This is a genomic window from Nonomuraea cavernae, from assembly GCF_014646355.1.
GTDB classification, from domain to species: Bacteria; Actinomycetota; Actinomycetes; order Streptosporangiales; family Streptosporangiaceae; genus Nonomuraea; species Nonomuraea cavernae.
Genome location: NZ_BMNH01000002.1, coordinates 354243 through 411520 on the forward strand (window position 1 = coordinate 354243; position 57278 = coordinate 411520).

General features: G+C 72.5%; 51 protein-coding genes (1 of these 51 only partly in view). 28 read left to right on the top strand and 23 right to left on the bottom strand.

All coding sequences use genetic code 11. The annotated features are described in order from the left end of the window. Positions 1-25 precede the first annotated feature (25 nt). A complete protein-coding gene (locus IEY82_RS05975) occupies positions 26-433 on the bottom strand; it encodes a cupin domain-containing protein (RefSeq protein WP_189122955.1) in 408 nt (135 codons plus the stop codon). Further along, the gene (locus IEY82_RS39790; RefSeq protein ID WP_263647609.1) at positions 434-559 is read right to left on the bottom strand and encodes a hypothetical protein; all 126 of its coding nucleotides are present in this window, start codon (positions 557-559) and stop codon (positions 434-436) included. A gap of 129 nt (positions 560-688) precedes the next feature. On the opposite strand from IEY82_RS39790, the gene IEY82_RS05980 reads away from it, so the two are divergent. The 4 genes from IEY82_RS05980 (at position 689) to IEY82_RS05995 (ending at position 4272) form a co-directional block, all read left to right on the top strand. Continuing rightward, positions 689-1459, top strand: a complete 771-nt coding sequence (locus tag IEY82_RS05980) for a DUF3152 domain-containing protein (RefSeq protein WP_225262225.1) — start codon at positions 689-691, stop codon at positions 1457-1459. A gap of 116 nt (positions 1460-1575) precedes the next feature. Next, positions 1576-2694, top strand: coding sequence for an MBL fold metallo-hydrolase (locus IEY82_RS05985; protein WP_189122956.1), 1119 nt, complete (start codon positions 1576-1578; stop codon positions 2692-2694). Between the two features lie 119 nt (positions 2695-2813). Further along, positions 2814-3728, top strand: coding sequence for a pirin family protein (locus IEY82_RS05990; RefSeq protein WP_189122957.1), 915 nt, complete (start codon positions 2814-2816; stop codon positions 3726-3728). 154 nt (positions 3729-3882) lie between these two features. Beyond that, positions 3883-4272, top strand: coding sequence for a hypothetical protein (locus IEY82_RS05995; RefSeq protein WP_189122958.1), 390 nt, complete (start codon positions 3883-3885; stop codon positions 4270-4272). Between the two features lie 375 nt (positions 4273-4647). Here the strand turns inward: IEY82_RS05995 and IEY82_RS06000 are convergent, their stop codons facing one another. The 3 genes from IEY82_RS06000 to IEY82_RS06010 form a co-directional block, all read right to left on the bottom strand. Continuing rightward, complete coding sequence (locus tag IEY82_RS06000) at positions 4648-5649, bottom strand: coiled-coil domain-containing protein (protein WP_189122959.1); 1002 nt, start codon at positions 5647-5649, stop codon at positions 4648-4650. A gap of 155 nt (positions 5650-5804) precedes the next feature. Then, positions 5805-6329 carry a hypothetical protein gene (locus tag IEY82_RS06005; protein WP_189123153.1) on the bottom strand — a complete coding sequence of 175 codons (525 nt, stop codon included), beginning with the start codon at positions 6327-6329 and terminating at the stop codon, positions 5805-5807. A gap of 2 nt (positions 6330-6331) precedes the next feature. Beyond that, positions 6332-7093: a bestrophin-like domain gene (locus IEY82_RS06010; protein ID WP_189122960.1), complete on the bottom strand. Its 762-nt coding sequence runs from the start codon at positions 7091-7093 to the stop codon at positions 6332-6334. 270 nt (positions 7094-7363) lie between these two features. Between IEY82_RS06010 and IEY82_RS06015 the strand changes: the two genes are divergently transcribed. Next, positions 7364-7714, top strand: a complete 351-nt coding sequence (locus IEY82_RS06015) for an avidin-fold protein (protein ID WP_225262224.1) — start codon at positions 7364-7366, stop codon at positions 7712-7714. Between the two features lie 31 nt (positions 7715-7745). Here IEY82_RS06015 and IEY82_RS06020 read toward each other — a convergent pair whose 3' ends face one another. Further along, the gene (locus IEY82_RS06020; protein ID WP_189122961.1) at positions 7746-8381 is read right to left on the bottom strand and encodes an Lrp/AsnC family transcriptional regulator; all 636 of its coding nucleotides are present in this window, start codon (positions 8379-8381) and stop codon (positions 7746-7748) included. A gap of 107 nt (positions 8382-8488) precedes the next feature. Between IEY82_RS06020 and IEY82_RS06025 the strand changes: the two genes are divergently transcribed. The 7 genes from IEY82_RS06025 (at position 8489) to IEY82_RS06055 (ending at position 15252) form a co-directional block, all read left to right on the top strand. Next, on the top strand, positions 8489-10063 hold the full coding sequence (locus tag IEY82_RS06025; RefSeq protein WP_189122962.1) for an ABC transporter substrate-binding protein: 1575 nt from the start codon (positions 8489-8491) through the stop codon (positions 10061-10063). A gap of 19 nt (positions 10064-10082) precedes the next feature. Next, positions 10083-11195, top strand: a complete 1113-nt coding sequence (locus IEY82_RS06030) for an ABC transporter permease (RefSeq protein ID WP_225262331.1) — start codon at positions 10083-10085, stop codon at positions 11193-11195. Beyond that, positions 11192-12058, top strand: coding sequence for an ABC transporter permease (locus IEY82_RS06035; protein ID WP_189122963.1), 867 nt, complete (start codon positions 11192-11194; stop codon positions 12056-12058). The genes IEY82_RS06030 and IEY82_RS06035 overlap by 4 nt, the downstream gene beginning before the upstream one ends. Further along, complete coding sequence (locus tag IEY82_RS06040) at positions 12055-12915, top strand: ABC transporter ATP-binding protein (RefSeq protein ID WP_189122964.1); 861 nt, start codon at positions 12055-12057, stop codon at positions 12913-12915. Before IEY82_RS06035 ends, IEY82_RS06040 begins: the two co-directional genes overlap by 4 nt. Beyond that, complete coding sequence (locus IEY82_RS06045) at positions 12912-13817, top strand: ABC transporter ATP-binding protein (protein ID WP_189122965.1); 906 nt, start codon at positions 12912-12914, stop codon at positions 13815-13817. Before IEY82_RS06040 ends, IEY82_RS06045 begins: the two co-directional genes overlap by 4 nt. A 52-nt stretch (positions 13818-13869) precedes the next feature. After that, positions 13870-14847, top strand: a complete 978-nt coding sequence (locus IEY82_RS06050) for a M24 family metallopeptidase (protein ID WP_189122966.1) — start codon at positions 13870-13872, stop codon at positions 14845-14847. Positions 14848-14943: 96 nt separating this feature from the next. Continuing rightward, positions 14944-15252, top strand: a complete 309-nt coding sequence (locus IEY82_RS06055) for a DUF6401 family natural product biosynthesis protein (protein WP_225262330.1) — start codon at positions 14944-14946, stop codon at positions 15250-15252. 107 nt (positions 15253-15359) lie between these two features. On the opposite strand, the gene IEY82_RS06060 is transcribed toward IEY82_RS06055, so the two are convergent. After that, the gene (locus tag IEY82_RS06060; protein ID WP_189122967.1) at positions 15360-16181 is read right to left on the bottom strand and encodes a mechanosensitive ion channel family protein; all 822 of its coding nucleotides are present in this window, start codon (positions 16179-16181) and stop codon (positions 15360-15362) included. Positions 16182-16342: 161 nt separating this feature from the next. Here IEY82_RS06060 and IEY82_RS06065 point away from each other — a divergent pair, with 161 nt between their 5' ends. Beyond that, positions 16343-16933, top strand: a complete 591-nt coding sequence (locus IEY82_RS06065; RefSeq protein WP_189122968.1) for an acyclic terpene utilization AtuA family protein — start codon at positions 16343-16345, stop codon at positions 16931-16933. A gap of 138 nt (positions 16934-17071) precedes the next feature. Further along, a complete protein-coding gene (gene menC, locus IEY82_RS06070; RefSeq protein WP_189122969.1) occupies positions 17072-18172 on the top strand; it encodes an o-succinylbenzoate synthase in 1101 nt (366 codons plus the stop codon). 43 nt (positions 18173-18215) lie between these two features. Here menC and IEY82_RS06075 read toward each other — a convergent pair whose 3' ends face one another. After that, positions 18216-19526 (bottom strand): serine hydrolase domain-containing protein, encoded by a 1311-nt coding sequence (locus IEY82_RS06075; RefSeq protein WP_189122970.1) that lies wholly within the window; start codon positions 19524-19526, stop codon positions 18216-18218. A 260-nt stretch (positions 19527-19786) separates the two neighbouring features. Here IEY82_RS06075 and tuf point away from each other — a divergent pair, with 260 nt between their 5' ends. Beyond that, on the top strand, positions 19787-20953 hold the full coding sequence (gene tuf, locus IEY82_RS06080; protein ID WP_189122971.1) for an elongation factor Tu: 1167 nt from the start codon (positions 19787-19789) through the stop codon (positions 20951-20953). A gap of 63 nt (positions 20954-21016) precedes the next feature. On the opposite strand, the gene IEY82_RS06085 is transcribed toward tuf, so the two are convergent. Beyond that, positions 21017-24001: a glycoside hydrolase family 2 TIM barrel-domain containing protein gene (locus IEY82_RS06085; protein ID WP_189122972.1), complete on the bottom strand. Its 2985-nt coding sequence runs from the start codon at positions 23999-24001 to the stop codon at positions 21017-21019. Between the two features lie 102 nt (positions 24002-24103). Between IEY82_RS06085 and IEY82_RS06090 the strand changes: the two genes are divergently transcribed. Further along, positions 24104-24652 carry a dihydrofolate reductase family protein gene (locus IEY82_RS06090; protein ID WP_189122973.1) on the top strand — a complete coding sequence of 183 codons (549 nt, stop codon included), beginning with the start codon at positions 24104-24106 and terminating at the stop codon, positions 24650-24652. Here the strand turns inward: IEY82_RS06090 and IEY82_RS06095 are convergent. Next, positions 24597-25991, bottom strand: a complete 1395-nt coding sequence (locus IEY82_RS06095) for an NAD(P)/FAD-dependent oxidoreductase (protein WP_189122974.1) — start codon at positions 25989-25991, stop codon at positions 24597-24599. The two genes, IEY82_RS06090 and IEY82_RS06095, sit on opposite strands and share 56 nt — an antisense overlap. Then, entirely contained in the window at positions 25988-27205 is a 1218-nt protein-coding gene (locus tag IEY82_RS06100) for a hydroxysqualene dehydroxylase (protein WP_189122975.1), read from the bottom strand. The genes IEY82_RS06095 and IEY82_RS06100 overlap by 4 nt, the downstream gene beginning before the upstream one ends. Positions 27206-27534: 329 nt before the next feature. Here IEY82_RS06100 and IEY82_RS06105 point away from each other — a divergent pair, with 329 nt between their 5' ends. After that, the gene (locus IEY82_RS06105; protein ID WP_189122976.1) at positions 27535-28125 is read left to right on the top strand and encodes a TetR/AcrR family transcriptional regulator; all 591 of its coding nucleotides are present in this window, start codon (positions 27535-27537) and stop codon (positions 28123-28125) included. Here IEY82_RS06105 and IEY82_RS06110 read toward each other — a convergent pair. The 3 genes from IEY82_RS06110 to IEY82_RS06120 all read right to left on the bottom strand — a co-directional run bounded on the left by IEY82_RS06110 (position 28091) and on the right by IEY82_RS06120 (position 35078). Next, positions 28091-29335: a M20 metallopeptidase family protein gene (locus tag IEY82_RS06110; protein WP_225262222.1), complete on the bottom strand. Its 1245-nt coding sequence runs from the start codon at positions 29333-29335 to the stop codon at positions 28091-28093. The genes IEY82_RS06105 and IEY82_RS06110 overlap by 35 nt on opposite strands. Positions 29336-29426: 91 nt before the next feature. Continuing rightward, positions 29427-32810, bottom strand: coding sequence for a phosphodiester glycosidase family protein (locus IEY82_RS06115; RefSeq protein ID WP_225262220.1), 3384 nt, complete (start codon positions 32808-32810; stop codon positions 29427-29429). An 84-nt stretch (positions 32811-32894) separates the two neighbouring features. Further along, entirely contained in the window at positions 32895-35078 is a 2184-nt protein-coding gene (locus IEY82_RS06120) for an alkaline phosphatase family protein (protein WP_189122978.1), read from the bottom strand. A gap of 334 nt (positions 35079-35412) precedes the next feature. Here IEY82_RS06120 and IEY82_RS06125 point away from each other — a divergent pair, with 334 nt between their 5' ends. Further along, entirely contained in the window at positions 35413-36021 is a 609-nt protein-coding gene (locus IEY82_RS06125; RefSeq protein WP_189122979.1) for a hypothetical protein, read from the top strand. Positions 36022-36273: 252 nt separating this feature from the next. After that, positions 36274-36996, top strand: coding sequence for a VIT1/CCC1 transporter family protein (locus IEY82_RS06130; RefSeq protein ID WP_189122980.1), 723 nt, complete (start codon positions 36274-36276; stop codon positions 36994-36996). Between the two features lie 17 nt (positions 36997-37013). On the opposite strand, the gene IEY82_RS06135 is transcribed toward IEY82_RS06130, so the two are convergent. From IEY82_RS06135 to IEY82_RS06160, 6 genes are all read right to left on the bottom strand, one after another. Continuing rightward, positions 37014-37649, bottom strand: coding sequence for a LysE family translocator (locus IEY82_RS06135; protein WP_189122981.1), 636 nt, complete (start codon positions 37647-37649; stop codon positions 37014-37016). Positions 37650-37686: 37 nt separating this feature from the next. Beyond that, on the bottom strand, positions 37687-39873 hold the full coding sequence (locus tag IEY82_RS06140) for an alpha-galactosidase (protein WP_189122982.1): 2187 nt from the start codon (positions 39871-39873) through the stop codon (positions 37687-37689). Positions 39874-39931: 58 nt separating this feature from the next. After that, a complete protein-coding gene (gene pgi, locus IEY82_RS06145) occupies positions 39932-41563 on the bottom strand; it encodes a glucose-6-phosphate isomerase (protein WP_189122983.1) in 1632 nt (543 codons plus the stop codon). A gap of 97 nt (positions 41564-41660) precedes the next feature. Further along, entirely contained in the window at positions 41661-43367 is a 1707-nt protein-coding gene (locus IEY82_RS06150) for an IlvD/Edd family dehydratase (RefSeq protein WP_189122984.1), read from the bottom strand. Positions 43368-43488: 121 nt separating this feature from the next. Beyond that, positions 43489-43956, bottom strand: coding sequence for an ATP-binding protein (locus IEY82_RS06155; protein WP_225262217.1), 468 nt, complete (start codon positions 43954-43956; stop codon positions 43489-43491). A 30-nt stretch (positions 43957-43986) separates the two neighbouring features. Continuing rightward, the gene (locus IEY82_RS06160) at positions 43987-44412 is read right to left on the bottom strand and encodes an ATP-binding protein (protein ID WP_189122985.1); all 426 of its coding nucleotides are present in this window, start codon (positions 44410-44412) and stop codon (positions 43987-43989) included. Between the two features lie 90 nt (positions 44413-44502). Here IEY82_RS06160 and IEY82_RS06165 point away from each other — a divergent pair, with 90 nt between their 5' ends. From IEY82_RS06165 to IEY82_RS06180, 4 genes are all read left to right on the top strand, one after another. Then, positions 44503-46806: a phosphoketolase family protein gene (locus IEY82_RS06165; RefSeq protein WP_189122986.1), complete on the top strand. Its 2304-nt coding sequence runs from the start codon at positions 44503-44505 to the stop codon at positions 46804-46806. Beyond that, positions 46782-47951: an acetate/propionate family kinase gene (locus IEY82_RS06170; protein ID WP_189122987.1), complete on the top strand. Its 1170-nt coding sequence runs from the start codon at positions 46782-46784 to the stop codon at positions 47949-47951. The genes IEY82_RS06165 and IEY82_RS06170 overlap by 25 nt, the downstream gene beginning before the upstream one ends. Before the next feature lie 170 nt (positions 47952-48121). Then, positions 48122-48604, top strand: a complete 483-nt coding sequence (locus IEY82_RS06175) for a cation:proton antiporter regulatory subunit (RefSeq protein WP_189122988.1) — start codon at positions 48122-48124, stop codon at positions 48602-48604. Positions 48605-48612: 8 nt separating this feature from the next. After that, entirely contained in the window at positions 48613-49773 is a 1161-nt protein-coding gene (locus tag IEY82_RS06180) for a cation:proton antiporter (protein ID WP_189122989.1), read from the top strand. Positions 49774-49827: 54 nt separating this feature from the next. On the opposite strand, the gene IEY82_RS06185 is transcribed toward IEY82_RS06180, so the two are convergent. Further along, positions 49828-50682: a helix-turn-helix domain-containing protein gene (locus IEY82_RS06185; protein ID WP_189122990.1), complete on the bottom strand. Its 855-nt coding sequence runs from the start codon at positions 50680-50682 to the stop codon at positions 49828-49830. 193 nt (positions 50683-50875) lie between these two features. Between IEY82_RS06185 and IEY82_RS06190 the strand changes: the two genes are divergently transcribed. After that, the gene (locus IEY82_RS06190) at positions 50876-51109 is read left to right on the top strand and encodes an NADPH-dependent FMN reductase (protein ID WP_225262215.1); all 234 of its coding nucleotides are present in this window, start codon (positions 50876-50878) and stop codon (positions 51107-51109) included. Positions 51110-51170: 61 nt separating this feature from the next. Beyond that, the gene (locus IEY82_RS06195) at positions 51171-52583 is read left to right on the top strand and encodes a dihydrolipoyl dehydrogenase family protein (protein WP_189122991.1); all 1413 of its coding nucleotides are present in this window, start codon (positions 51171-51173) and stop codon (positions 52581-52583) included. Between the two features lie 5 nt (positions 52584-52588). Here the strand turns inward: IEY82_RS06195 and IEY82_RS06200 are convergent, their stop codons facing one another. Both IEY82_RS06200 and IEY82_RS06205 read right to left on the bottom strand, forming a co-directional pair. Further along, entirely contained in the window at positions 52589-53263 is a 675-nt protein-coding gene (locus IEY82_RS06200; RefSeq protein WP_308015915.1) for a DedA family protein, read from the bottom strand. A 171-nt stretch (positions 53264-53434) separates the two neighbouring features. Then, on the bottom strand, positions 53435-54373 hold the full coding sequence (locus IEY82_RS06205; RefSeq protein WP_225262327.1) for a fatty acid desaturase family protein: 939 nt from the start codon (positions 54371-54373) through the stop codon (positions 53435-53437). 324 nt (positions 54374-54697) lie between these two features. Here IEY82_RS06205 and IEY82_RS06210 point away from each other — a divergent pair, with 324 nt between their 5' ends. From IEY82_RS06210 to IEY82_RS06220, 3 genes are all read left to right on the top strand, one after another. Then, positions 54698-55141, top strand: a complete 444-nt coding sequence (locus IEY82_RS06210; RefSeq protein ID WP_189122993.1) for a CBS domain-containing protein — start codon at positions 54698-54700, stop codon at positions 55139-55141. Between the two features lie 187 nt (positions 55142-55328). Continuing rightward, positions 55329-56675, top strand: coding sequence for a TrkH family potassium uptake protein (locus tag IEY82_RS06215; protein WP_225262213.1), 1347 nt, complete (start codon positions 55329-55331; stop codon positions 56673-56675). After that, positions 56668-57278, top strand: the 5' portion of a protein-coding gene (locus tag IEY82_RS06220; protein ID WP_189122995.1) for a potassium channel family protein. Its footprint extends 49 nt past the window's final position; only the first 611 of its 660 coding nucleotides appear in the window; its start codon is at positions 56668-56670; its stop codon lies off the right edge, out of view. Before IEY82_RS06215 ends, IEY82_RS06220 begins: the two co-directional genes overlap by 8 nt.

A 57278-nucleotide genomic window follows, 5' to 3' on the forward strand; every position in this document is an offset into this window, starting at 1 on the left:
GCCCGGCGCGTGACACCGGAAGCCGCTAGCCCCTGCTCCACTCGGGGGTCTCCCCCGGCGCGTGACACCGGAAGCCGGGGGCTCCTTCGAGCGCCTTCTCCTCGCCTCCCGGCGTGTAGGTGACGATCAGCCGGAGCGGGCGCCAGGTCGTGTTGTACGTCGAGTGGTCGACGCCCATTGGGATGTGCACCGTGTCGCCCTCGCGGATCGGGAACGGGTCGCCGTCGCCGACGGTCTGCTCGGCCTCTCCGGAGACGACGTACAGGATCTCCTCCGCGGCCGGGTGGTTGTGCCGGGCGTGGCCCTGGCCAGGGTTGACCACGACCTCGCCGAACGTGCTGCCCGCGCCCGGGATCAGCGACGGGGTGACGAACCACTTGATCGAGCCCCAGTCGAGCGACATCGTCGACACGGAGTTGGGATTGACCAGCATTTAGGTCTCCAGGCTGTTGAAGGCCGCCACCTGCTCGGTGATGGCGCGTCCGGCGGAAGGAGATCGGCCGGCGAGGCTCCGGGGCGGCCTTCCGCCGCCCGGTGTGCCCGCGAGTTCGGCCGTCATGCTCCGACGTTAACCGGCCGGAGCGCGATCGGCCGGTCACATAGAATCATCACCGGCCCGCCGAACGGGCACGAGCCCGCCTGTCCGCCCCGGGTGACCCGGGCGTCGTATGATCGTCACCTCCCCACGGTGATCGAGTGGGGAGGCGCGTTGCGTCGGTCGGTGGTGCTGGTCCTGATCCTGCTGGCGGCCGGTTGCGGCGCGCAGTCCCCTTCGGCGCCCCCGCCGTCGGCGTCCGAGACCTCCTCCCGGCCGCCCTCGGCGCTCCGCCCGCCGGGGCCGCTCCGGCCGACGGCTCAGCGTCGCCCGGCCCGCGAGCCGACGCCGGCCGCCGAGGCCAGGCCGGTGAAGGTGCCGTACACCGCCTCGGGCCGCTACTCGGTGGTGCGCGGGAGAGCTCCGGCGCGGCCTGGGCCGGGCGAGGTGGTGCGCTACCTGGTCGAGGTGGAGGGCGGCCTGCCGTTCGACGGCGACGCGTTCGCGGCCGCGGTGCACCGCACGCTCAACGACCCGCGCGGCTGGGCGCCGTTCCAGCGCGTCGACCACGGCCCGGTACGGGTCCGCGTGGCGCTGTCCAGCCCGGCCATGACGGACCGGCAGTGCCTGCCGCTGCGCACCGGCGGCGACCTGTCGTGCTGGAACGGCACCCGTTCGATCATCAACGCGCGGCGCTGGGCCGCCGGCGTCCCGCAGTACGAGGGCGACCTGGCCGCCTACCGTGACTACGTGATCAGCCACGAGGTGGGGCACAGCCTCGGCCACGGCCACACCGGCTGCCCCGGGCCCGGGCGGCCGGCCCCGGTGATGGCGCAGCAGTCGAAGTCGCTCGGCGGCTGCCGCCCCAACCCGTGGCCGTACCCCTCGCGGCCGAAGGACCGGCGTCCGGGACGTGACCGCTGAACCACGGACACATCGACTGATCAAAATCTATCGCGATATATCGTAGAAATCGGGAACATGGGGAACGGCCCAACCGGTTGAGCACAACAGAACCGATACTCAGGGGAGTGTGAGCGATGGCAGGACTTCGGACGGCACGGCGGATCCTCCTGGGAGGGGCGGCCGTCACGGCGGCGGGGCTGGCCCTTCGCGACGTCCCGGCCGAGCTGGGCGTGCGGCCGCTGACGTCGGGGCCGGATCGGACGGCCAGGATGTGGCGCTCGCCGCAGTTCAGGGACGGCAGGTTCGTCAACACGATGGCGGAGCCGACCGTGGTGAACACGCCACCCCCCGGCCTGGTGCGCGAGCTGGCCAGAAACCGCGAGCAGCGCCGCCCGGCCGGGCCGATCCCGGTGCGCGTCCCGCCGACCGGCGAGCCTTCGCCCACCGGCGTCCGCGCGATCTGGTACGGCCACGCGTCCACGCTGGTGGAGATCGAGGGGCGGCGGGTGCTGTTCGACCCGGTGTGGAGCAGGCGCCCCTCCCCCTCACAGCTGGTCGGCCCCAAGCGGCACCATCCGCCGCCGGTGCCGCTCGCCGAGCTGCCGCGGGTCGACGCGATCGCGATCTCGCACGACCACTACGACCACCTCGACCGGGCCACCGTGCGCTCGCTGACCGCCACGCAGAAGGCGCCGTTCCTGGTGCCGCTGGGCATCGGCGCGCACCTGGAGCGCTGGGGTGTGCCCGCCTACCGGATCATCGAGCTCGACTGGGAGGAGGAGGCCGAGGTGGCGGGGCTGCGCCTCGTCGCGACGGCCGCCCGCCACTTCTCCGGCCGCTCGCTCACCCGTAACGACACGCTCTGGGGGTCGTGGGTGGTCGCCGGGCCGACCAGGCGGGTGTTCTACGCGGGCGACTCGGGCTACTTCGAGGGTTACCGGGGCATCGGCGCCGCGCACGGGCCGTTCGACCTGACCCTGATGCCCATCGGGGCCTACAGCCCCGCCTGGCCGGACATCCACATGGACCCCGAGGAGGCGGTCAACGCCCATCTCGACCTCGGTGGCCGGCTGCTGCTGCCGGTGCACTGGGCGACGTTCACGCTCGCGCTGCACCCGTGGGCGGAGCCGGTGGACCGGCTGTGGCGCGAGGCCAAGGCCCGCGACGTCCCGATTGTGGTGCCCCGGCCCGGCGAGGCCGTGGACACCGACGCCACGCCGGCGGTCGACGGCTGGTGGGAGACCCTGGGCTGACCTTCCGGCGGTCGACGACTCGTTGGACGGCGCGGGGGGACGAGGCGGGGGACGAGGCGGGGGACGCAGGGGGATGCGGGGGGACGCCCTGGCCCGCCGCGCCGCCGTACAGTCAGGGGGTGAGCAACCTGGAACAGGACCCCCGCGAGATCCGGTGCCACGCGGACGCGGCGACCGCGAGCGAGTCGCTGGCCGGGCGCGACGTGCCGCTGGGCGGGCCGCGCGCGATGCGGGTGAGCCGCACGCTGCCGGGCGTGCGGCGACGCATGATCGGCGCATGGTGTTTCGTCGACGCCTACGGCCCCGAGGTCGCCGCGATGCGGGTGCCGCCGCACCCGCACACCGGGCTGCAGACCGTGAGCTGGCTGGTGGCGGGCGAGGTGCTGCACCGTGACAGCCTGGGCAGCCTCCAGCCGATCCGGCCGGGGCAGCTCAACCTGATGACGGCCGGGCGCGGCATCTCCCACTCGGAGGAGTCCGGCGAGGCGGTGCTCCACGGGGTGCAGCTGTGGGTGGCGCTGCCCGCCGAGCACCGGCACGTCGTGCCCGCGTTCGAGCACCATCCGGCACTGCCCGCGCTCACCGGTCCCGGCTTCGACGCCAGTGTGATCATGGGGTCGTTCGGCGGGGTGACTTCACCGGCGACCGCCTACAGCCCGCTCGCGGGCGCCGAGATCACCGTCGCCGGTGACGCCGAGCTGCCTCTCGACCCCGCGTTCGAGCACGGCGTCCTGCTGCTCGACGGCGTGGTGGAGCCGCTGGAGGCCGGCCCGCTGCGCTACCTGCCGCCCGGCCGGGCGAGCCTGCGCGTGCGCGGCGGCGGCCGGATCCTGCTGATCGGCGGCGAGCCGTTCGGCGAGGAGATCGTGATGTGGTGGAACTTCGTCGGGCGCACCCACGACGAGATCGCCGGCTTCCGCAAGGAGTGGATGGAGGGCGACGGGTTCGGCACGGTGACCGGGTTCGACGGCGAACCGCTCCCCGCGCCCATGATGCCGGGCACCCGGCTGCGGCCGAGGGGGCGGGTCCGCTAGCCGTTCGTCCCGCGCTCCTCCTCGTGGCGTCGCATCGCGGACATCACGGCCGCGCCCGCCGCGCCGACGAACTCACCCCGGTTGGCCGCCGCCCAGTCCACTCAGCGCCAGAACACGTTCCGTAGTCGATCGCCTACGGTCTAGAATCGTCCGTATGGCCTCCTCCGTCGCACAGCTGGAGATTCGCGTGGCGCGCCTCGAGCGCCGTGCGGACAACCAGCGAGAAGACATCAACGTCATAACGTCCGATCTATCCAAGATCCTGGACACGCAAGACCAGATCCTCAAAACCCAGGACCTCCACTCGAAGTCACTGGAGCACCATTCGCAGGTCCTGGACAACCACTCTCGGATCCTGGACAACCACTCTCGGATCCTGGACGATCACTCGCGGACCCTGAACGATCACTCGCGGATCCTGGACGATCACTCTCGGATCCTGAACAACCACACGAAGACCCTGAACAACCACACACGCATGTTCGAGACGCTGTTCGAGCACTTCGGCATCGCCCTCCCCGTTGAGGACAACGTGAGCAACTGACCGCAATCCCCCAGGGCTCCAGGAAGCTTCCTGGAGCCCTTTTCGCCGTGTTCCGGGCTTCTCTCTGGCGGTCGTGCGGCATCAAACTGATCAGGTCACAACTCGCCGTGCTCTGGGCAGGAGACCAGGAAGCGGGTAAAGCTTGATCGTCCACAAGCCGACATGCGGAGGCATCGGCAGTGACAGCGCGTTGCGGCAGGTCATGCAGGTCTTGGGCCTGTCGGTGCCGCCGCGGGACCCTGACCCTCTGCTCGGGCCGCCTCCGGATGCGTCGTTCTCCTCGCAGCGCGGGGCCGACCACACCTGAGTCGTGCCTTCTGGACACGCCCGCAGCAGATCACCAGCCGCGCAACCCGGGTCAGCCGCCTCGGACCGTCAGTAGACCGAGATGTGCGGGTGGTCGTAGTGGTTGGCGGTGGCACCGCCCCGGTCGGACATCGTGCGCCAGACGCCCGTCCGGGCGTGCCAGATCCGCTGCCGGTAGATGATGTACATGATGCCGAGCCGCTTGGCGTTCTTGATCGCCCAGGCGGCGATCTGGTCGCCGCGCCGCACCTCGGCCGCCGTCGGCATCGCGCCGCCGCGGCTCAGCATGAAGTCGCACGCCCGCCCCAGCGGGTGCTCGCCGCCGTCCTGGATCGCCCGGTAGCACCCGATCCCGTACGGCACCGCGAACCGTTCCTGGATGAGCATCTTGACCAGGCGCATCCGGGGTGTGACGTGGTCGGCGCCCTCGGGCAGCTGCGGGACCCAGGTGCCGTCCGAGCGCCGCACTCCGGGCGCCTGGTGCAACTGGTCGATCTTGTCCCGGATCTTCTCGATCAGCTTCTCGGCCTTGGCCTTGCGCCGGTCGAGGTCCTTCACCTGCCTGCCGAGCTCTTCGGCGCTGGCGGCGGCCTCGTTCCTGGCCTGTTCGTGGCCGTCTCTGACCTGGGCGAACCCGCTCAGCCTGGCGTTCTGGAGGTCCACGAGGTGACGGCTGAGCGCCAGCCTGCCGAGGACGTGGCCCGGGTCCTCGGTGCGCGAGATCATCACCGCCTCGTTGGAGGCGCCGCCGGTGTAGAGGGCGACGGCCATGCTTCGCAACTGGGTGGACTCGTGGTCGAAGACCTGTTGCGCGGCGGCCAGCTTCGCCTTGGCCGCCTTCTCCGTCTTCTCCGCCTTCTCGTGGGCGATGCGGCCGTTGTAGTAGTCGGCGATCAGCGTGTCCGACTCCTTCTGGAGGGCCGCGAGTTCCTTCCTGAGCTGGGCGACGGTGGGTTTGGGCGCCGCCTGTCCGGGCGTCGCGGCCACCGTCACCACCAGCACCGCGATCACCGTGAGGGTGAGGGCTCGGAGCGGACCACACCGCCGTCCGGCGGGGGACGCAACCGCCACGCTTCTCCTTCGCCCGTGGGACAGGGCGGATCCCCGGCGGTCGTGACGAGCCGCAGGGCGCCCTCTTTCGGAGCTGATAGTAGAGGATCACGCGACTTCGCTGGCAATTACCGCGTTTTTGGCGATACGGCCTGAACATGGCCCGCCGGGCGCCGTCAGCGGGCGAAGGCGATGGCGGTGGTGGAGGCGATCACCGTCGTCAGCACGACCATGAGGAGCACGGTGCGCAGCGGGCTGCGGCGTTGGGGAGCGGGCTCGGCGGGCACGACGCGGGGCCGCGCCGCCTCGACCCGGACGGGCTGCGGGGTCGGCTTCGGAGAGCGGGTGGTGCGCACCGGCGCCGGAACCCGGACCTCGGCCCGCACCGCGCGCGGTGTGGGGACCCGCGTGGGTGTGGGTCTGGGCGTGGGCGTGGCTCGGGGGGTCGGCCTGCGCGTGGGGGTCGGTGCGGGCGTCGGCGCGACGGTCGGAGTGGGGGTGACGATCACCGGCGGCACGATCACCGGCGGCGGCCCGCACGACCCGAGGTGGATGCTGACCAGGGGCAGGTCGAGGCAGATGGTCACCCCGAGGAGGCCCGAGGAGGGCGGCCCGCCGTCGGGATCGGCGGCGGCCGGGCCGCTCACGCACAGGGCGAGCAGGGTGCCGGCGAGGAGCAGCGGCGTGCGCCTGACGCCCACGGTCACACGCCTCCGGAGATCCGGGCGAACTGCTGGAGCGCGGCCCGGAAGGCTTCGGGCTCGACCGCGAGCGGCCCGTCGAAGACATGGGAGATGTCCCAGGTCAGATAGGTGCCGAAGCCGAGCATCGCGGCCATCGCGACCAGCGGCAGGATCGCCGCGCCGCGTGGCCGCGCGCCGGCGAGGAACGGGAACACGATGACCACGGCGCCGGTGAGGATGGTGAGCACCAGCACCCCGGGCGGCGGGGTGCTGGCGGCGTCGGCGGTGCGCTGGGCACGCGCGGCGGCCAGCGTGGCCAGGTGTTCCAGCACTTCGGCCTTGGCGTTCAGAGCGGCGTCGTCGGTCGCCTCGATCGCGATGACCCGGGTGCGGAGCGCCTCGAGCCGCTCGGTGGACACCGGGTCCATCCGGCCCTGGCCCATGACCGGCCATTCGTCCCTGACCACGAAGGCGACGTAGTCGCGCAGGCCCGCGCGGACCAGGTCGGGAGCGGGCAGGTCGGTGGCCGACCAGTAGGCGTCGATCGCCGCCTGGCTCTCGGCGTGGGTGTTCTGCCTGGCGGCGTCGGCCGTGGTCCACGGGACGATGATCGCGATGGCGAAGACCAGCAGGAACAGCGCCGACAGCATCGAGCCCGCGTGACCTGCCGAGGTCCCGCCGGGCTCGGGGTCGTCGCTGCCCTTGCCGGTGAACCTGAACAGCAGCGCGGCGAGGGCCACCACGCCCACTGCCGCCGCGACCGCGAGCGTGTACGCAATCATGAAGATCTCCAAACCCGGGGACGAACACTGACCGTCACCTGACTATCACAGTACGCATCCGGAGTGTTGGCACTACGCGGGTAAAACAGCGGCGAAGCGCGGAGCCCCGCGTCCGGGAGCGCCTCCGAGGGCGTGGCGAGCGACGACTGCGCCGGGAGCCGTCGCATGGCGCCGGGACGGCTGGACGGATCGTCCGGGCGAGGTCCGCGGGCCGCGCCATTCGTCCAGCCGTGTGCGCGCCATCGGGAAATACCAGCACCATGACTCCCCGTGAACCTTCTCAACGGCCGCAGATTCGTGATGGTGAGCTCGACGGCGAGCGCGGTGGACCCGGAGCGGCCCACCGAGTTCAGCTACCAGGAGGCGGACGGCGTGGTGTGGGGCAGCTACACCGGCGACACCGTCATCCACGGGCGCTTCGTCGGCACCAGGGACGGTGACGTGGTCTCGATCGCGTACGCGCACGCGCTGAAGGCGGGCGGCAAGGCGGGCGGCCAGGGCAGCAGCCGCATCGAGACCGAGGCCGACGGCAGGCTGCGGCTGGTGGAGGAGTTCCGGTTCGAGGGCGACGACACGGTGCACGTGAGCGTGTGCACCGAGGCCGTCGCCCCGCGCGGCTAGCCTGTTCGCCGCCGGACGACCGAGGGGCCGCTCACTCGTCCTTCCGCAGGGCGGCGCGGCCCTCGGCGGCGCCGACGAAGCGCATCTTGCCCAGCGGCACGTCGCCCTGGGTCTCCTGCGCGCCGCGCCGGGCGGATCTCGGCTTGCCGCGGTCGCTCGGCAGCACGTACGGCCGCTTGAGCACCTCGTCCAGGATGAACACGGTCTCCGTCGCCTTCACGGCCGGGATGCCGGCCAGCCGGTCGGTCACCATGGCGTGCACCTCGGCCACGTCCGCCATCCGCACCAGGATCATCGCGTCGTGCTGGCCGGTGGTGATCGCGCAGTACTCGACCTCGGGCATCCTGGCCAGCTCGGCCCTGAACTGCTTCCACATCTGCTGCCGCACGGTCACGAAGATCAGCGCGGTGATGCCGAGACCGGTCCTGACGTGGTCGATCTCGGCGGTGAACCGCTTGATCGCCCCGTCCGCGCGCAGCGCCTCGAACCGGGTGTAGGCACTGGCCCGGGAGATGCCCACCCGCTCGGCCAGTGCGGACACCGAGATCCTGCCGTTCTCGCGCAGGACCTCCAGGATCTTCAGATGGGTGGCGTCCAGTTCGAGACCGATGCCGATCCGTCCAGACGAAGCACCACCGCTGCCAGCATTTCTGGAAATTTCACTCATTGATACCCCTTGCCCATTTATATACGTCTTGCCGACCAGACAATGCCTGGACGATCTGCCGCACAATCCTCGGCATATACCGACCAATCGTCCACTGGAGGACACACATGGCGACCCGCTCGCAGACAGCGGCTGTGCTGCTCGCCGGTGCACTCGCCCTCGCCGCCTGCGGAAGCGGCGGCGCCCAGGCGCCCGCGGCCCAGAGCGGCGCGAAGACGCTCGTCATCGACACGTCCTTCGACCTCAAGACGGCCGACCCCGGCCGCACGTACGAGCCCACCGGCTTGATCGTGGGCAAGGCCACCTATGAGACCTTGCTCACCTTCGAAGGCGCCGACGTGACCAAGCCGGTGCCCGCGCTGGCCGAGTCGTACGAGCTGTCGGAGGACGGCAAGGTCGTCACGCTCAAGCTGAAGCAGGGCGCGACGTTCGCCGACGGCTCGCCGATCACGGCGGACGACGTGGTCTTCTCGCTTACCCGGGTGCGCGACATGAAGGGCACCCCGTCGTTCCTGCTCGACGGCGTCGAGGTGGCCAAGACCGACGACACGACGGTCACGCTGACGTCGAAGGCGCCGAACCCGGCCCTGCCGTACATCCTGCCGAACCCCGCGCTCGGCATCCTCAACAGCAAGGCCGCCCAGGCCAACGGCGCGACCGCGGACGCGCAGGACAAGGCCGAGCAGTACCTGAACGCCAACTCCCTGGGCTCCGGCCCGTACACGATCGAGTCGTTCAACGTGAGCAGCCAGGTCGTGCTCAAGGCGAACCCGAAGTACCACGGGACCAAGCCCGCCTACGACAAGGTCGTGATCCGCAACGTCGAGGCGGCCACCCAGAAGCTCAACGTGCAGCGCGGCGACAGCCAGGTGGCGCTCAACCTGTCCGGCGACCAGGTCACCGGCATGCCGTCGACCCTGCAGGTCAAGAAGACGGCCTCGGCCAACGTCATCTTCCTGCTGGCCAACCAGAACTCCGGCGTCAGCAAGACCACGCCCAACCCGAAGTTCGTCGAGGCGGTGCGCAAGGGCGTCGACTACGCCGGTCTGCTGGAGCTGGCCGGCGAGGGCGCCACGCAGGCGCCCGGCGTGATCCCGTCGCAGCTGCTCGGCGCGCTGCCCGCGGACGAGGCGCCGAAGCGTGACGTCGAGGGCGCGAAGGCGGCCCTGGCGGCCAGCGGGCTGTCCAACCCGACGGTCAAGCTGGAGTTCCCGTCCGAGCTGACCGTCAACGGCCTGTCCTTCCAGCCGCTGGCCGAGCGGGTCCAGGCCAACCTCAAGGAGGTCGGCATCACGGTGGACCTGGCGCCGGCGCCGGTGACCGTCGCGCTGGACAACTACCGCAACGGCAAGGAGGAGATGGGCCTGTGGTACTGGGGCCCGGACTACCCGGACCCGAGCGACTACCTCGTGTTCACGCCCGGCAAGACGGTCGGCGAGCGGGCCGGCTGGAAGGCCGGTTCGGACAGGACGATCGAGGAGTCCGCCGAGAAGGCGGCGGCCGCGGTGGGCGACGACGCGCGCAAGGAGGCCTACGCCGACATGCAGCGCAAGCTCAACGCCGCGGGCCCGTTCATCCCGCTCTTCCAGCCGAGCCAGAACATCGTGACGGCCGCCTCCGTGACGGACGTGGAGTACCACCCGGTGTGGACGGTCGACATCGCCGACCTCGGCGCCAAGTAGGACCAGCGACGTGTCCGAGATGGACGACGCCACGGGCGCGGCGGCCTCCCCGCCGCGCCCGTCCGGCGATCCCCCGCCCGCCACGGCCCGCAGCCGGCGGCGCGGCGGGACGCACCCGCTCGCCCGGTTCCTGATCCGGCGCATCCTCACGGCCGTCCTGCTGGCCTGGGGCATCACGCTGGTCACGTTCGTGCTGACGAACCTGGTGCCCGGCGACCCGGTGGCCGCCAACCTGGGGCAGCGAGCGCTGGGCGACCCGGCCATCGTCGCCCAGTGGCGGGCCGAGCACGGGCTGGACAAGCCCCTCTGGCAGCAGTACGGGCTCTACCTGCAGGGCCTCGTCCAGGGCGACCTGGGCACCAGCCAGCAGAGTCACCGGCCGGTCAGCGAGGACCTGGCCGAGTTCGTGCCGGCGACCCTGGAGCTGGCCGGGGCGGCGATCGTCGTCTCGCTGATCCTCGGCGTGGCGTTCGGCGTGGTGGCGGCGCTGCGCCGGGACCGGTTCGCCGACCACGCGCTGCGGGTGCTGAGCCTGATCGGCATCTCGGTGCCGACGTTCTGGCTGGCGCTGGTGGCGTTCTACGTCTTCTTCTACCGGCTGCAGATCACCCCGGGCAGCGGACGCGTCGACCCGGCGCTCGGCGGCGCGCCGCCGGTGACCGGGCTGCAGACGATCGACGCGCTGCTGGCGGGCCGGTGGGACATCTTCGTCTCGGCGGCCGGTCACCTGGTCACGCCCGCTCTGGTGCTGGCGCTCTACACGATCGGCCTGCTCACCCGGTTCACCCGCTCGGCGGTGCTGGAGGTGCTCGGCCAGGACTACGTGCGCGCCGCCCGGGCCAAGGGGCTGCCGGGCCGGGTGATCCTGTTCCGCTACGTGCTGCGCTCGGCGCTGGTGCCGATCATCACGGTGGCGGGCCTGGCCTTCGGCAGCCTGCTGTCCGGGACGGTGCTGGTCGAGGCGATCTTCGCCTGGCCGGGCATCGGCCAGTACGCCTACAAGAGCGCCACCACCCTCGACCTGCCCGCCGTCATGGGCGTCGGCCTGGTCGTGGGAGTGGTGTACCTGGTCATCAACCTGATCGTGGACGTCCTGTACGGCGTCATCGATCCCCGCGTGAGGTCGCAGTGAGACGGGATCGCAAGGGGCTGCTCGGACGGCTCCCGGAGGCGTGGCGGCAGCCGCTGGCCGTGGTCGGCATCGTGGTCGCGGCGGCCTGGCTGGTCATCGCGGTCGCCGCGCCGGTGCTGGCGCCGTACGATCCGCTGGCCCAGGAGCTGCCGAGGCTGGCCGCGCCGGGCCCCGGCCACTGGTTCGGCACCGACCAGCTCGGGCGCGACGTGCTCAGCAGGGTTCTGTACGGCGCGCGGGTGTCGATCCCGCTGACGTTGCTGCTGGTCGTGATGTCGGTGCTGGTCGGCGGCCTGCTCGGCGCCTGCGCCGGATATTTCGGTAGATGGGTGGGAGAGTCGATCATGCGGCTGGCGGACCTGGTGTTCGCCTTCCCCACGGTGATCCTGGCCATGGTGGTGGCCGCGGCCCTCGGCGCCAGCCTGACCAACGCGGTGCTGGCCGTGCTGGTGGTCGCCTGGCCGTCCTACGCCCGGGTCACCCGGGGGCTGGTGCTCGGCGTGCGGGAACGCGAGTTCGTGCTGAGCGGGCGGCTGCTGGGCTTCTCCGCCTGGCGCTCGCTCCGCGTCGACGTGCTGCCGAACGTGACCGGCCCGGTGCTGGTCCTGGCCACGCTGGACATCGGCACCGCGCTGCTGCTGCTGTCGGGCCTGTCGTTCCTCGGCCTCGGCGCCAAGCCGCCGTCCCCCGAGTGGGGGGCGATGGTGGCCGGCGGCGTGGAGGTGTTCGACAGCTGGTGGGTGGCGACGTTCCCGGGGCTGGCGATCCTGACCGTGGTGCTGGCGTTCAACTTCCTCGGCGACACGCTGCGCGACGCCCTGGACCCGCGTACCGCCCGTGCCATCAAGGAGCGTGCACTGTGACCTCCCGGAGCGTGCTGGACATCAGCGGGCTGAAGGTGTCGATCGGCGGCCGGGAGGTCCTGCGCGGCGTCGACCTGTCCCTGGCCGAGGGCCGGGTGCACGGCCTGGCCGGGGAGAGCGGGTCGGGCAAGACGATGACCGGCCTGGCCGTGCTCGGGCTGCTGCCGCACGGCGCGCGGGCGACCGGCCGCATCGCGCTCGGCGACCGCGACCTGCTGACGCTGCCGCCCAGGGAGCTCAACCGGGTACGCGGCGGCGAGGTGGCCATGGTCTTCCAGGACCCGGCGACCAGCCTGCACCCGATGCTCACGGTCGGCAGGCAGCTGACCGAGCACATGCGCCACCACCTCGGCGTGGACAAGGCGGAGGCGAGGGCCAGGGCGGTCGAGCTGCTCGGCAAGGTGCGCATCCCGGGCGCCGATGAGGCGTTCGGGCGCTTCCCGCACCAGTTCTCCGGTGGCATGCGCCAGCGCGTCGCGATCGCCATCGCGCTGGCCTGCTCACCCAAGGTGCTGATCGCTGACGAGCCGACGACCGCGCTGGACGTGACCGTGCAGGCGGGCGTGCTGCGGCTGCTGCGCGGCCTGTGCGACGAGCTCGGGCTGGCGGTGCTGCTCGTCACCCACGACCTGGGCGTGATGTCGGCGATCGCCGACGAGGTGAGCGTGATGCGGGAGGGCCTGGTCGTCGAGACCGGGCCGCGCGGCCAGGTGCTGCGCGAGCCCGCGCACCCCTACACCCGCTCGCTGCTGGACGCGCTGCCCGACTCGTCGCCCGAGCCGCCCGGTTCGGCACCCGAGCCGCCTGACGCGCGGACTGACTCGTCACCTGATTCGCCGACGGGAGAGACCGCATGACGCTGGATATCAGGGACCTGGTCGTGGAGCACCGCTCCCCCGGCCGCCCGGTCGTGCGGGCGGTGGCGGGGGCGAGCCTGACCGTCAGCCCGGGCGAGGTCGTCGGCCTGGTCGGCGAGTCGGGCTGCGGCAAGTCGACGCTGGCCCGCGCGGCCTGCGGGCTGAACCCGGTCACCGAGGGCTCCATCACCTTCGAGGGCCGTCCGGTCGCCCCGCTGGGGCTGCGCCGCAGGCGGGAGACGGGCATCCAGATGGTGTTCCAGGACCCGTACGCGTCGCTCAATCCGCGCCGTCGCGTGGGCGACCAGATCGCCGACGGGCTGCGGACCGCGCGCGACACCGCCGCCACCCCCGCCGACCTGCTGGAACGGGTGGGCCTGCCGCGTGACTTCGCCGGACGGCATCCGCACGAGTTCTCCGGCGGGCAGCGGCAGCGCGTCGCGATCGCCCGGGCGCTGGCGGCCAGGCCGCGGATGCTGATCGGGGACGAGCCGATCTCCGCGCTGGACGCCTCGGCCCAGGCGCAGGTCGCGACCCTGATGCGCGACCTGGCGGTGGACGCGGGCGCCGGCCTGCTGTTCATCAGCCACGACCTGTCGGTGGTGCGGCTGATCGCCGACCGGATCGCCGTCATGTACCTCGGCAGGATCGTCGAGGTGGGCGACACGGCGGAGGTGTGGGCGAACCCCCGGCACCCGTACACGCGGGCGCTGCTCGGGGCCATCCCCCGGCCCGACGGGATGGGCGTGCTGCCCGCCGAGCTGCCGGGTGACGTGCCCGATCCGGCCAACCCGCCGGGAGGGTGCCGGTTCCACCCGCGTTGCCCGCTCGTCATGGACGTGTGCCGGGACGAGGAGCCCCGCTTCGGCCCGGTCGCCTGCTGGCTGCACGAGGCGAAATGACGCGATTGAGATGACACGTCTGGAATGATCCAATGGACATGAAGCGGCTGACATGACGACGGGGGCGCGGGTGACCGCCGCGCGGGCGGCCATGGCCGAGGCCGGTCTCGACGCGCTGGTGCTGCGCCCGTCTCCCGATTTCCGGTTCCTGGGCGGGCGGGATGGCCCGTACCTGGTGCTCACCCCGGACGCGCTCGCCGAGACCGCGGATCCGGGACGGCTGCTCCCCGGGAACGCGCGGCGGGTCGGGGTGGATCCGGAGATGCGGGTCCGCGAGCTGTTCGCCCTGGCGATCGAGGCCGAGCTGGTGCCGGCCGCGCTGGCGCTGGCACCGCTGCGGCTGCGCAAGGAGCCATCGGAGATCGAGGCGGTCGGGCGGGCGGCCGCGGCGGCGGAGGCGGTTCTCGGGCAGGTACGGGAGCTGGCCTGGTTCGGCGCGACCGAGCGGGCGATGGCGGCCAGGCTGCGGATGCTGGCGCTGGAGACGGGCTGCGAGGAGGTGCTGTCCCTCCGGGTCGCGGCGGGCGAGCACACGGCGCGGGCGGATCACGTCCCGGGCGAGCGCGTGATCAACCCGGGTGACGCGCTGCTGGTCTCGCTCTGCGGCCGGTGGGACGGCTACTGCGCGGAGGTGGGACGGGTCTTCGCGGTCGCCGAGCCGCCGGAGGACTACGAGGCCATGTACTCGGTGGTGGTCGCCGCGCACGCCGCGGCCCTGCGGGCGGCGGGCAGGGGGGCCACGGCCGCCGCGGTGGCCGCCGCCGCCGTCGACGTGATGGACGGCAGCGGCTACGGATCCTTCGCCTCGGACCGCTCCGGCAGGGGCGTCGGCCTGGGCCCCGACGAGGGCCCGTGGCTGCGGCCGGGCGACGCCACGGTCCTGGAGCCCGGGATGGTGCTCTGCCTGGAACCGGCCGTCTACGTACCCGACCTGTTCGGAGCGCGGCTCGCGGACACCGTCGTCTGCGCCCCCGAGGGTCCCGTCGCGCTCAGCGTCTCCCCGCGCGCCCTGCGTGTTCTCGACCGCTGAGGGCCGGGCGCGGGTCGCGTCGGGGCGTTCGTCCGGCGGGTGGCACTTCGTCCCCCGTGGACGAGCATTTTAATTGGACATTAAGGTTATTTGGTGATGTTTGAGGATGGCTGGGCGGCTGCGCCCTTGCGGTGGGTGATGGACACGGTGGGTCACACCCACCTGGACCGGATGGCCGTCGAGCCCGGTCTGGTGGCGGCGGTGGATCAGCATGCCGCGGCGCTCCGGGACGCGATCCCGCTCGACCGCGAGACGCTGGGCGACTACCTGCTGGGGTTCGCGGACGAGTTGCGGCACCTGGGCTGGACGCCCGGCGGCGAGGACGACCTCGCCACCGTACGGCTGACCGCGATCTGCTGGCTGGCACGCGAGCTGGGCCTGCTCACCGACGAGTCCCCCGCCTGAGCCGGACCGGGACCTGCGGGTCCCGGTCACTGAGCCGGACCGGGACCGGTGGGTCCCGGTCACTGAGCCGGACCGGGACCGGTGGGTCCCGGTCACTGTCAGGCGGTTCAGAAGTCCGGGCGGTCCCGGCCGGTCGTGCCCCCCGGTTCGGTACGAGGGGCCGCTCCGCCCGGCTCTCCGTGGACGGGTGCGGCCGGCTCGCCGGCCGGCGCCATCCGCCGGGCGTCCTGCCGTCCTCTCTGATAGGCCTCGGCATGGGCCTTGGCCTGCGGGAGCTGCTCCTCGATGTTGCCCAGCCAGCGGTCCCAGCGCTGCTGCATGGGCCGCACCAGGCCGCCGCCGATGCCGATCGCGGCAATGGCTCCGATCGTGGCGAGCACGGTGATCAGCACCGGCGTCGTGACGGTGGTGGCCACGCCGATCTGGTTGAGGGCGGCGATGATGCCCAGGGCCCAGATGAACACCGCGGCGGCCGTCCCGAGCAAGGGGCCGTAGGCCAGGCCGCCCAGCGCGCCGGAGATGACGTCCTTGACGGCGCTGGCGATGGCGCCGGCGATCACCACGATGATGATGGCCACGACCGCCGCCGGCAGCCAGCCGACCACGGCGTTCAGCAGCGCCGAGATCGGGTTGGGTCCGAAGACGCTGAACGCCATCTGCAGCGTGACCAGCAGAATGGCGTAGAAGACCACTTTTCCGACCAGGCCGCTGGCGGTGTAGTTGCCGCGTGCCAGCGCGCGGCTCACGCCGCTGCGCTGCACCGCCCGCTCGAAGCCCACCTTCTCCAGGATCTTCTCGGCGATCTTGCCCAGCACCTTGGCGATGAGCCAGCCGATGATGAGTATGACGATGAAGGCGATCAGCCTCGGGACGAACGTGGCGATCTGCCGCCAGACATCCGTGAGGCCTTGGCCAATGTTGATATCCACGTCTCCCCCTTCGAGGCTTACGCCAACGCGCTACCCTGAGCGCTCCGCCTCACACACGCAGAGCGACGAAACAGCGCCCGCCGGCTCATCATCCAGCTCTTCACCTGGTCAAATAATCGTCACCGTGTGTGATCGGAGTGGTCAACGGGTAGTCATGCCGCATGTTGCGGATCGGCCGCTGGGGCGTCGCCGAGTCGAGGGACGTCGTCGCCTGCGGATGGCGTGACAGCCGTCCGGGCCGGGCCCGGACCGGCATCAAGCTGATCTTCGAGGCGGGCGGGGCGATGCCCGACCTGCCGGGCCTGCGCGTCGGCACGCGGGCCGTCCGGGGCGCCGAGCGGATCGCGCAGGAGCTCTGCCAGGGGCTCGACCTGGTCCTCACCGAGCCGGGCGACCCGGCGGCGGCGGTGGTGGCGGCCGCCATCTGGCACTACGGGTGGGCCCTCGGCGACCTCGACGCACTGGCCGGCGCGACGGTGGGCGGGCTGGCGCTCGCCGGGCAGCCGGTGCCGTGCGTGCTGGAGATCCGCCGCGACGGCGGCACCGCGCTGCACGGTGACGTCACCGTCGAAACCGTGCTGGCCCGCCTGTCCGCTTGCTTCCCGGCCGGCCGCCACGCGACGCCCGAGGTGACGGTGCCGCTGCGCTCGGTGCGCCTCAGCCCGGGGACCCCGTCTGGTGTCCGGATCGCCCCGTGCCGCGGCGAGCCGGGCCTGGCGGCGTCCCGGCGTCCGCCGCGCCCCCGTTCCTGACCGGACCCGTCGGTCGCGACCAATCGGGGGCGCCGTCTTGGTGGCCCCGCACGAATCCCGCCCGCCGCGCCGTGTCATACGGTGGCCGTGACACCGGCGGGCCGGGGCACCCGTCCTGCCCACTACGCAGGAGAGCGCATGAAGATCACTGGAGTCGAGCTGCGCCGGATCGCGATGCCCCTGGTGGCGCCGTTCCGCACCTCGTTCGGCACCGAGACGGCGCGCGACGTGCTGCTGGTCCGGGTCGTCACCCCCGAGGCCGAGGGCTGGGGCGAGTGCGTGGCGATGTCGGAGCCGCTCTACTCCTCGGAGTACGTGGACGGCGCGGCCGAGGTGATCCGGCGCTTCCTGCTCCCCGCGCTGCCGGGTGACCTCGACGCCCACGCCGTGGGCCGCGCGCTGGAGCCGGTCAAGGGCCACCGCATGGCCAAGGCGGCGGTGGAGACGGCCGTGCTGGACGCGCAGCTCCGTGCCGCCGGCGAGTCGTTCGGCCGTTTCCTGGGCGCGGCGCGCGACCGGGTGCCCTGCGGCGTGTCGGTGGGCATCATGGACTCGATCCCACGGCTGCTCGACGCCGTCGGCGGCTACCTGGACGAGGGCTACGTACGGATCAAGCTGAAGATCGAGCCGGGCTGGGACGTCAAGCCGGTGCGGGCGGTGCGCGAGCGGTTCGGCGACGACATCCTGCTCCAGGTCGACGCCAACGCCGCCTACACGCTGGTGGACGCTCGGCATCTGGCCAGGCTGGACGAGTTCGGGCTGCTGCTGATCGAGCAGCCGCTGGCCAACGACGACCTCGTGCAGCACGCCCGGCTGGCCGGGCAGCTGCGCACGCCGATCTGCCTGGACGAGTCGATCGAGTCGGCCGAGCACGCGGCGGCCGCGATCGCGCTCGGCTCCTGCTCCATCATCAACATCAAGCCGGGCCGCATCGGCGGATACCTGGAGGCTCGCCGCATCCACGACCTGTGCCGGGCCAACGGGATCGCCGTCTGGTGCGGCGGCATGCTCGAGACCGGGCTCGGCCGCGCCGCGAACGTGGCGCTCGCCGCGCTGCCCGGCTTCACGCTGCCCGGCGACACCTCCGGCTCGCGCCGCTACTACGCGACCGACATCACCGAGCCGTTCGAGCTGTCCGACGGCCATCTGGCGGTGCCGTCTCGGCCGGGGCTCGGCGTGGAGCCGATCCCGGCCGTGCTCGACGAGGTGACCACGTCCACCGAGTGGATCCCGCTCTAGCCGACCGCCCTCCCGCGCTGCTCCCGGGTCTCGCCCGCGGCGCTCAGCCGGTTCTGGGCGTGGCGCGGGCGCCCAGGTGCACGTACGGGGAGCCGTCGGGCAGTTCGTAGAACACGACCGAGGTCCAGGCGGGGTCGCCGGGCAGGCGTCCGACGAAGGTCGTCTCGTCGACGGGGACGAGGTCGGCCTCCTGTGGCGGCTTCAGCGCGGCGAGCGGGCCCGTGTTCTCCAGGCGCAGCCGGAGCCCGCCGTCGCGCCCGGCGAACGTCAGGCGGGTGCCGACCCGTTCGTAACGACCAGCGTACCTATCGGCGTCGACCGCGACGGGCGTCTCGGGCGGGCCGAGCGCGGGCGGCACGGTCAGACCGTCGAGCTCGGCGAACAGCTCGGTGACCAGAGCGCGGGCGAAGGCGGCGCTGTGGCCGCCGTTGGCCGTCACGCAGGCGATCGTGCCGGTGCCGGGGACGATCCAGAGCATGGCGTGCTGGCCGATGGTGTTGCCGCCGTGGGAGATGACGCGGTGGCCGTCCCACTCGTCGAGGATCCAGCCGATGCCCCAGTGCCGGCCGAGGGTGTACGGGTTGGGGATGTCGACCTGCGGCTCCCACAGGGCGCGCGGATCGTCCAGCAGGCCGCCGTCGAGGTGGGCCCGGGCGAAGGCGACCACGTCGGCGGGCCGGGCGCAGATCAGCCCCGCGGGCCCGACCGAGCGCATGAGACCCCAGATGGGGGTCGGCTCGCCGTCCAGGTGGCCCGTGGCCGAGCGGAAGCGCAGCACGTCCTCGGGCAGGGTCCAGGTGTGGGTGAGGCCGAGCGGCTCGACGATCCGCTCGCGTAACACGTCGTCCCAGCGTTTGCCGTCGAGCCGTTCCAGGATGCGGCCGGCGATCACGTAGCCCGAGTTGCAGTAGGACTGGGTCACGCCCAGGGGGTGGTTCTGCGCCAGGTCGGCGCAGGCCTCGACGTACCTGCTGACGCAGTCGTCGCCGCGTCCGGTGTCGAGGAACAGGTCGCCGTCGATGCCGCTGGTGTGGGTCAGCAGGTGCCGGATCGTGACGCTCCTGGTCACGCCGGGGTCGGCCACCCTGAACTCCGGCAGCACCTCCAGCACCGGGGTGTCCGGCCCAGGGCCGCCCCGCTCGGCCAGTTGCATGAGCATGGTGGCGGTCCACACCTTGGTGACCGAGCCGATCTGGAAGAGGGAGTCGGGGGTGACCTCCACGCCGGTGGCCCTGTTGAGCACCCCGGCGGCGAACTCGTGCACCTCTCCGTCATGCAGGTAGGCGAGGGCCGCGCCCGGCACCTCGTACTCGGCGATCAGCTCGGCGAGCCGGCGGCCCGTTGTTCCAGCCACGCGTTGGTCCTCTCGTCGCGGTCGGCCATGCACACATATTGCCGGAATAATCCGTTGCAGCCCGGTGCTGAGGCCCACATCATGGTCATCATGTTCCGGCACGCTCAGCTCTCGGCGCCCGCACCCGCGGGCGCGTTCGAGCGTGCCTTCGACGGCCTGGAGCGCTGACCTCTTCCCGTGAGTCCCGAGGGTGACCCGGCGGGGAGAGGTAGCCGACCCTGACGGGTCACCACGGATCCAGGCTTCGAAGGAAAGAGATCATGGCCAAGCAGGCCTACGCGCGCAACAAGCCGCATCTCAACATCGGCACGATGGGCCACGTCGACCACGGCAAGACCACGCTGACCGCCGCGATCACGAAGGTGCTCGCGGAGCGCGGGCAGGCGACCTACACGCCGTTCGAGCGGATCGACCGCACCCCGGAGGAGCACTCCAGGGGCATCACGATCAACATCTCGCACGTCGAGTACGAGACCGCCGGCCGGCACTACGCGCACGTGGACATGCCGGGCCACGCCGACTACGTGAAGAACATGATCACGGGCGCGGCGCAGCTCGACGGGGCCATCCTCGTCGTGTCCGCGCAGGACGGCATCATGCCGCAGACCAGGGAGCACGTGCTGCTCGCCAGGCGGGTCGGCGTCGAGCACCTGGTCGTCGCGGTCAACAAGGCCGACGGCGCCGACCCCGAGCTGACCGACCTGGTCGAGCTGGAGCTGCAGGAGCTGCTCGCCGAGCACGGCTACCAGGACGTCGAGATGGTCCGGGTGTCCGGGCTGCGCGCCCTCGCGGGCGACCCGGAGTGGACGGCGGCGATCGACGCGCTGCTGCGGGCGGTCGACGAGCGCATCCCCGTACCGGTCCGGTACGTGGACGCGCCGTTCCTGATGCCCGTCGAGAACGTGCTCACGGTCACCGGCCGGGGCACGGTCGTCACCGGGGCCGTCGAACGCGGCACGGTCCGCGTCGGCGACCAGGTGGAGGTCGTCGGGTTCGGCGACGGGTTCACCGCGGTGGTGACCGGGGTGGAGACGTTCGGCAAGACCATGGAGCGGGGCGAGGCGGGCGACAACGCCGCGCTCCTGCTGCGCGGTGTCCGCCGCGAGCAGGTGCGGCGCGGCATGGTGCTGGCCGCGCCGGGCAGTCAGCGGGCTCACCGGACGTTCACCGCCCGGCTCCACCTCCTCACGCCGGAGGAGGGCGGGCGGCGGCGGCCGGTCGCGCCGGGATACCGGCCGCAGTTCTACCTGCGGACCACCGACGTGCCGGGGCAGCTGCTCCTGGACGGGCCCGCCCAGCCGGGTGACACGGTCGAGGTGACGGTCGAGCTGGGCAAGGCCGTCGCGGTCGAGCCGGGGCTCGGCTTCGCGATCCGCGAAGGCGGCCTGACCGTCGGCGCGGGCACGGTCCTCGCCGTCCCCGCCTGACCATCGGGGGACCGGCCGGGATGTTCCCGGCCGGTCCCGCCAAGTGGTCAGGGCCGGGGGAGGTCAGACCGGCTTGAAGCGGAGGCGGAAGGTCGTCTCCGCCGGCCTGAGGTCGTACCAAGGCAGGGGGCCGGGGCCGCAGCTCGCGGTCCCGACGCCCTGCTGGGCGAGGTCCAGGTTGACGTGTACGCGCCCGCCCGGAGCGAGGTCGGGGCGGTGGCGGGCGCGTTCGAGGTCGGCCGTGGTCCAGCGCCGGGCGGTCAGCCCGAACACCGGGTCGCCGGTGACCCGGAGCCCCCGCCCGGAGCCGGTCAGCTCGGCCCAGCGGACGTCGGCCCGGTGACCGTTCTCCTGGGGGTAGACGTACGGCGTCTGCAGTTCCTCGACGGTGGCGGACCACCTGCCGACCCTCGTGGCCAGGCCGGTGTCGGGGTACGCCTCGCCGGGGCCCCGTCCGAACCAGGTGACCCGTTCGAAGGACGCGGGCAGCGCCATGACGACGCCGATCCTCGGCACGGGTTCGGCCCACTCCCCCTCGGGGACGAGGTCCACGGTCAGCCCGAGGCCGTCGTTCTCCTCGGTCCACCGGTAGGCGACGCGCAGGCCGAGGTCGGTGGCGGCGGGCGCGACCCTGGTGCGCACGACCAGGCCGTCGCCGGTCTCCACGGAGTCCACCCGGTGGGTGAGCCGGTGCAGGCCGAGCCGCCGCCAGGTCCGTACGAGCCCGCCGTAGCGGTCGTTGTCGATCGGCGCCCGCCACAGCTCCAGCCGCGGCCCCTCGACCTCGATGCCGAACAACCGCACCAGCCGTCCGGTGGCGGGGTCGAAGTGCCCGCCGCCGACGACCACCTCCCCCGCACCGACGCCCGGCCCACCCGCCCCTGCGACCGAGGCCGGGACCGGATTTCCCGGACCGGAGGCCGCCACGTCCGAGACCGGGTTCGCGGAACCGGCGACTGCCGGGGCCGGGGTCGGGACCGGGTTCGCGGGACCGGTCGCTCCGCCCGGAGTCGGCGCGGGGGCGGGCGGTGACAGGCGGGACTGGGACCAGGCCACCTCATGACCCGCCCCGGCCCACGGCTCGTCGGCCGCCAGCACGGCGCGCACGGTCAGCCAGCGCTCACCGTCGCCGCCGTCACCGTCGCCGTCGCCGTCGCCGTCGCCGTCGCCACTGTCGTCACTGCCGTCCGCGCCGGGCACGCCGGGCACGCCGGGCACGCCGGGTAAGACGACCCTGCCTCCGGTGGCCGGCACGTCGAGCGTGAACTCACTGACCGGCACCCCGTCCACCTCGACGACGCCGAGAAAGGCCAGCGACGAGAGATCGCGGAAGCCGTACCGGTTGACGATCCGCACCGCGTCGCCGGTGAACTCGAACCGGACCGGCTCGAACACCTTCTTGAGGTCGAGCAGCCCGGGCGACGGTGTCCGGTCGGGCAGGACCAGCCCGTCGACCACGAAGTTCGAGTCGTGCAGCGGCTCACCGTAGTCGCCGCCGTAGGCGTACTCCAGGACCGGGTGCGCCAGGCCGTGGTCGATCCACTCCCAGACGAACCCGCCGGCCAGCCTCGGATGGCGTTCGAACAGCTCCTGGTACTCGGCCAGCCCGCCGGGCCCGTTGCCCATGGCGTGGGCGTACTCGCACTGCAGGAACGGCATCGCGCGGCGCCGCGCGTCGAGGGCGGGATCGGCGAGCGGCTCCTCCGCGCCCCGCCCGATGGCCTCGACCTCGGCGTGCGTGGCGTACATCCGCGAGTAGACGTCGGTGTCGGCGCAGGAGGGGTCGCCCTCGTAGTGGATCGGCCGCGACGGGTCGCGCTGTCGGGTCCAGGCGGCCATGGCGGCGAGGTTGCGGCCGACGCCCGCCTCGTTGCCGAGTGACCACATGATCACGCTGGGATGGTTCTTGTCCCGTTCGACCATGCGGCGCATCCGGTCGAGGCACGCCTCGGCCCAGCGGGGGTCGTCGGCGGGGTTGCCGCGCCAGCCGACCTGGCCGAAGCCGTGCGTCTCCAGGTCGCACTCGTCGATCACCCACAGGCCGAGCTCGTCGCAGAGGTCGAGGAAGGCGGGGTGCGGCGGGTAGTGGCTGGTCCTGACGGCGTTGACGTTGTGCCGCTTCATCAGCAGCACGTCCTCGCGCATGGTCTCGTACGGCACCGCGCGGCCGTGCTCGGGGTGGAACTCGTGCCGGTTGACCCCCTTGAGCAGCAGGGGACGCCCGTTGGCCAGCAGGACGCCGTCCTCGATGGAGACGGTGCGAAAGCCGACGCGCAGCCGTACGGACTCGTCGGGGAGGGTCACCACCGCGTCGTAGAGGCGGGGCGTCTCGGCGGTCCACGGCTCGACGTCGAGCGTGATCTCGGTGCCGGCCGGCAGGTCGGCGACGCCGAGCTCGGGGACGCTCAGCCGGCCGGAGCCGTCGAAGGAGAGCGTGCCACGGCCGCCGGTCCAGGAGGCGTGGACGAAGACGTCGGCGGCCGAGCGGGTCAGCGTCACGTCGCGGAAGATGCCCGGCAGCCACCACATGTCCTGGTCTTCCAGGTAGCTCGCGGCCGACCACTGGTGGACGCGCACGGCCAGCACGTTGCGTCCCGGCACCAGGTAGGGGCCCGCGTCGAACTCGACGGGCAGCCGGCTGCCGGTGGAGAAGCCCAGCTCGTGGCCGTTGAGCCAGACCTTGGCGCAGGAGTCGACGCCCTCGAAGCGCAGCCGGCCGCCGCTCCAGTCGTGCGGCAGGTCGAAGCCGCGCCGGTAGTCGCCGGTCGGGTTGTCGTCCGGCACGCGCGGCGGGTCGAGCGGGAAGGGATAGGAGACGTTCGTGTAGGCGGGGGCGCCGTGCCCGTGCAGCGGCCAGTGCGACGGCACGGGCAGGTCGTGCCAGGCCGAGTCGTCGTAGCCGGGTTCGGCGAAGGCCGGGGACACACCGGCCGTGGGTGACAGGCGGAACCGCCAGGTGCCGTTCAGATCGAGGGCGGGAGCGTCGGAGCACAGGGCCGCTCGCGGGTCGAGACGGCCGGAACCTGGGGTGAATCGTTCGCGTTCCATCGCCGCAGAGCCTAAAGGCTCGTCCGGTTCACGTCAGCGATGAGTTCTCCGCCCGTCGGCGGTCTACCAGGACGGTCCACCGGACGACGAGAGGAGAGCGACATGGGTGAGGTCGTGCTGAACATGACGGTGTCGGTCGACGGGTTCGCCACCGGACCGGGTGGTGATCTGGGACGGCTGCACGAGTGGATCTTCAGCGAGGCCGAGGCGGATCTGGAGGTCTCCGGCGAGTTCGCCCGCGAGCCGGGCGCCTACGTGATGGGCATGGGCATGTTCCGGGCGGGGCTGGAGCCGTGGGGGGAGGCGCCGCCGTTCCCGTGGCCGGTGTTCGTGCTCTCCCATCAGCAGCGCGAGCCGCTGGTCAAGCCGCCGGCGACGTTCACGTTCGTGACCGACGGCGTGGCGAGCGCGGTGGAGCGGGCGCGGGCGGCGGCCGGCGACCGGGACGTGTGGGTGGTCGGCGGCGTGGACGTGTGCCGGCAGGCGCTGGCCGCCGGGCTGGTCGGCGAGCTGCGGCTGCATGTGGCGCACGTGCTGCTCGGCGAGGGGCTGCCGCTGTTCGGCGACGGGCGGGCGCCGGTGGAGCTGGAGGTGGTCAGGACACTGGTGACGCCCGCGATGACGCATCAGACGTTCCGGGTGGTGACCTGAGCGTCGCCCGCTCCAGGCGCAGCTCGCGTGCCGTCCTGGCGACGTACGCGAGCAGGCCGGTCCGGTCGGTGCCGGGGCGCAGCAGCGCGCGCAGCGTCCAGCCGGCCAGGCGGGGCGTGGTGAGCGCCGCCCCGGGCCGGACGATGCGCGAGTAGACGTCCAGGAAGCGCCGCATGAGGGCGGGGTCGGCGCGCAGCGCGCGGTGCATCTCGACGTCCAGCGGCCCGACGGGCTCGGCCCGGCCGGTGCGCTCGGTCCAGTAGAACGTCTCCAGGCACTCGTGGTCGCGCCGCCGCTCCCAGGCCGCGACCGCCGCGTCCACCCCGTCCGGTGTGCCGGGTGCTTCCTGGAGCGCCTCTTCCGCCGTCGCGGGGCGGGTCTGTCCGGCCAGGGTCTCTCCCAGCAGGCGGCCGAAGCGCAGGGCGTCGCGGATGCCCTGCGCCGTGACCGGGTCCTTGAAGTGGCCGGCGTCGCCGGCCAGCGCCCAGCCGGGCCCGTTCGAGGCGCGGAAGTACGACTCCAGCGCGTGCGCTCCGAAGACCTTGGAGCGCCGCACGCAGCCGCGCAGCCGCTCGCGCAGGCCGGGCAGCAGCTCGTCGATCGTCCGGTCGTACTCCTTCTCCGGATCCTGCCGGAAGTCGGCGGACCGGGCGTCGGGCGGCATGAGCAGCACCAGGGTGAGCCCGTCGTCGCACGGGAACGCCGTGCCCAGCTCGGCCCCCTGCCGCCACTGCGCCGCCACCGGCCGCAGGTCCTCGCGCGGGTCGTCGAAGTAGGCGTAGTAGCAGGCCCGGCCGTCCCGCCTGCTGAGGTACGGCCGGGCGGCGCCGACCAGCCGGGCGACCGTGGAGCGGCGGCCGTCGGCGCCGATGACGAACGGCGCGCGCAGCGCGTAGGCGCGCCCGCCGCGTTCGCTCACCTCCACCCCGGCGACCCGGCCGTCCGACCAGATCAGGCCGGTCACCCGGGCGCCCTCGCGCACCTCGGCGCCGGCCGCCCGTGCCGTCTCGACGAGCGCCAAGTCCAGCCCGGTACGACGCACGCACATGGCGTAGTCGATCCCGTCGACCGGGCTGTACCCGCCGGCGGCGCGGACACCGGGGATCTCGACGGACGCGGTCGGCAGCCGGGGCGCGCCCAGCGCCTCGACCCGGTCCAGGGCGCCGAGCCGGGCGAGCTCGGCCAGCCCGCCCGGCCACATGAGGTGGGTGGAGATCGTCGGTGAGGGGAAGCGCGCGGAGTCGACCGCGATGACCCGGCGTCCCGCCCTGGCCAGGGCGGTGGCGGCGGCCGACCCCGCGCATCGAGCCCCGACGACCACGACGTCCGCGTCGGTCATGGCCATCTGGTGTCTTGGATGTCCCACTTGTTGGGCAGGCCGAGGCGGTAGCGCGCCTTGTCCTCCGCCTGTTCCAGCACGAACAGCGGCGAGCGGTAGAGCTGGTGCACCGAGCACCGTGAGGCGTTGGAGCCGTAGGCGTCGAGCAGGGCGTTGACGGCCTGGCGGGCGCCCTGGCAGGCGCCTTCCATGGTGGTGACGTTGATCGGGGTGCGCACCCAGTCGCCGGCCAGGAACAGGTTGGGGATGGCGGTCTTGGAGTCGGGCCGTTCCTTCCACGAGCCGGGGTGCTGGATGAACAGCGGCTCGTCGTTGGTGCCGTTCTGGATGGCCGGGTCGAGGAACCAGGAGTGCAGCGCGCTGTCGGTGATCTCCGGGGTGTGGGCCTTGATCTCGGCCCAGGCCTCGGTGGCGATCTCCTGCGGGGTGCAGTCCTTGGCCTTCTTGCCGTTGAACGTGCCGGCGGTGAACCAGTCGGAGATGATCGTGGACAGGCAGTCCTTGACGGTGCCGTCGCCGTACGTGGTGAAGTCCCTCTTCCAGAACTGCGCCTGGCTGATCGAGGTCACGGCCCAGGCCGAGTCGACGTAGTTCACGTGGCCCGGCGTGAGAGGCACCTCCTTCTTGAGGAAGAACATCAGGCCGTTCATCCAGTCCTGCCGCAGCCGGGGGATGCCGGCCAGCCTGGGGTCGGCGGCGACGAGGGCGGGCGTGACGAGCTTGGCGGCGCGTTCGGAGGGCATCGAGACGATGAACCAGTCGGCGCTGATCGTCCGGCCCGGCCCGGCCGTCGCGCCGGTGATCCTGCCGCCGGACAACGTGAGCCCGTCGACGTTCCAGCCGACGTTGAAGACCACTCCCTTGGAGCGGAGGTAGGCGACCCACGGGTCGAGCCACATCTCGCTGGTGGAGCCGTTGAGCACCCGGTCGATGGAGGCGCCCGGCTCGTTGCCGAGCCCGAGGATGCTCCACAGCGTCGCCTCGCCGACCAGGCCGATCGAGTGGGTGCTGGCGTCCTTGGACTTGGTGGCCGCGAGGTTGCGGATGGTGCCGTCGGCGAAGAACTTGTTGTACTCGTCGGAGAACCAGCCGGACCTGATGTAGTCGGCCCAGGTGATGTTGTCCCACTGGCCGAGGCGGCGCTCGTCGGAGCTGGTGGCGTAGACACCGATCTTCTGCGCGAAGAACGTCGCCTCGGTGAGCGAGAGCTTCAAGACCGTCTGCAGGCCGGAGATGATCGTGGCGATGAGGCTGCTCAGGTCGTAGATCCGGGGGTTCGGCGGCAGCGGGAAGGGGAAGGGCGGCCGACAGGCCGGCCACCCCTCCCCCGAGGATGGCCACCCGCTTTCCGGGGGCCTGCGCGGCTCCGATGACGCTCACGGTGGCCGCCGCTCCCGTGATCTTGAGGAAGTCTCTGCGCGTCGCCTCACTCATGTCGCCTCCAAGGCGTGAGGTGCTTTGCACAGATTCGTAACACGTTGTTGGCGCCTCGCCAATAGAGATTGGCGTATCGATAGTTGGGGAGACAGCAGGTGTGGCACGCATGGATCCCGACGACCGCCGCCAGCAGATCCTCGCCCGCGCGCAGACGCTGTTCCGCGAACGGCCCTACGGCGAGGTGTCCAATACCGAGATCGCCGCCGCGGCGGGCGTCAGCCGCGGCCTGCTCAACCACTACTTCGGCACCAAGCGCGAGCTCTACCTGGCCGCCCTGGCCGAGATGCTGGACGTGCCACCGGTGCCCGTGCCCGAGTACGTGGCCGGGGCCAGCGTCCGTGACCGGGTGTGCGAGAGCGTCAACGGCTGGCTCCAGCTGCTCGAGGACGACCAGGAGACCTGGCTGGCCGCGCTCGGCACGGGCGGCGACCCCGAGCTGGAGCAGGTCGTGGACCAGGCGAGGGAGGGGATCGTCGACCACATCATCGAGGTGGTCGGGCTCGGCCCGCTCGCCCGGTCACGGCCCGAGGTGCGCGGGATGCTGCGCGGCTTCAGCGGGATGGCCGAGGCCACCTCGGCCGAGTGGCTGAAACGCGGCCGGCTGACCCGCCATCAGGTGCACGAGTTCCTGGAGGAGACCCTGGTCAGGCTGCTGGAGGACGTCATACCACGGGTTCTTGACGATCCGCCGCCGTGAGATAGCCGGCCAGCAACGCCTCGGCCACGTCGGCGACGGCCCCCGGACCGGGCAGGAACTCCGCGCTGTGCAGCCCCGACACCGTGTCCACCCCGACGAACATCATCAGCGACGGCGCGACCGACGCGTAGTAGGCGAAGTCGTCGGCTCCGCACGACCGCAGCTCCTCGGTGACGGTCCTGCCGCCGTGCCGCAGCAGCTCTCCCGCCTGCATGGCCAGGTCCTCGTCGTTGGCGAGCACCGGCTCGCCGGGCAGCACCCGCACCTCCGCGTGGCAGCCGTACGCCCTGGCCACGTCCTCGACCAGCTGGGTGAAGCGGTCGTGCAGCTCGAAGCGCCACCGCTCCGACATCGCCCGCAACGTCCCCCGTGCCGTGGCCTTGGACGGGATGACGTTCGGCGCCGTTCCCGCGTTGATGGTGCCGAACGTGACCACGGTCGGCACCATCGGGTCGGCGACGCGGCTGACGAGCTGCTGCGCGGCCGCGATGACCTGGGCCAGGCCCACGACCGGGTCGCGGGCGAGGTGCGGGTAGGCGGCGTGCCCCGCCGAGCCCCTGATCGTCAGCTCGAACTCGTCGGCCGAGGCGTTGACCGGGCCGGGCGTGCAGGACACCATGCCGGCGGGCACCACGGGCTGCACGTGCGCGCCGATCATGGCGCGGACCTGGTGGCGGTCGAGCACTCCCGACTCGACCACGTCGTAGGCGCCCGACGGGAAGCCCTCCTCCCGGGGTTGCAGCACGACGAGCAGCGGAGCCACGGTGGCCGGTCCCGGGCCGGCCACCGGGGATCTCCGCGGCCCCCAGGCCTCGCCGTTCTCGCCCGATCCGGGCCAGGACTCCCCGGCGGCCCGGACCTTGTCCACCGCGCGGGCCAGCGCGACGACGGCGGCCAGGTGCACGTCGTGCCCGCAGGCGTGCATGGCGCCGTTCGCCGAGGCCCAGGTGACGCTGGTGCGTTCGGCGATGGGCAGCGCGTCCAGCTCGCCGCGCACGCCCACCGACGGTCCCGGCCCGCCGATCCTGACGACTGCGCCGGTGTCGGCCACGTACTCGACGAGCCCGCCCGTCAGGGCGTCGAGCACCAGCTTGAGGCTGGGCCCCTCCTGCCCTGACAGGCACGGCTGCGCGTGCAGCTCCCGCCGCAGCCTCTCGGCGGCGGGCAGCTCCGCCCGCAGCGCCTCCCGCAACAGCGCCCCCGTACCCACGCGTGCTCTCCCTTCTCCGGCCGGATCTCGCCCGCCCCTACCCGCGTGCGCGGCTGGATCACCCGTCACCGGCGACGGGATCGCCGTCAGGTCAGGCGGCGGCCTTGGCCGCCACCGCGATCACCGCCTCGCGCTCCACGCCGCTGACCGTCACCGTGACCGTGACCTGGCCCACGCGCAGCGCGGTGAGCGTGCCGGTGTCCGGGTCGAGGACGGCGACGTGCCGGCTCCCGGCCGACGAACGCGAGCCGACGTGCAGGCCGGCCGAGCCGGACCACCGCACGGACACGGGGTGGGCGGCGGGCACCGTCCGGGCGCCCTGCCGCACCGTCGCCGTGACCGAGCCGGTGCCGCCCACGGGGAGCGAGGCCGGCGCCGTCAGCGTCAGTTCGTCCACGTGCGGGCGGATCTGGGCGCCGATCCAGGTGGGCGCGTCCACGAACCAGTTGCGCCGGACGTGCTCGGCCTCCCGGGCGCTCACCGGGTCCACGCCCCACAACGACCAGCCGGTGAACCCGCCGTCGTCCGCGGGCGTGGCCGGGTTCTTGCCCGAGTTGCCGTTGATGACGTACGGCACCGCGTCGACCCGCGCCGCGTGGAAGGTGCCGACGTGCGCCCCGATGAACGCGGCGCCCTTGCCGGTCGTCCGCTGGAAGTCGGCCAGCCAGCCCTCGACCAGCGCGGCCTCCTTGCGGTCGCCCAGCTGACTGCCCTTGCCGGGCGTGGGGTCGCGCGGCGGCACGTGGAAGACCACCGCCACCGAGCCGACCGACGCGTCACGGGCCGCCGCGTCGAGCTGCGAGCGCAGCAGCGCGACCTGCTCGTAGCCGCCGCCGCGCAGGTTGAGCCGCGAGGTGTCCAGCGTGACGAACCGGGTGCCCTTGTGGTCGAAGGTCCGGTACGTGTCACCGAACACGGCCTTGAAGTCGTCGATCCTGCCGCCCATCACCTCGTGGTTGCCGGGCACGTAGTGGTAGGGCAGTGTCCCGCCCAGCTCCTCGTCGAGGATCCTCTTGGCCAGCGCGAAGTCCGCCGGCGACGCCTCGTCCACCAGGTCGCCGTTGATCAGCAGGAAGTCGGGCGCGGCGGCCTTGATCTCGCGCAGCGTGCGGCGCGCGTTGCGGACGATGTCGCTGTCCGGGTCGCGCGCGACGAACTGGGCGTCCGACATGACCGCGAACCGCCACGGCATCCCGGCCACCTCCTGCCGGACCACCGGATCGGCCACCTTGGCCACGGCCGGCGTCTCGACCGACGGCGGCACCTTGGCCACCAGCCCGTCGATCAGGATCTCGTTGGTGTACCTCTGGTCGGCCTTCGTCTCGGCCACGTAGAAACGGCGCAGCCGGAGCGGGTGCTCGACGCCCGCCGGCACGGCGAACTCGACGAACTTCCAGCCGGTCCACGTCATGTACGGGCCGCGCAGGATCTGCGACTGGCCGAGCGCGTCGTAGAACTCCAGGCTGGGCCACTCCCCCTTGCCGGTGGAGTGGATCCACATCCCGAACGCCTGCGGCTGGCCCGGGATCTCCAGTTGCCGGGGCGGGCTGGCGTAGGCGGCCCGCGTCGCCGTGGACTGGGTGAAGTCGTAGGCCAGCTTGAGCCCGCCCCCGCTCTGTCCCGGCGCCGCCGACAGCGAGCCGGTGGCCCGTGCCGCGGCGAAGGCCCAGGAGCCGGCGTCCTCGAAGTCGGCCACCGGTCTGTCCTCGAAGCCCACGGTGACGGGCACGGCGGCGCTCACCTTGCCCACCTTGGCGGTGATCAGGCCCGAGCCGGTGTCCCGCTTGGCCTTCACGGTGAAGTAGCCGTGCTCCGACGGCGTCACCTCGAACAGGTCTCGGTCGTAGGACAGGGTCAGGTCGCCGGGCTCGATGGGCGCGGAGTTGCCGTTGCGGTCGTAGCCGACCACGCCGAACGTGGCGGTGCCGGAGGCTCCGGGCAGGCCGACCCGGTCGGCGGTCATGCCGAGGCGTCGCAGGGGCTGGAGCACGGTGAGCTCCAGGGCGCCCTTGGCGTCGCCTCGGGAGGCGGTGACGGTCGTCTGGCCGGGCACCAGGGCGTGGAACCGCCCGTCGCGGATCACGCCGTGCGCGATCGGCGCCGCCTTCCAGGACGGCGTTCCGGCGGCGGGGCCGTACGTCTCGTCGTATCCGGCGGCGGTCAGCCGCCTCGTGAGGCCGGGGAAGACGCGGTCGGGGCGGCCGCCCGCGACGGGCGAGGCGCCGGGCGCGCGGGCGGGGTCGGTGGCGGTCTCCAGCCAGAAGCCCTTCAGCTTGCCGCTGCCCTCGGGCGCGTACAGGGCCAGGCCGTTGGGGACGTGCCGCTCGCCGCCGTCGGACGGGCTGTTCTCGACCTGCGCCTCGGCGGAGCCGGGCTCGCGGGCGAGCAGGGTCGATGAGCCGCCGCCGTCGAGGTTCAGCGCGTTGGCGGCGCCCAGCTCGGCCATCAGCTCGGCCAGCTCGTCGAGCGTGACGCCGCGGCTGTCGGCCTGGCGGCCGTCCACGGTCAGCAGGTGCATCGTCCGGCCGTCGGCGGAGAAGCCGACCGCGGTGCGCGGATGCGCGGCCGGGTCGGCCGATTTCTGCACCACGCCGTCCTTGACCAGGACGTAGTTGCCGCCCACCGCCGCCTTGACGGCGCCGCCGTCTGACGCCTTCGGCCGGTACGTCACGTCGACGCGGTCGCCGGTCTTGAGCGCGGCCAGGGCGGCGGCGCCGGCGTCGCGGCCGAGCAGGATCGTGGTGCCGGCGGGGATCGGGCCGCTGCCGGCGGCCTGGCGTACCTCGGTGACGACCCCGTCCACCAGCTCGACCTCGGTGACGGCGGTGGCGCCCTCGACGGCGCGGGCCCGCGAGTAGGAGCCCCACAGCGGCGTGAACAGGCCGGCCCCGCCCGCCTGGACGAGCTGGTTGAACTGGGTGAGCGTGATCGGGGAGCCGCCGGCGGGGGTGGCGGCGCCCTCGAAGTACATCTTCAGCACCCGGCCCACGCCGTCGCCGGTGATCGCGACGGCGTTCTCGTGGCCGGCGATGGGCGACTGGACGAGCGAGCCGTCCTGGACGCCGATGCCCTGGGCGGCGCCGGAGTTGTTGATGTCGAAGAAGTCGCCGTTGACGGCGGCGACGGCGCGAGCGCGGTTGGCCGGGCCGGACAGCGGCTCGGTCTTCGACACCTCGCCCGAGTAGACGTAGTCGGCCTTGGCGCTGCCGAGGTCGGCGGTGAGCGCGTCGGCGCGGAGCCAGCCGAGCGCGTCGTAGCGGTCGAACGAGGTGAGCGAGATGCCGGGGGCGACGGGCCGGGTCTTCCGGTCCGTCTCCAGCCGCTCACCGGAGGCGGCGGCGAGCAGGGTCGAGGGGGGCGGGTAGGACGACGCGGTGAGCGCGTCCTCTGCGGGGGGCTGCGGATCGGCCGACGCGGGCGCCGCGACGCCTAAGACGAGCGCGGCGGCCGCGGCCGCGTAACGGAGGGTCTGCACGACCGAACTCAATCGCCCGTGGCTATTATTTTCAAGACTTGGCGATGAACCAAAGGAAAATTTCAGGCTCTGATGGGACCGCGGTCAGGCCTTGCCCGGCACGGGATCGGCCAGCGGCGCCGGTTCACCGGACCTGCCGGGCTCACCGGACCTGCCGGGCTCACCCGGCCCGGCCGGCTCGCCGCCGAGCGGCTGCGTCTGCTCCGGCAGCCGCAGCCCGGCGTAGAGGACCAGAGGCACGGCCAGCGCCACGACCATCGACAGGACGGCCGTGCCGGAGTCGTTGACCAGCATCCCGACCACGCCGCTGACCAGCGCCCCGATGAGACCGGCGCGCAGCATCGGGGCCCGCGCGAACGCCTGGGGCAGCAGGCCCGCGCTGGCCTGCCCGGGCCGCAGCAGCGCGAAGACCAGGAACGCCAGGCCGACGATCACGATCGGCATCAGGTTGGGCGAGAGCATGGTGTTGAGCATGGCGCCGAGCTTGCGGCCGATCATGGGCAGGAACGTCCCTTCGATCACCTGCCCGACGAACCGGCCCAGGTGCGTCTGGGAGGCGGGCGGGCGCAGGTGGTCGAGCACCGCGATGACCGACACGGCCAGGCCGCCCAGCACGCAGAACCCGGCGAGCTTCGCCGGCGAGACCCGCTTGCCCGCCACGAGCAACGCGGTCACGGCGATGCCCGGGACGAACGCGATCACGCCGCCGAAGTCGCTGCCGATGCCCGGCCAGCCGGCCAGCAGCATGGCCGCCACGCCCAGCGTCGCGACGATCGTCACCGCGAGCCGACGCCGCCCGGCGCGCACCAGGTGGTCGGCGGCGACCGCGGTCACCATGAGCACGGCCGTGGCCAGCAGCGCGAACGGGATGTTGGCCAGCCCGTGGTAGCGCCCGCCGACCACGGCGGTGTAGCCCATCAGGCTGTTGAACTGCAGGGGCGTGCCGGTGAGCAGGTCGCCGACCAGGACGGCGGCGGTGACCCCGGCGACCACGGCGGGCGGCCCCAGCGGGTGGCGCCGCCACGGCCCGGCCATCGCCGCCAGCAGGATGAGCCCGGCCAGGCCGACCACCCCGCCGACCAGCGCCATCGCGGGCTGGTCGGCCCGCGCCCAGGGCAGCAGGTTGACCAGGTACGTCGAGACGGGGACGGAGGCGAGCCCGAGCGCGACCACTCCGACGGCCATCGGCCGCCTGCGCCGCGCCAGCAGGAGGTAGGCGATCACGTAGAACACGACCTGGCTGATGGCGAACGCGGTGAAGAACACGCCGGTGGTCAGCCGTACGGTCGTGCCGGCCAGGTCGGCCCTGCGCAGGTCGGCGGCGGCCTCGTCGAGACCGGCGGTGCGGCCGAGCGCCCACGGCGAGCCGATGACGGTCGGCGGGATGGCGACGCCGGCCGCGGTCAGCACGGTGGGCGCGATGTCGGGCAGGATCACGATGTCCTCGCGCCGCGTGGACGTGGTGCCGACGAACGCTCCGGCCGCTCCGGGCCGCTTCCACATGACGACCCGCAGGTGCGGCACCGAGCCGTGGTCGCCGATCCCGGCGAGCACCACCTCGGCGTCGGCGGGGATCCTGGCGAGGGCCGCCCCGACCTCGGCGTCGGCGGCGCGCACCGCCTGCTCGCGGCGGGCGGGGCCGAGGGCGTCGGGCTCCTTGGGCAGCCGGCCGTCGGTCAGGTAGGGGCTGATCAGCTCGTCCACGTCGACGGCGACGACCTTGCAGCGTGACCAGTCGGTCAGGCCGGCCGGGTCGGCGGCGTAGAGGTCGACGGAGCCCTTGCGGTCGGCCAGCGCCAGGGCGGCGCCCCGGCCGACCGCGGCGGTGCACTGGCCGGCCGCGTGCACGGCCTCGCCGAGGGTGCCGGCGTAGGTGCCGTCGCGCTCGCCGAGCAGGTCGGCGAAGCCGGGAACCGTCGCGCCCGCGCCCTGTGGGGCGGGCTCGGGCGGCAGGCCGCAGCCGTGGCCGACGGCGGACCGCACCCCGGCCGAGACGGTCAGCCAGCCGTCGTGAGGACAGGTGACGGTGCCCAGGGTTTTGACGGAGACCGAGCCGAGCCCGCTCTGCCCGGCCAGCCGCCACAGGTGCGGGGTGATCGCCGGATCGAGGTCGTCCCAGTGCAGGCCGGGCACTCCGATGAAGGCCACCCGCCCGTCGGCCTGGCTCGCGGCCTGACCCGTGTCCTGGGCGGCGGCGAGCGCGCCCGAGGCGGGCAGCGCCCAGCACAGCGTCGCCACGACCACGAGCAGTAGCGCCTTCCTCACCATCGGCCCCCATCAGAGTGAGGAGCCCGCGGCGGAGATCTCCGATGCGCCCCGCGGTGCTCACGTCGGGAAAGTCGTCGGCAACCTAGCACGGGGCCGTCCGCCGTCGCGTCACCTTTTGATCAACGTTCCGCGCGCGTTGCCGCACCCGCCGTGCCGCGGTCCAGGCCGGAGGTTTCACCCGGCGCCGGACCCATCACTGGCGTCCGCGCGGCCGACGGCGCAGACTGGAAGGACGGCGATCCGTGGAAGTGGAGCACCCGTGGACAACAACCTAGATCACATGCCGGTTCTGTCCCGAGGTAGGCATCGAAACCCGAAACGTGGTGCCTGCTTCATGGAGCTGGCGTCCTACCTAGCCGGAGAACGGTGGAGCGATCACCCGGCCTGCACGCACCCGCTGCTGGCCGCTCTCGCCCGCCTGGTCAACGACAATGTCGGCGACGAGAGTCGCGCCGAGCTCGTCGAGCTCGTCCCGTCGATCATCGGCCTGGCCGGTGACGACCTTCGCGTGGACGCGCGGCTCGCGTTGCGCTGCGCGACGACCGCGTTGCCGGTGGCGGCGGCCGAGCGCCAGCTCGCCCTGGCGGTGTCGGTGCTGGCCGCCGAGGAGATGCTGGCCAGGCTCGACGGCGCGCCGTCGGGGCGGATGAGCGAGCGCAGCAGGGAGGCGATGGCCCAGGTGCCGCAGGCGGCCGAGCAGGCGAGGCGGTTCAGCCGGGCGGCGCGCATCACCGAGAAGGGCTTCCGCCGCTACGCCGCGCCCAACGCGGTCCAGCTCTCGGTGGTCGGGATCGTGCAGGCGTGCGTCCCCGATCCGGACAGGCTGCTCCGTGAGCTGCTGGCGGGCGCGATCGGCGACTGCTCGGCGCTGATCCGCGGCGTGGGCCCGGCCGCCGGGGCGGAGACTCCTCGCGAGGAGGGTGCCGTCCCCGTCCACGCCTGAGGCGTCCGGCCGAGCCGGGGGGTGATTCCGGTCACCTCCGGGCGGCGGCGCGCACCCTCTCGCGGCGGTCTCCGGAGGGTGGCGATCAGCTGATCAGAGGCGGCTGACCTCCTTCGTCATCCCCGGATTTTCACGACACACTGTCACAAAACCAATGAAAGCGCAGGTCAGGCAAGCCTCTCCTTCGTTGCGACACGTACGGAAATATGTCTAAATTTTCATACGAGTTGTGATCAGGAGGGGAAAGTTTTCATGACCATCGAGCTCGCCCAGCCGCACTCTCCGGAGCGGCACCACACCCACCGGGACGTGTCCGGAGGGTGGTTGCGGCCGGCGGTGTTCGGCGCGATGGACGGACTCGTCTCGAACTTCGCGTTGATCGCCGGAGTGGTGGGCGCGGCGGGAGCGGGTCAGGCGGCGGTGCTGGCGGGGTTCGCGGGCCTGGCCGCCGGGGCGTTCTCGATGGCGGCGGGCGAATACACGTCGGTGAAGTCGCAGACGGAGCTGATGCGCGCGGAGATCGCCGTGGAGCGCCGCGAGCTGGCCCGCGACCCCGACGGAGAGCAGGCGGAGCTGGCCGCGCTGTACCGGTCCCGCGGCCTGGACGCCGAGCTGGCCGAGCAGGTGGCCGCCGGGCTGTCGGCCGACCCGGAGCAGGCGTTGCGCGTGCACGTACGCGAGGAGCTGGGCGTCGACCCGGACGACCTGCCCTCGCCCTACCTGGCCGCCGCCTCGTCCTTCGGCGCGTTCTCCGCCGGGGCGCTGGTGCCGCTGGTGCCGTTCCTGTTCGGGGCGTCGGGGCTGGGGGTGGCGGTGGTGCTGAGCGTGCTGGCGTTGTTCGGGTTCGGGGCGGTGGTGGCCCGGCTGACCGCCCGGCCGTGGTGGCTGGGCGGCCTGCGGCAGCTGGGGCTGGGCGTCGGCGCGGCGACCGTCACCTACGGGCTCGGCCACCTTCTCGGCGTCACGATCGCCTGACATTCCACGGGCACGCGCTAGGGACGACCGGCGGCCGCCAGGTTGACGCCGAGCCCGATGAGGGCGGCGCCGGTCAGACCGTCGACGCTCCGGCGTACGGCCGGCCTGGCGAACACCTTGCGCAACGCCCCCACGATGTTGGCCACCACCGTGAACCACGCCACCGTCCCCGCGAGCGCGACGACCGACAGCACCAGCGCGTCGCCCAGCGCGGCGTCAGAGGCGACGAACTGCGGCACCAGGGCCACGAAGAACAGCGCCGCCTTGGGGTTGAGCACGTTCGTCAGCAGCCCTTCGGCGAACGCCGCCCACGAGCTCCGGCCACCCGGATCCGGCACGTCCAGGCTCAGCTCGCCGCCCGAGCGCAGGGCCGCCCGCAGCGCCTTGACGCCAAGGAACAGCAGGTAGGCGGTGCCGACCACCTTGACCACGGTGAACGCCACCGCCGAGGCCGCCAGCAGGGCCGCGATGCCCGTCGCCGCGGCCGCCACCCAGGCGGACACCCCGAGGGAGATGCCCGCCGCGGCCGCCATGCCGCGGCCGCGACCGGAGACCGCCGAGCGGCGGACGACGACCGCGAAGTCGGGCCCGGGAGACATCGCCCCGAGCATCACCACTCCACCGAAGGCCACGATCTGCGTCACAGAGGTCATGACGCCCTACCCTACGGCGCGCGGGCGGGCCGAAGCCCTATGTCCGTCGCAGCACCACCATCTCGCTGCGGTAGTCGGCGCCCGCGTGCCGCCAGGTCGGCAGGACCAGTCCGTGGTGCATGAGGGTGGCGCCGTGCCGGTCGACGCCATGGGCGTCCCGGTAGACGGCGTCGGGGTCGAGGCCGGCCAGCCGCAGCCGCCGGGGCGGCCGCCGGTCCAGCGTGTACGGGTTGTAGGCGAGCACGACGACCCGGTCACCGAGGGTGTACTGCACGGCCGAGGCGGTGCTGCCGGGCGTGCCGTCCAGCCGGTGCAGGACGCCGTGCTGGATGACCGGCCGCACCGCCTTGTAGTCGGCGACCAGCCGCCGCGCCTCCTCCAGCTCCTCGTCGCTCCACCGGGTCAGGTCGCCGCCGATGCCGAGCGTGCCGGCCATGGCGACGTGGAACCGGTAGCGCAGCGGCACCGCGCGACCGGTGATCGGGTTGGGGCTGTCGGTCACCCAGCAGGACATGGCGCTCGCCGGGTAGAGGAAGGAGAAGCCCTGCTGGATCGGCTGCCGGTCGCGGGCGTCGGTGTTGTCGGAGGTCCACACCTGGTCCGTACGCCGCAGCACGCCGAAGTCGATCCGCCCGCCGCCGCCGGAGCACGACTCGATCCTGAGCCGGGGATGCCGCCGGCGCAGCTCGTCCATGATCGCGTAGACGCCTCTGGTGTGCTCGATCCAGAGCAGGTCGCCGCCCTCGGCCCAGCCGGCCTGGCTGAAGCTGCGGTTCATGTCCCACTTGAGGTAGGCCAGGTCGTGCTCGCCGACCAGGCCGTCGAGCCAGCCGAGCGCCCAGGCGCGCACGTCGTCACGGGCGAAGTTGAGCACGAGCTGGTTGCGCATGGTGTCGCGGCGGCGTCCGGGATAGTGCAGCACCCAGTCGGGACGCTCGCGGTAGAGGTCGCTGTCGGGGTTGACCATCTCGGGCTCGACCCAGAGACCGGGCAGCATGCCCAGCTCGCGGACCCCGGCGAAGAGCGCGCCCAGGCCGCGCGGGAAGCGGTCGGGGTTCGGCCACCAGTCGCCGAGGCCGCGGGTGTCGTCGGTGCGCCGGCCGAACCAGCCGTCGTCCACGACGAACAGCTCCACGCCCAGGCCGGCGGCCCTGCGGGCGAGGTCGAGCTGGCCCTCCTCGGTGACGTCGAACCAGGTGGCCTCCCACGAGTTGTAGAGCACGGGCCGTTCCTCGTCCGGAGTGGGCAGCACGTGCCGGCGGGCGTGGTCGTGCCAGGCCCGGCTGGCCGCGCCGTGGCCGCCGTCGGTGTGCAGGCCGAGCGCGGGCGGGGTGCTCAGGGTGGCGCCGGGGGCGAGCGGCCAGGACAGGCCCTCGTGGCCGAACCCGGCGCTGACCGCCACGTCGCCTTCGGGCCGCCGCTGGGTGGTGAGCCGCCACGAGCCGCTCCAGGCCAGCGCCACGCTCCAGACCCGGCCGCTGGTCTCGGTGGCGTCACCGATCATGATCCACGGGTTGGCCTTGTGGGAGGTGGTGCCGGTCCGGCTGGTGAACGTCGTCTCGCCGGGCGGCAGCTCGCCGTGGTGCACGTGGGTCTCGCTCCCCCACCCGCCCGCCACGCCGGTGTAGCGGAACCCGGCCTGCTCGGGGATGACCCAGCTCCCGGAGTCGGCCCGCAGCAGCCGCACCGGGTCGGCCGACTCGTTGGTCAGGGTCACCCAGCGCTCGATGACGTCGCAGTCGTCGAAGACGCGGAAGTGCAGGCCGACGCGCAGGCCGTAGGCGTGGTCGCGCAGCACGAGGCCGAGCTCGTTCGCGCCGTGGACGGCCTGCTCGAAGCGGAGCTCGACCGAGCGCACCCCGCCCGGGTGGACGGCCTGCAGCGACGGCACGCCCCAGCGGCGGCCGCCGTCGACGGGCAGCAGCTCGCCGGCGTCGGCGGGGTCGAGGAAGCCGGTGCGGATCCCGCCCGGCGACGGGTCGGTGAGCTGGCCGAGCGCCGCGACGGGCGGGCGCGGGCCCCAGTAGCGCTGGACGACGCGGGTCTCTCCGCCCGTCGCGGCACGCGGCTCCGCTCCCGGCCCGTCGTCCGGGCCGATGTCGATCTCCACGCCGGTCCCGGCGTCGGCCGTCGCCGGGACCGTCTCGACGCTGAAGACGTACGCGGTGGCCGGGGTGAGCGCCGCCCAGGTGTGGTCGCGGCCGGGTACCGGGATGAGGGGCATGCCTGAGATCGTCGGACGGCCGGGCCCCGGCCGTCAACGCGGGCACGCCCCGGGGCGGTCAGGGACGCCGGCCGCGCAGCTCCCGGTAGGCGCGCACGAGCCGCTCGGTGGACGGATCGGGGAAGGCGACCGGCGGCTCCTCGGCGGTGAGCGCGGGCGCCAGGTCGAGCGCCATCTTCTTGCCCAGCTCGACGCCCCACTGGTCGAAGGAGTCGATGCCCCAGACGGTGCCCTCGACGAACACGATGTGCTCGTAGAGCGCGACGAGCTGGCCCAGCGTGAAGGGGGTGAGCTTGGGCGCCAGGATCGTCGAGGTGGGCCGGTTGCCCGGCATCACCTTGTGCGGGACGAGCCCGGCCGGCGTGCCCTCGCCGGCGATCTCCTCGGCGGTCCTGCCGAACGCGAGCGCCGAGGTCTGCGCGAACAGGTTGGCGTTGAGCAGGTCGTGCATGCCCTCGCGGTCCTCGAACGGCTCGGCGAAGCCGATGAAGTCGGCCGGCACCAGGCGGGTGCCCTGGTGGAGCAGCTGGTAGAAGGCGTGCTGGCCGTTGGTGCCGGGCTCGCCCCAGAAGATCTCGCCGGTGGCGGCGGTGACGGGCTCGCCGTCGGCGCCCACCGACTTGCCGTTGGACTCCATGGTCAGCTGCTGCAGGTAGGCCGGGAAGCGGTGCAGCCGCTGGCTGTAGGGCAGGACGGCCCTGGTCTCGGCGCCGAAGAAGTTGGAGTACCAGATGCCGAGCAGCCCGAGCAGCACGGGCATGTTGGCCGCGAACGGCGCGCTGCGGAAGTGCTCGTCGATGACGTGGAACCCGGCCAGCATCTCGCGGAACCGCTCGGGCCCGATGGCGAGCATCAGCGACAGGCCGATCGCGCCGTCGTAGGAGTAGCGCCCGCCCACCCAGTCCCAGAAGCCGAACATGTTCGCCGTGTCGATGCCGAACTCGGCGACCTTGGCGGCGTTGGTGGAGACGGCCACGAAGTGCCGGGCGACGGCGTCCTCACCGAGCGCGCCGACCAGCCAGTCGCGGGCGACCTTGGCGTTGGTGAGGGTCTCGAGCGTGGTGAACGTCTTGGAGCTGATCACGAACAACGTGGTCGCGGGGTCGAGCCCGGCGAGGTTGCCGGTGATGTCGGCCGGGTCGATGTTGGAGACGAACCTGGCCTGGACGCCCGCGTCGGCGTAGTCGCGCAGCGCCTCGTAGGCCATGGCGGGGCCCAGGTCGGAGCCGCCGATGCCGATGTTGACCACCGTCGTGATCGGCTGCCCGGTGGCACCGCGCCACTCGCGGGAGCGGACCCGGTCGGCGAAGGCGCTCATCCTGCCGAGCACCTCGTGCACGTCGGCGGTCACGTCCTGACCGTCGACGACGAGCGCCGCGCCGGGCGGCGTGCGCAGCGCCACGTGCAGCACCGCCCGATCCTCGCTGACGTTGATGTGGTCGCCGCGGAACATGGCCTCGACGCGCTCGCGCAGCCCGGCCCGCTCGGCCAGCGCCACCAGCAGGTCGACGGTCTCGGACGTCACCCGGTGCTTGGAGTAGTCGAGGAGCAGGTCACCGGCGGTCAGCGTCATCCGCCCGGCGCGGCCGGGGTCCTCGGCGAACAGCTCCCGAAGGTGCCTGCCCGCCAGCTCCTCGTGGTGCTTGGCCAGAGCCGTCCACTCGTGGCTCCGGGTGATGTCGCCGCCCACGTCTTCCTCCTCGTACCGTCGAAAACCGATCACATGCTGCCGTAACCCCGTACCCGGCTGGGACGATTCCGCGCACGGCGGAGTGACTCTTCAGCCGTCAGTGGGAGTCGCGGCCCACGCCCGCGCCGCTCGACCCGGTGAGGAAGTCGAGGTCGGCTCCCCGGTCGGCCTGGGTGACGTGGTCGACGTAAAGGCGTTCCCAGCCGCGTACGGGGCGGGCGTGGCCGGTCATGACCGGCTCGCGGGCGGCCAGCTCACCGGCGGGCAGGTCCACGTCGAGGCGGCGGGCGGCCACGTCGAGCACGATGGGGTCACCGGTGCGCACCCGGGCCAGCGGCCCGCCCGCGGCGGCCTCCGGCGCGACGTGCAGGACGACCGTGCCGTAGGCGGTGCCGCTCATCCGCGCGTCGCTGATCCGCACCATGTCGCGCACCCCCTTGGCCAGCAGTCTGGCGGGCAGCGGCAGGTTGCCGACCTCCGGCATGCCCGGGTAGCCCCTGGGCCCGCAGCCGCGCAGCACCAGCACGGACGTCTCGTCCACGTCGAGGTCGGGTGAGTCGAGCCGGGCGTGGACGTCCTCGATGCCGTCGAAGACGACGGCCCGGCCGCGGTGCCGGAGCAGCTCGGGCGAGGCGGCGGCGGGTTTGATCACGGCGCCGTCGGGGGCGAGGTTTCCGCGCAGGACCGCGATGCCCGCGTCGGGCAGCAGCGGGTCGGCGCGCCGCCTGATGACGGTCTCGTCCCAGATGACGGCGTCCGCGAGGTGCTCGACGAGCGGCCGGCCGGTGACGGTCGGCGCGGCGGGGTCGAGCAGGTCCTCGACCTCCTTCAGCAGGGCGAGCAGCCCGCCCGCCCGGAACAGGTCGTCCATCAGGTGGCGGCCGGCGGGCTGGAGGTCGGCGAGCAGCGGCACCCCGGAGCCCGCGCGGTCGAAGTCGTCGAGGGTGAGCGGGACGCCCAGGCGGCCGGCGATGGCCAGCAGGTGGACGACCGCGTTGGTGGAGCCGCCGATCGCGGCGAGGGTCACGATCGCGTTCAGGAACGAGCCCCTGGTCATCACGTCGCTCGGGCGGCGGCCCCGGCGCACCAGCTCGACGGCGAGCCGGCCGGTCTCGTGGGAGCGCTGGAGCAGCCTGCTGTCGGGGGCGGGAGTGCCGGCCGTACCGGGCAGGGTCATGCCGAGGGCCTCGGCCACGCAGGCCATGGTGGAGGCGGTGCCCATCGTGTTGCAGTGGCCACGGCTGCGGATCATCGACGACTCCGACCGCAGGAACGCCTCGCGGGACAGGGTGCCGGCGCGCACCTCCTCGCTGAGCCGCCACACGTCGGTGCCGCAGCCGAGGGGCACGCCGCGGAAGTGGCCGGTCAGCATCGGGCCGCCGGGCAGCACGACCGCGGGCAGGTCGACCGAGGCGGCGGCCATGAGCAGCGACGGGATCGTCTTGTCGCAGCCGCCGAGCAGCACCACGCCGTCGATCGGGTTGGCGCGCAGCATCTCCTCGGTGGCCATGGCGGCGAGATTGCGCCAGAGCATCGCGGTGGGCCGGACGTTGGTCTCGCCCAGGGAGACGACCGGCAGGTTGAGCGGGATCCCACCGGCCGCCCACACGCCCTGCTTCACGCTGTCGGCGATCTCGTTCAGATGGGAGTTGCAGGGGGTGAGGTCGGAGGCGGTGTTGGCGATCGCGATGTGCGGCCGCTCGCCGTCGAACGCCTCGTCCGGCAGGCCGCGGCGCATCCAGGCACGGTGGATGAAGGAGTTTCGGTCGTCACCTGAGTACCAGCGCGCACTGCGGAGACCCATGTCCGGCACCATATCGCGACCTGTCCGGATATCCAGGGGGACGCCGGGCGCCGGGCCTCCGGGGGTGGGCCGGGATCGAGCCGGGGATCGAACGGCGGATGCCAGAGGCCGTGCGCCGGGGTCAGGCGCGGTCGGCGGACCCGCTCGCGGGCCGGTGGGACCGCTCGGCGCGGCCACCGGGCAGCTTCTTGGCGATGAGGACGGTGGTGCCGGCGGGGCCGGTCGCGAACACCGCGCCGTCGGTGAGCCGGCGGATCAGCCAGATGCCCCGGCCGCCGAGCTGGGAGGGCTCGGGCAGCTCCGACTCGTCGAGGTAGCGCGCGGGGATGCCGCCGCCGGAGTCTCTGACCTCGCAGAGCAGGGTCTCGCCCTCGCGCCACAGGCGCAGCCGCCCCTGCCCGCCGCCATGGGCCAGGACATTGACCAGACACTCGTTGACCGCCATGACGAAGTCTTCGAGCCGCTCGCCGATCAACCCCTGCTCGCGCGCGTGCCGCTGGACGGCGGCGCGGGTGTCGGCCAGGCTGCTCTCCGCGAAGAACGTGACGAACAACGGCGGGGGGCCGACATCACCGGAGTCTGTGTTCACCCGCCCGCCTACCAGAGCTGAATGGGGCCCTTACGGCACAGCGCCCTCGCGTGCGGAGAGGTCCATCGCGATGTGTACGGCGGTGCCATCCGGGCCGGTCGTAAGGGCGACCTTATCCGCCAGGCGACGGATCAGCCAAATGCCCCAGCCTCCCAGCGAGGACGGCGGCGGCGGATCGGTGCGGTCCAGCCGGCGCGCGGGGATGCCGGGCCCCTGGTCCTCGATCTCGCAGTGCAGGGCGCCTCGCCGGCACCACACGCGCAGCCGGCCGCGTCCGCCGCCGTGGGCGACGGCGTTGACCATGGCCTCGTTCACCACCAGGGCGAGGTCGATCACCCGCTCGGGCGACATTCCCTGGGCCCGGGCCAGGCTCATCGCGGCGGTGCGCGCCCGTGGGATGTTCTTCTGGGTGAAGGGAATGCTGAACGCCTGCTCGTCTGCTCTCCTGATCTCCATGACGCCTCGCTGCTCGACGGATTCGCATCCTCTGCCCAGGAGAGGTGATCTAATCCGGTTGAGTCGCCAGTTTGGAGGAATCAGCTAGTCATGGATCAAATCGACGCCTTCTGGCGTGCGGCGAACTACCTGTCGGTAGGCCAGATCTACCTGCTCGACAACCCGCTGCTGACCGAACCTCTCCGGCCCGAGCACGTCAAGCCACGTCTGCTCGGCCACTGGGGCACCACGCCGGGGCTCAACTTCTGCTTCGCCCACCTGAACCGGCTCATCAAGGAGCACGACCAGGACATGATCTACGTCGTCGGGCCCGGGCACGGCGGCCCGGCGGCCGTGGCGCTGTCCTGGCTGGAGGGCTCCTATTCGGAGAAGTACCCGAACGTGTCGCGGGACGCGGAGGGCATGCGGCGGCTCTTCCGCCAGTTCTCCTTTCCCGGCGGCATCCCGAGCCACGTCGCGCCCGAGACGCCGGGCTCCATCAACGAGGGCGGCGAGCTGGGCTACAGCCTCGCGCACGCGTTCGGCGCGGCGTTCGACAACCCCGACCTGATGGTGGCGTGCGTCATCGGCGACGGAGAGGCGGAGACCGGCCCGCTGGCCGCCAGCTGGCACTCCAACAAGCTGCTCAACCGCCGGCGCGACGGCGTGGTGCTGCCGATCCTGCACCTCAACGGATACAAGATCGCCAATCCCACCATCCTGGCCAGGATCCCGCTGGAAGAGCTGATCAAACTCATGGAGGGGTACGGCTACCGGCCCCACCTCGTGGGCCCGGACCACCTGGAGATGGCGACCACGCTCGACCAGGCCCATTCCGAGATCGCCGCCTACAAGGCCGGCAAGGCCGACCGGCTGCCGATGATCATCCTTCGGACGCCGAAGGGCTGGACCGGGCCCCGCGAGGTCGACGGCCTGCCCGTCGAGGGGACGTGGCGCTCGCACCAGGTGCCGCTCACCGACGTACGGAACCGGCCGGACCGGCTGGCCCAGCTGGAGGAGTGGATGCGCTCTTACCGGCCGGAGGAGCTGTTCGACGCCGACGGCCGCCCGGTGCCCGAGATCCTGCGGTCGGTGCCGGTGGGTCCGCTCCGGATGAGCGCCAACCCGCACGCCAACGGCGGCGAGCTGCTGCAGCCGTTGCGGCTGCCCGACTTCCGGTCGTACGCGGTCGAGGTGAAGGCGCCGGCCGTCCAGTCGACCGAGCCGACCCGGGCGCTGGGCGGGCTGCTGCGCGACGTCATCGCCGCCAATCGGTCGATCTTCCGGCTCATGGGGCCCGACGAGACCGCCTCCAACCGGCTCTCGGACGTCTTCTCGGTCACCGACCGGGCGTGGGACGCGGCCATCGAGCCGACCGACGAGCACCTGGCCCCGGGCGGGCAGGTCATGGAGGTCTTGAGCGAGCACCTGTGCCAGGGCTGGCTGGAGGGCTATCTGCTGACCGGGCGGCACGGCCTGTTCAACTGCTATGAGGCGTTCATCCACATCGTCGACTCGATGTTCAACCAGCACGCCAAGTGGCTGGAGTCGTCGCGGAAGATCCCGTGGCGGCTGCCCGTGGCCTCGCTCAACTATCTGCTGTCCTCGCACGTCTGGCGGCAGGACCACAACGGCTTCAGCCACCAGGATCCGGGCTTCCTGGACGTGGTGGTCAACAAGAAGGCCGAGGTCGTGCGGGTCTACCTGCCGCCGGACGCCAACACGCTGCTCTCGGTGGGAGACCACTGCCTGCGCTCGCGCGACTACGTGAACGTGATCGTGGCGGGCAAGCAGCCGGTGCTCGACCTGTTCACCATGGACGAGGCCATCGCCCACTGCACCCGGGGGCTGGGCATCCTGCCGTGGGCCTCGACCGACGCCGGGACCGACCCGGACGTGGTGCTGGCGTGCGCCGGCGACGTGCCCACCCTGGAGACGCTCGCCGCCGCCGCGCTGCTGCGCGAGTACCTGCCGCAGCTGAGGGTCCGGGTGGTCAACGTGGTCGACCTGATGCGCCTGCAGCCGCACTCGGAGCACCCGCACGGCATGTCGGACGCCGAGTTCGACACGCTGTTCACCGCCGACCGGCCGGTGGTCTTCAACTTCCACGGCTACCCGTCGCTGATCCACCAGCTCACCTACCGCCGCAATGGGCACCCCAACCTGCACGTGCGCGGCTACAAGGAGGAGGGCACCACGACGACGCCGTTCGACATGGTCATGCTCAACGACATCGACCGCTTCCACCTGGTCATGGACGTGATCGACCGTGTTCCCGGCCTCGGCAGCACCCAGGCCCACCTGCGCCAGCACATGATGGACTCCCGGCTGCGGGCGCGCGCCTACACCCGTGAGCACGGCGAGGACCTTCCGGAGATCAGTGGATGGACATGGCCGAACGCATTCTCGTCGTGAACACCGGCTCCTCCTCGATCAAGTACGAGTTGATCGACGTCGAGACCCGGGGCCGTCCGGCCCGGGGCCTGGTCGAGCGGATCGGGGAGGAGCGAGGCCGGCTCACGCACCACTGCGGCGACGATCCGCCGTACGAGAGGGAGGGGCGTTTCCCCGGGCACGCCGAGGGGCTGGCCGCGGTGCTGAAGGCGTTCGCCGAGGCGGGGCCTGAGCTCGACCCCGTGGCGGTGGGGCACCGGGTGGTTCACGGCGGCACCCTGTTCCGGGAGCCGGTGCTGGTCGACGATCGCGTGATCGCCCAGATCGAGGAGCTCGCGCCGCTCGCGCCGCTGCACAACCCGGTGAACCTGGTCGGGATCCGGGTGGCGCAGGACGCCTTCCCGGGGGTGCCGCAGGTGGCGGTGTTCGACACCGCCTTCCACCACACCCTGCCGCCGGCCGCGTACACGTACGCGGTCCCGGAGGAGTGGGGGGTGCGGCGGTTCGGCTTCCACGGCACGTCCTGCGCGTACGTGTCGGAGCGGGCGGCGGCGATGCTGGGGCGCGAACCGGAGCGCGTCAGCATGATCGTGCTGCACCTGGGCAACGGCGCGAGCGCCACCGCGATCGTGGGAGGCCGCAGCGTGGACACCTCCATGGGGCTGACGCCTCTGGAGGGGCTCGTCATGGGCAGTCGTTCGGGCGACGTCGACCCCGCCCTGCCCGGCTATCTGCAGCGGGTGACTGGGATGGACGCCGAGGCCACCGAGCAGGCGCTGACCCGCCGCGGCGGCCTGCTGGCGCTCGCCGGCCACTCCGACATGCGGGAGGTACGGCGGCGTGCGGCCGACGGCGACGAGCGGGCGCGCCTCGCCCTGGACGTCTACACGCACCGGATCCGCAAGTACGTGGGCGCCTACTACGCGCTGCTCGGCCAGGTGGACGCGATCGTCTTCACCGGCGGCGTGGGCGAGCACGACGCCGCCACCCGGGCCGCCTCGACGCGGGGCCTGGAGCGGCTCGGCATCAGCGTGGACCCGGTGCTCAACCAGGCCGAGTCCACCGGCGAACGCGCTGTGTCGCCCCCGGGCTCCGAGGTGGCGGTGCTCGTCGTCCCGACCGACGAGGAGTGGGAGATCGCCCGCCAGACCCTGACCCTCTTGTGAACCGCTTTCTCACGAAGTATGACGACATCAAGTGAAATAGTCGGGCGATCCCGGCAATGGGCCTACCATCTGTGCGTTGCCTGGAGATCTGGTTCCCCTACGGAACGGACAGATCTCCCAAACTGCTAAAGTAACCGCGAAATGCGTAAAACGGGTGGGTGGGATAGACGGTGGAGGTCGAGCAGACGGCGTTGCCCGGCATCGGGTTGCGTCACGAGTTCACTACGCGGTCAGGCCAGCGGATCGGTGTCATCTCACACCGAACCGGACGACGGGATCTGGTCATCTATGACAGCGAAGATCCTGACCGGGTGTGCGACTCGGTCAAGCTCAACGACGAAGAGGCCGACGCGCTGGCCGAGCTCCTCGGCGCTCCGCGCATCGTGCAGCGCCTCAACGCGCTCCACGAGCAGGTGGAGGGGCTGGTGAGCCTGCAGATCCCGATCCCGTCCGGCTCCCCGTTCGTGGGTCGTCCGATGGCTGACGCGCGCGTGCGGACGCGTACCAGCGCCTCCATCGTGGCGGTGGTGCGCAGCGGGCGGGTCTTCGCCAGCCCCGCCCCCGACTTCGTGTTCGACGAGAACGACGTCGTCGTCGTCGTGGGCAGCGCGGAGAGCACCTCCGAGGTGACCGACATCCTGGCGCACGGGTAGGGCCGAGGGTGCACCATACCGCCATCCTTTTCCTCGAATTCGGTGCTGTTCTGCTGGGATTGGGCGTGCTCGGCGCGCTCGCGCTGCGCGTCGGCATCTCGCCCATCCCGCTCTACCTGATCGCCGGCCTCGCCTTCGGCACCGGCGGAGTGCTCCCGCTGGCCACCAGCGAGGATTTCATCTCCGTCGGCGCCGAGATCGGCGTCGTGTTACTCCTGCTCACACTGGGCCTGGAGTACAACGCCGACGAACTCGTGGCGAGCCTCAAGGGCAACGCCCCCGCCGGCCTGGTGGACTTAGTGCTCAACGCCGCCCCCGGCGCCATCTGCGCGCTGCTGCTCGGCTGGGGGCCGGTCGCCGCGGTGGCGATGGCCGGCGTCACCTATGCCACCTCCTCCGGCATCACCGCCAAAGTGCTGTCGGATCTGGGGTGGATCGGTAACCGCGAAACACCGACCGTCCTGTCGTTGCTGGTCTTCGAGGACCTGACGATGGCGGTCTACCTGCCGGTGCTGACCGCCATGCTGGCCGGACTGAGCCTGGCCGCCGGGGCCGTCACGGTGGCGATCGCGCTGGCCACGGTGAGCGCGGTCCTACTCATCGCGCTGCGCTTCGGCAAATGGATCGAGGCGTTCGTCTCCAGTCCCAACAACGAGGTGCTGCTGCTGAAGATCGTCGGGCTGGCGCTGCTGGTGGCCGGGCTGGCGCAGCAGCTGCAGGTCTCGGCGGCGGTCGGCGCCTTCCTGGTCGGCATCGCGCTGTCGGGGCAGCTGGCCCACGACGCGCAGGCGCTGCTGGCGCCGCTGCGCGACCTGTTCGCCGCGGTGTTCTTCGTCTTCTTCGGCCTGCAGACCGATCCCACGAAAATGCTCCCGGTGGCCGGCCTGGCCGCGCTGCTGGCCCTGATCAGTATGATCACCAAGCTGCTGACCGGCGCGTACGCGGCCCGCAGGGCGGGCATCGCGACGGCCGGCCGGGCCCGCGCGGGCATCGCGCTCATCCCGCGCGGTGAGTTCAACATCGTCATCGCCGGCCTGGCCGTGGCCGCCGGCGTGCATCCCGACCTGGGACCGCTGGCCGCCACGTACGTCCTCATCCTGGCGGCGTTCGGACCGCTCGCGGCCAAGCTCGTGCAGCCGCTGATCACGGCCATCGCCAAACGCGCCTGACCGGCGCCGCCGGCCCCGCCCGCGCGCCCCACGCCGCGGGCGGGAGGGCCCGGCTCAGTCGTTCACCGCGCGCAGGCCGCCGGGACGGCGGCCGGACAGCCGGTCGAGCGCGAGCGCGGTCGCGTCGTCGGCCGGAAGGTAGACGACCAGGCGCTGCCCGTCCTTCACCGGCAGCTCCAACGTCTCGTAGGCCAGGCGCAACTCCCCCGCCTCGGGGTGCGTCAGCCGCTCGACCCCGGTGGGTGACGGCGGCCCGGCCGGTGCGGCCAGACGGTCGGCGAACGGGGCGCCCGCGACGACGGTCAGCTCGTCGGCGAGGTGCGACACGTGCGGGTCGTCGCGCGACGACTCGAGCTTGAGCACGGCCACCAGCTCGTCGGCGACACGCTCCCAGTCGGGGTAGACCGCCCGCGCGCGGGAGTCGGTGAACACGAACCTGACCAGGCTCGGCGGGTCACCGTCGAGCAGGCCGAGGGGGGCCGCCAGGCGTTCGTAGCCGGACGTGCGGGCGAGCACCTCACCGAGCCGGTTGAGCAGCAGAGCCGGTGCGGGCTCCAGGCGGTCGAGCAGCGCCCGCACCGTCGGCCGCACCGAGCGGGCGGGCGGCACGCCGGCCGGGCAGAGGACGCCGCCGTCGGCCCCCTTGCTCAGGCGGCGCAGATGGATCCGCTCCTCCGGGTCCAGACGCAGCACGTCGGCGAGCGCCCCGAGGACCTGCACGGACGGGTGACGGTCGCGGCCCTGCTCCAGCCGCGCCAGGTACTCGACGCTCACCCCGGCCAGCGTCGCCAGCTCGGACCGGCGCAACCCCGGCGTGCGCCGCCGGGCACCGGCGGGCAGCCCGACGTCGGCGGGGGTGACGGCTTCGCGGCGGGCGCGCAGGTAGGCGCCCAGCTCGTTGATGGTCACACCTGGACACTACCGGCCGCCTCGTCCGGGATGGTGGCCCTGGCAGTGCCCGTCCCGGCCCGGCCTTCCCGCACCTCGCCGACGCCCTGCCGGCCGCGCTGTCCGCCGACCCCGACGTCCTGAAGGTCGCCGGCAGGCGCCCTGCCGAGCTGACCGCCCTCGCCGGACGGCTGGCCGGGGCCGCTACGGCGGCATGGGCGGAGGGCTGCGGGCGGTGGAGCACCTGCGCGGGGTGTTCGCGGAGATGCACGCGGTGACCGTGCGGAACACCGTGAGCTTCGACCAGCCCTGGGAGCGCTTCGGCGCCGACGGCGAGCCGGTGGACCCCGACGGGCCCGGCGGCGCGGCCAAGGAGCTGCTCGACCAGCTCGGCTGGTGGGGCTCCGTGCTGCACGACGCGCGGCTCGCCACTCCCTACACCCATTGAACGGGACCGCCGCCCCGCCGGTCGTGAAAGGCTGGCGGCAGGACTGACAGGGGAGGCCGACGTGGGCGACGAGTTCGATGTGATCGTGGTGGGCGCCGGTCCCGCCGGTGAGAACGTGGCGGATCGGGTGGTGCGGGGCGGGCTCACCGCGGCCGTCGTGGAGCCGCGGCTGGCCGGCGGCGAGTGCTCCTACTGGGCGTGCGTGCCCAGCAAGGCGCTGCTGCGCCCGGTCGATCTGGTCGCCGAGGCCGGGCGGGTGCCCGGCCTGTCGATGGGGCCCGTCGACGTGGGCGCGGTGCTGGCCCGGCGCGACGAGGCGGTGTCCCACTACGACGACGCCGGCCAGGTCCGGTGGGTCGAGGGCGTGCCCGCCGAGTTCGTCCGCGGGCGCGGGCGGCTCGACGGCGCCCGGCGCGTGCGGGTGAGCGCGCCGGACGGCTCCGAGCGGGTGCTGACCGCCCGGCACGCCGTGGTCCTGGCGACGGGCAGCACGGCCGCGGTGCCGCCGGTGCCGGGGCTGCGCGAGGCCGCCCCCTGGACGAGTCACGAGGTCACCGCGGCCACCTCGGTGCCCGAACGGCTGACCGTCATCGGCGGCGGCGTGGTGGCCTGCGAGATGGCCCAGGCCATGCACGGCCTCGGCGCGCGGCAGACGACCGTGCTGGTGCGCGGTGACCGGCTGCTCGACCGGATGGAGCCGTTCGCCAGCGAGTTGCTCGCCGAGTCGTTCGCCGACGCGGGCATCGAGGTGCGGACCCACACCGAGGCGGTCCGGGTGGAGCGGCCGGAGCCGGGCGGCAAGGTGACCGTGCACCTGCCGGACGGCCCGCCGATCGAGTCCGACGAGCTGCTGGTGGCCACCGGCCGCGTCCCCGCGACGATCGGGATCGGCCTGGAGACGATCGGCCTGCCCGGCAAGGGCACGGTCGAGGTGGACGACAGCATGCGGGCGACCGCCGTCGAGGACGGCTGGCTCTACGCGGTCGGCGACGTCAACGGGCGCGCGCTGCTGACGCACATGGGCAAGTACCAGGCGCGGCTCTGCGGCGATGTCATCGCCGCGCGGGCCAAGGGCGAGCGCGACGACCTGCCGTCCCTGCGTGACACGGCCGACGCGTACGGGCCGCCGCAGGTGGTGTTCACCGACCCGCAGATCTGCGCGGTGGGGCGCACCGAGGCCGCGGCCCGCGCGGCGGGCTTCCAGGTGCGCGCGGTCGAGTACGACCTGGGCTCGGTCACGGGCGCCTACCTCCTCGGCGACGGCTACCGGGGGCGGGCCAAGATGGTGGTGGACGAGGAGCGGCGGGTGCCGCTCGGGGTGACGTTCGCCGGGCCGGGCGTGGCCGAGCTGCTGCACTCGGCGACGATCGCGGTGACCGGCGAGGTGCCGCTGGACCGGCTCTGGCACGCTGTCCCGGCCTTCCCGACGGTCAGCGAGGTGTGGCTGCGGCTGCTGGAGGCGTACGGGCTCTGAGGGGGTCAGTCCTCGCGGCTCCCGGCGACGTGGCGGCTCTTCCTGCTCTTGCGGCTCTCGGCGACGCGGCGGCCGACGAAGATCAGCAGGCCGAGCACGACCAGCACGAGCACCACTCTGGTGGCGCCGCCCACGTAGGTCTGCACCAGCGACCACTGATCGCCGAGCAGATAGCCGGCCAGCACCAGCACGGTGTTCCAGATGAGGCTGCCCAGGGCGGTGAGCAGGGCGAAGCCGGCCAGCGGCATGCGCTCCAGACCGGCCGGGATGGAGATCACGCTGCGGAAGCCGGGGACCATGCGGCCCAGGAAGACGGTCCTGCGCCCGTGGCGGGCGAACCAGTCCTCGGCCTTCTCCACGTCGGCGGGCTTCAGCAGCGGGATCTTGGCGGTCAGGGCGAGGATGCGCCGCCGACCGAGCAGCGCCCCGACGCCGTACAGGACGAGCGCTCCGGCCAGCGAGCCGAGTGTGGTCCAGACCAGCACCTCCCACAGGGCCATCTCCCCCCGTGCGGCGGCGAATCCCGCCAGCGGCAGGATGATCTCGCTGGGCAGCGGCGGGAACAGGTTCTCCAGCGCGACGAGGAGCCCGGCGCCGGGCGCCCCCAGCGACTCCATTAGCCCGACCGCCCAGCCCGCGATGCCGTCAGGGGTCGTGGGGGGGTTCATGGCTGTCGTCAACGCCGCTCCTGAGGTTCTCGCGGTGGCCGGAAGAGGACTTCTAACCGCTGCGCGCCGTTGTATGCGTGGCCGTCTGTATGCATGGCCGTCTGTATGCATGGCCGTCTGTATGCATGGCCGTCTGTATGCGTGGCCGTCTGTATGCGTGGCCGTCGCCCGCGGCGGGCGAGATCAGCGGCGCAGGGGCTCTCCCACCGCGTGCAGGTGGCGCAGGGCCTGGCCCCACGAGGCGAGCAGCCCGCACTCGGTGTAGTCCACGCCCAGCGCCGCGCAGTGCTCCCGCACGAGGGGCCGTGCCCGGCGCAGGTTGACGCTCGGCATGCTCGGGAACAGGTGGTGCTCGATCTGGTGGTTGAGCCCGCCCAGGGCGGTGTCGACCAGGAGTCCTCCGGTCACGTTGCGGGAGGTGAGGACCTGGCGGCGGAGGAAGTCGAGCCGGTCGCCGGCGGTGAGCACCGGCATGCCCTTGTGGTTGGGCGCGAACACGCATCCGAGGTAGACGCCGAAGAGCGCCTGGTGCACGATCATGAACACCACCGCCTTGCCCAGCGGCAGCATCGCAAGGATCCCGCCGAGATAGAGGGCGAAGTGGGCGAACAACAGCAGCGCCTCGGCCCACCGGTTCCGCAGGGTGGGGCGGCGCAGCCCGCGCACGCTCGACACGTGCAGGTTGACGGCCTCCAGCGTGAGCAGCGGGAAGAACAGGAACGCCTGGCGGCGGCCGATGAACCTGGCCAGGCCACCGCTGGCCTCGGCCTGCCTCACCGACCAGACGAGCACCTCGGGCGAGACGTCGGGGTCGTGGTCCTCGTGGTTGGGGTTGGCGTGGTGGCGGGTGTGCTTGTCCTGCCACCAGCCGTAGCCGAGGCCGATGCCGAGGTTGCCGACCAGCAGACCGGCCGTCGCGCTCGCCCGGCGGGTGCGGAAGACCTGGCCGTGCGCCAGGTCGTGGGCCAGCAGCGCGACCTGCCCGGACATCACGGCCAGGAAGAAGGCGACCGCGAGCTGCCACCAGGAGTCGCCGATCAGGGCGAAGGCGACCCACACCCCGGCGAACAGGCCGCCCACGACGGCCATCCGCGCCGCGTAGTAGCCGGGCCGGCGCTCCAGCAGGCCCGCCTCGGCGACGCGCCGCGACAACCGCGCGAAGTCGCTTCCCCTCTCGTCACGTTCGGCAGGAGGGCTCAGGGCTCTCACAGATGTCACGGTTCCTCCGATGCGGGGGTTGGGTGGTAGGCCCAGCATGGTCGCTCAGCGGCGGAACCGGAGCCCTGCGCGCACCCCGGCCCGTGGTAGGGCCAGCCATACCATCCGGATCGTCCTGGAATGGCCCGTCCATCCGCTGACCGGGGGATAATGCCGGTTGTGAGCCGATAGGTTGGCCCGGGCGCCGGGAAGCTGGGTCGGTGTTCGTTCACCTCGGGAGGACCCCCCATGCGTGCCATCGACCTCGTCACCGAGTTCCCCACCGTCACGGTCGACACCCCGGTGATCGACGCGGCTCGGCTGCTGGCCGACCAGGACCTGCCCGGCCTGATCGTGGTCGACGAGCGGGGCCGGCCGCTGAGCATCCTGCCGGGCACCCAGGTGCTGCGACTGGCCGTCCCCACCTACTGCATGGACGATCCCGCGCTGGCCCGCGTGGTCGACGAGGCGCACGCCGACCTGTTCCTGCGCTCCCTGGCCCACCGGACCGTGCGCGAGGCGCTGCCGGAAAAGCCGCGCGAGCTGCCCGTGAGCGGGCCGGACGCCACGGTGCTGGAGCTCGCGGCGCTGATGGCGCGTACGCACAGCCCCCTGGTCGCCGTGGTCGAGGGCGGCTCGGTGCGCGGGGCCGTGACCCTGCAGGCGCTGGTGGATCGCCTGGTCCGGGACTGAGGGAGCTCCCGCGCGGCGGAGAGGCAGATCACATATGCCGTCAACGCGACATGCCTGTTACGGTAGGCCACTGCGCCGGGGAAGCCGGTCGGCAGAACATCGGTGTCGCGTGGGACTTCGGAGGCGTTCGTGACTCCCCTTGCAAGTGCTGAAGCCGTGTGACGGCTTGTCCGGAAGACCGCGCCGGGTGAGGTCATCTCGCCTCCTGTCCCGTTTCCACCATCCCACCCAGGTCATCGTGACCGGGTTCGGCGCCGCCGTGCTGCTGGGCACGCTGCTGCTGGCGCTGCCGGTGGCCACCACGACGGGTGAGTCCGCGGGCTGGCTGACCGCGCTGTTCACCGCCACGTCCGCCGTGTGCGTAACCGGCCTGGTGCTCGTGGACACCGAGGCGCACTGGTCGATGTTCGGCGAGATCGTCATCGCCGGGCTGTTCCAGGCCGGTGGCCTGGGCATCATGACCCTGGCCACCGTCTTCGCCGTGCTGGTCGCGGGCCGGCTCGGGCTGCGGGCCCGGCTCGCGGCGCAGGCCGAGACGCGCACGCTGAGCATGTCGGACGTGCGCCAGGTGCTGCGCAAGGTGCTCGTGTTCAGCCTGGTGTGCGAGAGCGTGACCGCGGTGGTGCTCACCGTCCGGTTCATGACGGGGTACGGCGAGCCGCTCGGCCGCGCCGCCTACCTCGGGGCCTTTCACGCGGTGTCGGCGTTCAACAACGCCGGGTTCGCCCTGTGGCCCGACAGCCTGATGCGGTTCGTCGCGGACCCGTGGATCTGCCTGACGATCGCGGCGGCCGTGATCGTCGGCGGGCTCGGCTTCCCCGTGGTGTTCGAGCTGGCCAGGTCGTGGCGGCGGCCCAGCCGCTGGTCGGTGCTGACCCGGATCACGGTGACCGTCACCGTGATCCTGATCGGCTCGGGGACGCTGGTGTTCCTCGGCGCCGAGTGGCACAACCCCAGGACGCTCGGGCCGCTCGACGACGGCGGCCGGCTGCTCGCCGCCTTCTTCGCCTCCGTCATGCCCCGTACGGCCGGCTTCAACAGCCTCGACATCACCGCGATGACCCCGTCCAGCTGGCTGGCCACGGACGTGCTGATGTTCATCGGGGGCGGCAGCGCGGGCTCGGCCGGCGGGATCAAGGTGACCACGTTCGGGCTGCTGGCGTTCGTCATCTGGGCCGAGCTGCGGGGCGAGAACCGGGTCAACGTCGGTCATCGCCGCGTCCCCGAGTCGGCCCAGCGCCAGGCGTTGTCGATCGCCGCGATCAGCGTGATCCTGGTGGCGGTGTCGACCTACGTGCTGCTCGTGCTGACCCCGCACAGCCTGGACCAGGTGCTGTTCGAGGTGATCGCGGCGTTCAGCACGGCGGGCCTGTCCACCGGCGTCACCGCCGAGTTGTCGCCGGCCGGGCACGTCCTGCTGCTGTTGCTCATGTTCGTGGGCCGGATCGGCCCGCTCACGCTCGGCTCCGCGCTGGCGTTGAAGGAGCGTCAGCGCCGCTACGAACTACCCGAGGAGCGGATCATCGTTGGCTGACAAGAGAAGCGACCCGGTCGTGGTGATCGGGATGGGCAGGTTCGGCACCTCGCTGGCGCTGGAGCTGGCCCGGCACGGCACCGAGGTGCTGGCCATCGACCACCGTCCCAAGGTGGTGCAGTCGCTGGCGGGGCAGATCACGCAGATCGCCGTCGCCGACGCCACCGACATGGAGGTGCTGCGCCAGCTCGGCGTGCCCGACTTCTACCGCGCGGTCGTGGCCATCGGCGGCGACCTGGAGGCCAGCATCCTCACCGCGTCGCTGCTGGTGGAGCTGGAGATCGACGACATCTGGGCCAAGGCGGTCAGCAAACAGCACGGCCGCATCCTCAGCCGGATCGGCGCCCACCACGTGGTGCTCCCCGAGCACGACATGGGCGAGCGGGTGGCGCACCTGGTGAGCGGGCGGATGCTCGACTACATGCAGGTCGACGCCAACTTCGCGCTGGCCAAGACGCGGCCGCCGAAGGACTACGTGGGCGCCCCGCTGGGTGAGTCCAACCTGCGCCGCAAGCACGGCATCACCGTCGTCGCGGTCAAGAGCCCCGACGAGGAGTTCACCTACGCCACGGCCGAGACGGAGCTCACGTACAACGACGTCAT

Excerpts from the sequence above, each read along its gene's own strand:
- IEY82_RS05975 (WP_189122955.1), bottom strand. The coding sequence starts at position 433 with ATGCTGGTCAATCCCAACTCCGTGTCGACGATGTCGCTCGACTGGGGC.
- IEY82_RS06065 (WP_189122968.1), top strand. The coding sequence starts at position 16,343 with ATGTTGCGGATCGGCCGCTGGGGCGTCGCCGAGTCGAGGGACGTCGTC.
- IEY82_RS05995 (WP_189122958.1), top strand. The coding sequence starts at position 3,883 with ATGGCCTCCTCCGTCGCACAGCTGGAGATTCGCGTGGCGCGCCTCGAG.
- IEY82_RS06085 (WP_189122972.1), bottom strand. The coding sequence starts at position 24,001 with ATGGAACGCGAACGATTCACCCCAGGTTCCGGCCGTCTCGACCCGCGA.
- IEY82_RS06020 (WP_189122961.1), bottom strand. The coding sequence starts at position 8,381 with ATGAGTGAAATTTCCAGAAATGCTGGCAGCGGTGGTGCTTCGTCTGGA.
- IEY82_RS39790 (WP_263647609.1), bottom strand. The coding sequence starts at position 559 with ATGACGGCCGAACTCGCGGGCACACCGGGCGGCGGAAGGCCGCCCCGG.
- IEY82_RS06135 (WP_189122981.1), bottom strand. The coding sequence starts at position 37,649 with ATGACCTCTGTGACGCAGATCGTGGCCTTCGGTGGAGTGGTGATGCTC.
- IEY82_RS06025 (WP_189122962.1), top strand. The coding sequence starts at position 8,489 with ATGGCGACCCGCTCGCAGACAGCGGCTGTGCTGCTCGCCGGTGCACTC.
- IEY82_RS06050 (WP_189122966.1), top strand. The coding sequence starts at position 13,870 with ATGACGACGGGGGCGCGGGTGACCGCCGCGCGGGCGGCCATGGCCGAG.
- IEY82_RS06190 (WP_225262215.1), top strand. The coding sequence starts at position 50,876 with ATGGGCGGAGGGCTGCGGGCGGTGGAGCACCTGCGCGGGGTGTTCGCG.
- IEY82_RS06160 (WP_189122985.1), bottom strand. The coding sequence starts at position 44,412 with ATGGAGATCAGGAGAGCAGACGAGCAGGCGTTCAGCATTCCCTTCACC.
- tuf (WP_189122971.1), top strand. The coding sequence starts at position 19,787 with ATGGCCAAGCAGGCCTACGCGCGCAACAAGCCGCATCTCAACATCGGC.
- IEY82_RS06030 (WP_225262331.1), top strand. The coding sequence starts at position 10,083 with ATGGACGACGCCACGGGCGCGGCGGCCTCCCCGCCGCGCCCGTCCGGC.
- IEY82_RS06055 (WP_225262330.1), top strand. The coding sequence starts at position 14,944 with ATGTTTGAGGATGGCTGGGCGGCTGCGCCCTTGCGGTGGGTGATGGAC.
- IEY82_RS06210 (WP_189122993.1), top strand. The coding sequence starts at position 54,698 with ATGCGTGCCATCGACCTCGTCACCGAGTTCCCCACCGTCACGGTCGAC.
- IEY82_RS06150 (WP_189122984.1), bottom strand. The coding sequence starts at position 43,367 with ATGGGTCTCCGCAGTGCGCGCTGGTACTCAGGTGACGACCGAAACTCC.
- IEY82_RS06130 (WP_189122980.1), top strand. The coding sequence starts at position 36,274 with ATGACCATCGAGCTCGCCCAGCCGCACTCTCCGGAGCGGCACCACACC.
- IEY82_RS06095 (WP_189122974.1), bottom strand. The coding sequence starts at position 25,991 with ATGACCGACGCGGACGTCGTGGTCGTCGGGGCTCGATGCGCGGGGTCG.
- IEY82_RS06165 (WP_189122986.1), top strand. The coding sequence starts at position 44,503 with ATGGATCAAATCGACGCCTTCTGGCGTGCGGCGAACTACCTGTCGGTA.
- IEY82_RS06090 (WP_189122973.1), top strand. The coding sequence starts at position 24,104 with ATGGGTGAGGTCGTGCTGAACATGACGGTGTCGGTCGACGGGTTCGCC.
- IEY82_RS06105 (WP_189122976.1), top strand. The coding sequence starts at position 27,535 with ATGGATCCCGACGACCGCCGCCAGCAGATCCTCGCCCGCGCGCAGACG.
- IEY82_RS05985 (WP_189122956.1), top strand. The coding sequence starts at position 1,576 with ATGGCAGGACTTCGGACGGCACGGCGGATCCTCCTGGGAGGGGCGGCC.
- IEY82_RS06010 (WP_189122960.1), bottom strand. The coding sequence starts at position 7,093 with ATGATTGCGTACACGCTCGCGGTCGCGGCGGCAGTGGGCGTGGTGGCC.
- IEY82_RS06140 (WP_189122982.1), bottom strand. The coding sequence starts at position 39,873 with ATGCCCCTCATCCCGGTACCCGGCCGCGACCACACCTGGGCGGCGCTC.
- IEY82_RS06120 (WP_189122978.1), bottom strand. The coding sequence starts at position 35,078 with ATGGTGAGGAAGGCGCTACTGCTCGTGGTCGTGGCGACGCTGTGCTGG.
- IEY82_RS06170 (WP_189122987.1), top strand. The coding sequence starts at position 46,782 with ATGGCCGAACGCATTCTCGTCGTGAACACCGGCTCCTCCTCGATCAAG.
- IEY82_RS06045 (WP_189122965.1), top strand. The coding sequence starts at position 12,912 with ATGACGCTGGATATCAGGGACCTGGTCGTGGAGCACCGCTCCCCCGGC.
- menC (WP_189122969.1), top strand. The coding sequence starts at position 17,072 with ATGAAGATCACTGGAGTCGAGCTGCGCCGGATCGCGATGCCCCTGGTG.
- IEY82_RS06125 (WP_189122979.1), top strand. The coding sequence starts at position 35,413 with ATGGAGCTGGCGTCCTACCTAGCCGGAGAACGGTGGAGCGATCACCCG.